We start from the raw sequence: 56,224 nt of genomic DNA on the forward strand, positions 1-56,224 counted from the left end.
TACGGCGCGACAGCTCACCCGGCAGCGCGCGGCGGGCCACGACCAGGCCGAGGGCCACGACCAGCAGCAGGGTGCCGAGCGTCCAGGCGACGCCGAGGCTCTGCTCGGCCGACCTGGCCAGGGGTTTGAGGACCAGCCCGGCGAACGGTGTCCCGGTGAACCTACCGGTGTCGTAGAGCGACCCCGTCACATGAAGGACGCCGTTGTCCCCGATCCAGGTCTCCAGATCCGTGAGCCGTTCACCGGGCGGCTGTCTCAGTACCACCGCCGCCTGTCGTACCGCCAGCACCGCGGCGAGCAGCCAGAGCACGACGCGGGCCGTACCGAAACCGGTCCCCGCCGTACCTGCCGCCGCACCGCCGTGCACGCTGTGTTCTGCATTCACCACGCCGCGCCGAACCTCCGTCCGAAAACCCCGTCCTTGGGGCATAGAGCGTCGCACTGCCCCGTGGAGAAGACCACGGCAACCCCCTCTTCGCCTGACTGTCACCCCTGTTTCGTCTCGACACTCATGACATCAGGGGTCGGGAGATGCGTGGGAGGTACGGGCGGATCACGATGGGGCCGCACGCACATCACGCATCACCGCAACGATTGGGAGGCCCGCATGTCACAGAACGACCAGGGACAGCGCGAGCGGTGGGACGCGGTCGATCACTATGTCACCGATCACCTCGCCCCCGCCGACGAAGCCCTGTCCGCCGCCCTCGCCGCCACCGAGGCGGCCGGCCTGCCCGCGATCAGCGTCGCGCCGAACCAGGGCAAGCTGCTCCAGCTCCTGGCCCGGGTGCAGGGCGCCCGTACGATCCTGGAGATCGGCACGCTCGGCGGCTACAGCACCATCTGGCTGGCCCGCGCGCTGCCCGAGGACGGCCGGCTGATCTCCCTGGAGTACGACCCGGCCCACGCCGACGTGGCCCGCGCCAACCTGGCGCACGCCGGTCTCGACGGGATCGCCGAGGTACGGACCGGGGCGGCCCTGGACACGCTGCCCGCGCTGCTGGCCGAGGGCGCGGGACCGTTCGACTTCGTCTTCATCGACGCCGACAAGCGGAACAACCCGCACTACGTGGAGTGGGCGCTGCGGCTCACCCGGCCGGGCAGCGTCATCGTCGTCGACAACGTCGTACGGGGCGGGGCCGTCGCGGACGAAGAGACCACCGACCCCTCGGTGCTGGGGACCCGGCGGATGATCGAGGAGATGGGGAAGAACCCGCGGCTGTCGGCGACGGCGGTGCAGACGGTCGGCACCAAGGGGTACGACGGGTTCGCGCTCGCCCGTGTCCTGGACTGACGTCCTGGGCTCACGTTCTGGGCGGACGTCCCGGACTGGCGCGGGTTCCTGAGGCGCGGGAACGCGTACGGAGGCGGCGGGCCGTCCCTTGCCCGCCGCCTCCCGTCTCTGTCGGGTCAGGTCAGACCCGGAGCAGCCGCTGCGTCATCTCGCGGTAGCTCTGGAGGGCGAGCCGCAGCTCCTCCGTGTCGGAGCCGTCCGCGGCGCCGTCGTCGCGGTCCCCGTCCCAGCCGGCGCGCAGCGAACGCGGTCGCTCGGCGAGCGCGGTGGTGAGCTGCCGGGCGGCCTCTTCGAGCACCCCGGCCGCCTCCTCGACCGAGCGCCGCGGCCCGTCGACGAAGGAGTTGAGGGCTTCCTGGAGCCGCTGGGAGAGCCGGTCGCTCTCGGCGCTGGGGAACAGCCGCCCGTCCGTCTTCCCGTCCGCCTTACCGGTGCCTCCGTCGAAGGCCCGGTCGGAGGCACCGGGGCGGGCCCCGTTCGTCCCCGCGGCACGCCCGGTCTTCACCGGGGGCGCGGGCGGGGGCTGCTGCCCGGACCGCGGGGTCTGCTTCGAGGGGGCCGGCGGCGCCAGCCTCGGCGGGGGAGGCGGGGCGTCGGGGGTCCGCGTACCACCGGCCGCCGCGTCCGGGGCGTGGAGCGGCTTCACCGGGGTCACCGGGTCGGCCGCCCCACGGGGGTCGGCGGACGGTTCCGGTGTCGTGGGTGTCCCGTGGTTCTTCTCGTCGGTCGTCGTCTTCCTCTGGTCACTCATCACGCACCACTCCCTTTGGGTCGCAGTGAGAAGTTCCGGTTCCGCCCGGTGCCCCGGGCCGTGCGGTCGTCGTGGCCGCCGGTGTCCTCCGGGTGGGCGAGGATCAGTCGTTCGAAGAGCTCACGCGCGCCGACCATCGCCTCGCGCATCTCCTCCGTGCTCGCGCCGCGGCCCTCGTCCGAGGCCGCGTGGTGCACCCGGCGGTAGCCGTCGATCGCGTGCGCGTGGTGGACCGAGAGGGCGTCCACCTGGTCGTCGTAGCGCGTCCCCTCGGGGTAGCCGCGCTCCTGCGCCAGCGTGGCCACCAGCCGCTCGGCCCGCGCGACCGCCTCCTGCGGCGCGTCGACGAACCGCTCCTGGAGGGCGGCCCATTCGGCCACGTACTGTTCGCGCTTCTCGTCCGGGAGAGGCTCGTGCCGCAGCCGCCCATGGCGCTCGACCCGTTCGCCCAGCTCGCGTTCGGCGGCCTTGGAGTCGCCGTCGTGCCGGGCCAGAACGCGGTCGTACTCCGGGCCGAACCGGCGCTTCAGGCCGCCGCGTCCGCTCGCTTTGCCAGGTCCCGTGAAGAGGACCGCGGCCACGACGGCCGCGAACCCCACGATCAGAGCGACGACGATCAGAACAGTGGACATCTTTGCCTTCCTGGTTCTCGGCGCCGGGCTCGTGCCGCGCCGTGTCGTGTCGGCTCTTGTCTTGCTCGTGTGCCTTGCTGGTGTGCCTTGCTCGTGGTGTGTCGGGTTGCCCGTAATCCGTTGGCCAAACGGCGCCGGGCCCCGGTAGGAAGACGACCATGAACTGGTCCGTCCGCCCCGAGTCCTTCGCCACACCCGACGCCACCCGGCTGCGCCGCGCCTACTACGCGGAGGTCGCGGGCCGGTACTGGCGGCGGCCCGCGACGGAGGCGGAGATCGACGAGGGCCTCGCGGGCGACCCGCCCGATCATCTGACCCCGCCCACCGGGGAGTTCGTGGTCGGACGGTACGGCGGGCAGGGCGCCCCCCGCGTGGCCGCGTCCTGCGGCGGGGTGCGGATGCTGGACGCGTCGACCGCCGAGCTGACCCGGGTGTACGTGACCCCCGCCACCCGGCGGACGGGCGGCGGCGGGGCGCTGCTGGCCGGCCTGGAGGAGGCCGCGCGGCGGCTCGGGGCGCGGCGGCTGGTGCTGGACACGCGGCTCGATCTGGTCGAGGCGCGCGGGCTGTACGTCGGATACGGCTTCCGGGAGATCCCGGCGTACAGCTCGGGACCGTACAAGGAGATCTGGTACGGCAAGGAGCTGACCGGGTCCACCGGCCGGTAGCCGGGCCCGGAAAGCGGAATCGGCGGACCGGGCCGGCTCAGGCGGCGTGGTCCCTGGGCGGCCCCGGGGCCATGGGCCGTTCGCCGTCCGAGCCGCACAGTTCGGCGTTCAGCTCCTTCACGAGCGCCACCAGATCGGTCGGCCGGTCGGCTCCCCACCAGTCCCCCAGCAGTTCGGAGAGCGACTCCTCCCGTGCCGCCGCCAGTGCCTCCGCCGTCTCGGCGCCCCGTTCCGTGAGCGTCAGCTCCACCCCCCGGCGGCGGGTCAGCCCGCGCTCCTCCAACTGCCGGGACGCGTCCGTGACCGTCCGCAGCGACACGGTCGCGTCCTCCGCGAGCACGGCGGGCTGCACGACCCCCTCGCGCCTGACCCGCAGCAGCAGCCAACTGGCCGCCGGGAGCAGGTCGTACCCCGCCTTCTCGGTGATCGTCTCGTAGACGCGGCGGCGGCCCTCGCGCGTGCCGAGGACCGACAGGGCGCGGGCCACCTCGTCGCGCGAGGAGCGTTCGACGGGGTTGGACGCCAGGGTCTCGGTGATCTCCGGGGCGGTCACCGAGCCGCGCAGCGGGTCCTCCTTCAGGAACCAGGCGATGACGAAGGCGATGAGCACGACCGGCACGCCGTACAGGAAGACATCGGTGATGGACGTCGCGTACGCGTGCAGTACGGGGCCGCGCAGCGCGGCGGGGAGCCGGCCGAGGGCGTGCGGGTCGGCGGCGAGCTGTCCGGTCCCGGTGCCGGGCGGCAGGGGTTTGCCGGCGAGGGCGTCGGCGAGCTTGTCCCGGAGCAGGCTGGTGAAGATCGTGCCGAAGACGGCGACGCCGAAGGAGGCGCCGATGGAGCGGAAGAAGGTCGCGCCGGAGGTGGCGACGCCGAGGTCCTGGTAGCTGACGGCGTTCTGCACGACCAGGACGAGGACCTGCATGACGAGCCCGAGCCCGGCGCCGAAGACGAAGAGGTAGGCGCTCATCTCCCACGTACCGCTGAACTCGGTGAGCTGGTGGAGCAGGAGCAGTCCGACGGCGGTGACGCCGGTGCCGAGGATCGGGAACACCTTCCAGCGGCCGGTACGGCTGACGATCTGGCCGGACAGGGTGGAGGTGATCAGCAGGCCGAGCACCATGGGCAGCAGGTGGACGCCGGACAGGGTGGGGCTGATGCCGTGGACGACCTGGAGGAACGTCGGCAGGTACGTCATCGCGCCGAACATCGCGAAGCCGACGATGAAGCTGATGCAGGCGACGAGTGTGAACGTCCTGAGGCCGAAGAGACGCAGGGGCAGTACGGGCTCGGCCGCGCGCCGCTCGACGCGGATGAAGAAGGCGAGCAGCACCAGGCCGAGCACGGCGAGCCCGATGGTCTCGGCGGAGCCCCAGGCCCAGGTGGTGCCGCCGAGGGAGGCGACGAGGACGAGGCAGACGGCGACGGACGCGATGAGGAACGTGCCGAGGTAGTCGATGGTGTGCCGGGTCCGGTGGACCGGGATGTGCAGGACGGTGGCGATGACGAGCAGGGCGACGACGCCGAGCGGCAGGTTGATGTAGAAGACCCAGCGCCAGCTCAGGTGCTGGGTGAAGAAGCCGCCGAGCAGCGGGCCGAGCACACTGGTCGCGCCGAAGACGGCGCCGAACAGGCCCTGGTACCTGCCGCGTTCGCGCGGCGTGACGAGGTCGCCGACGATCGCCATCGAGAGCACGATCAGCCCGCCGCCGCCCAGGCCCTGGAGCGCCCGGAAGCCGATGAGCTGCGTCATGTTCTGCGCGACTCCGCAGAGCGCGGAGCCGACGAGGAAGATGACGATGGCCGTCTGGAAGAGCTTCTTCCGGCCGTACTGGTCACCGAGCTTGCCCCAGAGGGGGGTGGCGGCGGTCGAGGCCAGCAGATACGCGGTGACGACCCAGGAGAGGTGCTCCAGACCGCCGAGGTCGCTGACGATGGTCGGCAGGGCGGTGGAGACGATGGTCTGGTCGAGCGAGGCGAGCAGCAGACCCATGAGCAGAGCGCCGATGGCGAAGAGGACGGTGCTCGGGCTCCGGCCCGTGCCGGGGGCCGGGCTCACGGCCGGAGTGGTCACTTCCTGAGCCATGGGACAACTCCTCGGGTCCACTGGGTCCGTCGGGGCCGCTCGGTACGCCGTCGATCAGCCATCGATCAGCCGTCGGTCCGCCGTCGGTCCGCTGGATTCCATCCTGGCCGCTCTGTCCCGTTATGGCCTGCCGAGCGGCGGCCGATGCTGTTCGGGCGCGCGTACGCCCTTCATACGGGGGCTGCATAATCGGCGGCAGTTCAAGGGGAGGGGAACCCAAGGTGTCAGGACAGCTCTGTCCCGGATGCGGTACGCCGCCGGGAGCGGAGGGCAGGCCCGGCTGCGACTGCGGGGGGCCCGCGCAGACCACGGAACAGCCCGAACAGAACACACAGGCAACACAGGCAACACCGGCAACACCGGCCACCGAAGAACCGGCCACCGAAGAGAACGCCGGGACCGCCCGGTCGGCACAGGACGCGGAGATCGCCGAGTCCGAGGACTTCCATCCGCTGCGCGTACGGCCGTACGTGAACCTCGGCGACCAGGACGTGGCGGCGGTGCCGACCGCCTTCCGTACGGCGGGCCCGCTGCCGCCGCTCACACCCGCAGCCGTGACGGAGCCGGCCGTGGCCTCCGCCGAGCCGCCGCCCGCGCGGTTCCCGCCCACCCCGCCGCCGGCGGGACGCCGCACGGCGCTGCGGCTGGTGGCGGCCGGCGCGGTGGCGGTCGCGGTGATCGGTACGGCCGCGTTCGCCGGGGGGCTGTTCGCGGGGGCCGATCGCGAGGACCACGCGGTGCCGGACACGATCAGCACCTGGCTGCCGTCGGCCAACGACGGGACGACGGAGGAGGCGTCCGCGCCGACCACCCCGTCGCCCACCGCGTCGGCGCCGCCCCCGGCCGTGACGGAGTCGCCGTCGGCCGAGATCACGCCGTCCGCACCGCCGTCCGCCGGCTCGCCGGGACCGTCCGTGTCCGAGAAGCCGACGGCGACGGCCACACCGAGCGCGTCCGCCGAGACCTCGGCCGCCGCAGAGCCGGGCAAGGCGACGGGCGGCACACTGGCGCCGGGGGACTCGGGCGACGAGGTCGTGGAGCTCCAGTTCAGACTGGCGCGGGTCGGGCTGTTCTACGCGCAGCCGAACGGCCAGTACGACCGGAGCGTCGAGGACGCGGTGCGCCGCTTCCAGCAGACGCGGAACATCCAGGACGACACCGCGGGCGTCTACGGCCCCCGGACCCGGCTCGCCCTGGAGACGGAGACCCAGGGGTCCGGGCAGAACGGCCAGGGGTACGGGCAGAGCTATGGGCAGGGGTACGGCTCGCGTGGCTGAGGGTTCTTTGTACAATGGCGAAACAAAGTGGCTTCGCCCGTTCACCTGACCGACGGGTGGAGTCACTTTGTTCCGGCCGCGTGCGCCCGTACGGTCGTGCGGCCCTCCGACGAACCGCCCTGACGACTCACCCTGACGGCCCGCCCCGCCCAGCCCGGAGACCCCTGTGAAGCTCGACGCCATCAAGGCCCTGCTCCTCGACATGGACGGCACCCTCGTCAACTCCGACGCCTCGGTCGAGCGCTGCTGGACCCGCTGGGCGCGGGCTCAGGCCCTGGACCCCCGCGAGGTCATGAAGGTCGTCCACGGCCGTCAGGGGTACGCCACCATGGCCGTGCTGCTCCCGGACCGCCCGATGGAGCAGAACCTCGCCGACAACCGCGCGATGCTCGCCGAGGAGATCGCGGACACGGAGGGCGTGATCCCCGTACCGGGCGCCCCGGAGTTCATGGCGTCGCTCGCCACCCTCCCGCACGCCCTGGTGACCTCGGCGAACGTACCGCTGGCCGAGGTCAGGATGACCGCGGCCGGGCTCCCGATGCCCAAGATCCGCGTCACGGCCGAGGACGTCACGGATAGCAAGCCCGACCCGGAAGGCTTCCTCCTGGGCGCGGCGACGCTCGGCGTACCCGCGGAGGACTGTGTGGTGTTCGAGGACTCCGAGGCGGGCATCGCGGCGGCGCGGGCGGCGGGCATGCGCGTGGTGGGCGTGGGACCGCGCGCGGCGGCCATGGCGCCGGACGCCCATGTCCAGGACCTCACGCGGCTGCGGGTGGAACTCCTGCCGGGCGGCGAACTGGCCCTGCACGTAGACGCGTAACGGCGACGCACCCCGACGGCGATCCCGGCGGCGATCCCTCAGGCCCCCCTCTTCACGCGTCCCTGTTCAGACGCCCCTCTTCACGCGTCCCTGTTCAAGTGCCCCCGAGCCACCAGCTCCAGCACCACGCTCACGGCCACCGCCTGCACCGCTATCAGCGCCACCAGTACGAAGAGCTGAACCGCCCCCGCCAGTACGGGTGACGCCCCGCCCAGCAGCATCCCCACGAACGCCCCCGGCAGCGTGACGAGCCCCACCGTGCGCGTCTGGTCGAGCCCCGGCAGCAGCGCGTCCGCCGCGGCCGGCCTGGCCACCTCCATCCGCGCCTCGCGGTCGAGCAGCCCGAGCGCCATCCCCGCCTCGACCTCGCCGCGCCGCGCGTGGAGTTCGTCGAGCGCCCGGCGCCCGCCCAGCACCGTCGCGGTGAGCGCGCCGCCGATGAGGATGCCCGTCGTGGGGATCACGGCGATGCCCTTGGCCGGTACGACGCCGGTGAGCAGCAGGACCGTCATCACGGGCGCCACCCCGGCCCCGATCGGCAGGGCCGCCCACCACCAGGTCCCGTTCGCGGTGACGCGCCGCCCGGCCGTGCGTACGGCGACGGCGTACATGAGCGCGATGAAGCCGAGCAGCGGCGGTACGGAGCCGATCACCCAGCCGATCACCAGGGAGACCGCGCCGAGTTGGAGCGCGGCCCGCACCCCGGCGACGGCGATCTCGCGGGCCCGCCCGAGACGGGCGAGTCCGGCCACGGCCACCGCGGCGATCAGCAGCAGACCGAGCACGACTCCGAACGTGATATCGACCCGCAGCAGCACGTGCCCATCCTAGCCGTCACGAAAGTCAACTTTGCCCCCGTAGGCCCGAATTGTTTTCCCGTCAGAAACAACCAGAACCCACCAACCCCTTGATGTGACGTGTCCATGTCGCCACTCTGTTACCTGAAGCCCCCCTCCCGGAAACCCGCCGAGGCAACGATGGCGACCGGCCTCACCGGCCGAGCCCCCCTCAGCTCCGCATCGCACCGCAGCCTCACCTCAGGTTCCGCAGGTCCCCCCACTTCAAGGGAGTTCGCATGTCTGGTGTCTACGCGCGTCGAATCCGCCGCTTCGCCGTCCTCTCCGCGACCGCCGCCATCGCCGCCACCACCACCCTGCTCACCGCCCCCGCCGCGCAGGCCGCCATGCCCACGCCGGTCAGCGCCGCCACGGCCCGCACCTACCTCGGCAGCCTCACCGTCCAGGCGGAAGGTTCCTCCAGCGGTTACAGCCGCGACCTGTTCCCGCACTGGATCACCCAGTCCGGCGCCTGCAACACCCGCGAGGTCGTCCTCAAGCGCGACGGCACGAACGTCGTCCAGGACTCCGCCTGCGCCGCCACCAGCGGCACCTGGCACTCCGTCTACGACGGCGCCACCTGGACCGCCGCCTCCGACGTCGACATCGACCACATGGTCCCGCTCTCCGAGGCGTGGAAGTCGGGCGCCAGCAGTTGGACCACCGCGCAGCGCCAGTCGTTCGCCAACGATCTGACCCGCCCGCAGCTCATCGCCGTCACGGACAACGTCAACCAGTCCAAGGGCGACAAGGACCCGGCCAACTGGATGCCCCCGCTGGCCTCGTACAAGTGCACCTACGTCCGCGCCTGGGTGCAGGTGAAGTACTACTACAACCTCAAGGTGGACTCCGCCGAGAAGACGGCGCTCACCAGCGCCCTGAGCGGCTGCTGACCCACCGCCGCCCGGGCCACCGCCACCACCTCTCCCCCCACCCCCTCCGTCGTTCCGTACGAGGCTTCCGTACCGTACGGAGCGACGGAGGACGGGCGAGGACGCCGGAGAGGACACCGATGACCGGTCTGCGCGTGGGGCCCCTGCTGCGGTATGTCGACGGGGAGGGCGCCGGAACGGCGACCGTGTGGGTCGAGGCGGACCGTCCGACCACCGCCGAGGTCCGGTGTGCCGACGGGGCGGGCGGTGCCTCCCGTACGTTCCATGTCGCCGGCCACCACTACGCCCTGATACCCGTGGCCGGCCTCACCCCCGGCACCGCCACCCCGTACGAGGTGCTGCTCGACGGCCACCGTGTCTGGCCGCCCGAGGACACCCGCTTCCCGCCGAGCGTGATCCGTACCCCGCCGCCTCCCGGGGCCGCCCCCGCCGAGCTGCGCGTCTCCTTCGGCTCCTGCCGCTGGGCGTCGCCGCCGCACGGTGAACCCGACCCGGTCGGTCCCGACGCGCTCGACACCCTGGCCACCCGCCTCGCCGCCGACCCCGCCGCGCCCCGCCCCGACGTCCTGCTGCTCCTGGGCGACCAGGTGTACGCGGACGAGACGTCCAAGGCGACCCGGCGCAGGCTGGCCGCGCGCCGGGATCTGAGCGAGGCGCCGGGCGCGGAGGTCGCGGACTACGAGGAGTACACCCACCTCTACGACGAGTCCTGGACGGACCCGGACGTACGGTGGCTGCTCTCCACCGTGCCCAGTTGCATGATCTTCGACGACCACGATTTGATTGACGATTGGAATACCAGCGCCGCCTGGCTCGCCGACATGCGGGCGCTGCCGTGGTGGCAGGAGCGGGTGCTCGGCGGGCTGATGTCGTACTGGGTCTATCAGCACCTCGGCAACCTCTCCCCCGCCGAACTCGCGGCCGACGAGCTGTACGCGGCCGTCCGCGCTGCGCCCGACGGCACGGAGCTGCTGCGGGCGTTCGCCGCCGGGGCGGACCGGGACCCGGCGGGCGTGCGCTGGAGCTACCGGCGTGACTTCGGGCGGACCCGGCTGCTGATGGTCGACTCGCGCGCCGCCCGCGTCCTGGACGAGCGGCGGCGCGCCATGCTGGACGAGGACGAGGCGCGGTGGGTAAGGGAGCAGGCGCTGGCCGACCGGGACGCGTACGACCATCTCCTCATCGGCACCTCGCTCCCCTGGCTGCTGCCGCCCTTCATCCATGACGTGGAGTCCTGGGACGCCGCGCTCTGCCGGGGCGAACGCGGGCCGCGCTGGGCGCGCTTCGGTGAACGGCTGCGCAGGGCGGCGGATCTGGAGCACTGGGCCGCCTTCCCCGACTCCTTCGAGGAGCTGGCCTCGCTGATCGCGGAGGTGGGCGAAGGTGCGGCGGCACCGGCCACCGTGTGCGTGCTGTCGGGGGATGTGCACCACGCCTATGTCGCCGAGCCGTCGTGGCCGGGCGGACCGGCGCCGGAAGGCGGGACAGGATCGGGCCCGCGGGTTCTCCAGCTCACCTGCTCCCCCGTGCACAACTCCGTCCCCGCCGTCATACGGCTCGGCTTCCGCTTCGGCTGGAGCGGGGCGGGGCGGTGGCTGGGGCGCGCGCTGGTCCGGCACGGCCGGGTCGATGCGCCGCAGGTCACCTGGCGCAGAACGGGCGGACCGTGGTTCGGCAACCAGCTCATGACGCTCACGCTGCGCGGCCGTACGGCCGGACTCGCCCTGGAGCGGGCCCGCGCCGCGCGAACCGGTGACGGGCGGTCCGGTGACGGGCGGGCGGGGGACGACGGGCGGGCGGCGGAGCTGGTGGTCGTGGAGGAACGGACCTTAGCTCCCCATGGCCCCCGTGGCCCCCAGGACGCCTCCGCGGCCTCCTAGGACACGTCCGGAGGCGCGCGGGCCACGTCGGGATGCGCGACATCCGCAACATCTCTTCAAATTCCCCACACTATCCGCCCGTTGGCGTTCGAGTACCCTTCGCGTGATCATTCCCACACGATGTGATCCTTCACCCAAGGGTTCGAACTCACCACACAGCAACGGCATGATGATGCGGACCATCCGCTTCCAGCACCGCCCATGCCCCGGGAGTCACAGCTTTGTCCGATGTACGGCAGTACCCGCACCGTTCACTCGCCGTCGTCGGCGTCGGACCCCGTGGCACCTCTGTCCTGGAGAGACTCTGCGCGTCCGTGCCCGAACTGGCGCCGGACGTGGAGCTGACGGTGCATCTCGTCGACCCCGCGCCGCCGGGCGCCGGGCGGGTCTGGCGTACCGACCAGTCCGCCGAGCTGCTGATGAACACGGTGGCCTCGCAGGTCACCGTCTTCACCGACGCGAGCGTGGAGTGCGAGGGGCCGATACGTCCGGGGCCCAGCCTGTACGAGTGGGCGGCCGTCCGGCCCGCCGAGCGGCTGGGGCCCGACGACTATCCGAGCCGGGCCGCCTACGGCCGCTACCTGGAGTGGGCGTTCCGTACGACGGCGGAGGGCGCGCCCGGGAACGTGACGGTGGTGGTGCACCGGGCGCGCGCCGTACGACTGGATGACGACGCCGACGCCGGTGCCTTCGAGGGGGCGGCCCCCGGCGCCTCCCGCGTTTCACCCGTTGTGACCGGTGTGCCCGGTGCGTGCGCCCCGTACCGGCCGACGCAGAGTCTCACGCTCGACGATGGCACGACGATTTCCGGCCTCTGTGCCGTCGTGCTCGCACAGGGCCATCTTCCGGTGGTTTCCGGTCAGACCCAGGCGACGCTGGCGGAGTTCGCCGCCCGTCACCGGCTGCGATATCTGCCACCCTCGAATCCGGCCGATCTCGACCTGTCCGGGATCGCTCCGGGCGAGCCGGTGCTGCTGCGCGGGCTCGGGCTGAATTTCTTCGACCACATGGCGCTCCTGACGGCCGGGCGCGGCGGGATCTTCGCGCGGGACGCGGGCGGTGTGCTCGTATACCACCCGTCGGGGCGCGAACCGCAGTTGTACGCCGGGTCGCGGCGCGGGGTGCCGTACCAGGCGCGTGGCGACAACGCGAAGGGGCCTTCGGGCCGGCACCTGCCGCTGGTGCTGACCCCGGACGTGATCGCGCTGTTCCGCAAGCGCGCGGACGCGGGTGATCCGCCGGACTTCCTCCAGGAGATATGGCCCCTGGTCGCCAAGGAGGTGGAGGCCGTCTACTACGCGGCGGCCTTCGGTTGGCCGGCCCCGGGGCGGTCGGCCCCCGGGTCGCCGCTGGAGCGGTTCCTGTCGGCGCCGGGCGGCAGCGCGCGGGAGGCCGCCGTCCTGGACGAGGCGGGGATCGCCGTCGCCGACCGCTGGTCGTGGGACCGGATCTCCCGTCCGTACGGCGACGAGACCTTCCGCGACCCGGCGGACCACCGCGCCTGGCTCGTGGCCCACCTGCGGAAAGACGCGGCCGAGGCGGCGCTCGGCAATGTCGCGGGTCCGGTCAAGGCGGCGCTGGACGTCCTGCGCGACCTCCGCAACGAGCTGCGGCTGATCGTGGACCACGCCGGTCTCTCCGGTGTCTCCCGCCGCGACCATCTCGACCGCTGGTACACGCCGCTGAACGCGTTCCTCTCCATCGGGCCGCCGCGCCGCCGTATCGAGGAACTGGCCGCCCTGATCGAGGCGGGGGTGCTGGACGTGATCGGCCCGCGGATGGCCGTACGGGCGGTGGACGGTGCCTTCCTGGCCGAGTCCCCCGTGATACCCGGCTCCGCGGTGCGGGCCACCACGCTCGTGGAGGCGCGGCTGCCGGAACCGGATCTGAGGCGGAGCTGTGATCCGCTGCTCTCGCGGCTGCTGAAGACGGGGCAGTGCCGGCCGCACACACTCGACGGTTACGAGACGGGTGGGATGGACGTAACACGCCGTCCCTACCGTCTGATAGATCGTCAAGGAGGGGTGCACCCGAGGAGGTTCGCCCTCGGGGTGCCCACGGAGGGTGTGCACTGGGTGACCGCCGCGGGCGCCAGGCCCGGGGTGGACTCGGTCATGCTCGCGGACACGGACGCGGTGGCACGTGCCATCCTCCGGGCCGCGACCAGCGAAAGCGCGTCATACACGACGCGAATTGATCCTCGACAGAATGTTGAACTTGCAAGCATAGATTAGGCCAGCCTAACGTTGCGGGACGTCACTCGTCGGTCCAGACCTCGCCCCACCACCACGGTCCAGACCCCGACCGAAGGAGTACAACCCCCCATGTACACACGTCTGAACGCCGCTCAGCCCTACGCCCTGGGACTGTTCCGCGTCGTCGTCGGGCTCCTCTTCACCTGCCACGGTGCCGGATCGCTCTTCGGCGCCTTCTCCAAGGAGACGGTCGCGGCCGGCACCTGGCCCGGCTGGTTCGCCGCCGCCATCGAACTCGTCGGCGGCGCCCTGGTGCTGCTGGGTCTCGGCACCCGCCCCGCCGCCTTCATCTCCTCCGGCGCCATGGCGTACGCGTACTTCACGGTCCACCAGCCCGAGGGGCTGTTCCCCATAGCGAACAACGGCGAGCTGTCCGTCATGTTCTGCTGGTCGTTCCTGCTGATCGTCTTCACCGGGCCGGGCGCGTTCGCCCTGGACCAGTTCCTTCCGTCGCGCGGCTCGGCCACCGCGACCGCGGAGGACAAGCGCGACGAGCGCACGACGGTCGCCGCCTGACCAGGCCCCTTCTGGCACCTGGTGAACGGTCCGACGCCCCGGCCCCTCTCTTCGGTCACGTCCTCGGTCGGATTCCCGACCGCGCCGTCGTCCACGGGTCCGGGGCGCCGACATGCCGCCCCGGACGAACGCTCCGTACCGCACACGCGTACGCTGTGTGGCTCAGCAGCCGCTGCCGCCCACCATGCGACATCGAGGCGCTGCCACGGGTACGGGCGGGGGAGTCGGAAGAGTGCTGGAGAGTCTGGGGTCGCTGACCGGCAGCCCATGGATCTACGCCGTGGTGGCCCTCTCGGTACTGCTGGACGTGTTTCTGCCCGTGCTGCCCAGCGGCGTCCTGGTGATCACGGCCGCCACCGCGGCGGCGGCCGGGTCCACGACGGCGACGGTCGCGGGCGCGGCCGGGAAGGTCGCCCAAGTGCCCCAGGAAGTCCCGTCGTTGATCCTGCTGATGCTCTGCGCGTTCAGCGCGTCGGTGCTCGGCGATCTGGTCGCGTTCCGGCTCGGGAGGCGCGGCGGGGACCGGCTCCGCAGGGCCGTCGCCCGCTCCCGCCGGCTCACCACCGCGCAGGACCGGCTCGGCAGCGCGCTCAGCGGGGGCGGCGGCGTCCTGGTGGTCATCGCCCGCTTCGCGCCCGCCGGGCGCTCGGTGGTCTCCCTGGGCGCGGGCGCGGCGCACCGCAAGGTGAAGGAGTTCCTGCCCTGGTCGGCGCTGGCCGCCGTGGCCTGGACCGGATACAGCGCGGGGCTCGGCTACTTCGGCGCCCAGTGGGTCGGCTCGTCCTGGATCGGCGCGGCCCTCTCCGTGCTGGCGCTGTTCGCTGCGGGCTCGCTGGCCGCGTACGTGATACGGCGCCCGGGGCCCGGCCGGAGCCCGGCCACCGCGTAGGACACGGTTCCCCGAGGGCTCACACCGCGCGGGCGGCGGCGCCCCGTACCTCCAGGTCCTGGAGCAGCCGTGCGGTCGCCTCGGCGATCTCGTCGACGGCCCGGTCGAAAGCCTCACGGTTGTGCGCGGCGGGGGCGCGGAAGCCGGAGACCTTGCGTACGTACTGGAGCGCGGCTGCGCGGATGTCGTCCTCGGTGGCCTCTTCGGGGAGGACGGGCGGGCGGAGGGTCTTGATGCTGCGGCACATGCCTCCAGTGTGAACCCGGCGCCCGGAGCATGGCCAGGGGCGCCAGGGACCATCGAGACAGGAGGGGCAGGAGGGTCAGGGGGTTACGGGACGCCAGGGGCTTACGGGGCGAGCGGGGCCGTGCTGTCCCGTACGACCAGCCGCGTACCGAACTCGATACGGGTGTCCGCCTGCTCCGCCTGCCCGGCCGGGTCGCCCTGGCCCTGGTCGGCGCGGCGCAGCCGCAGCAGCATCCGGGCCGCCTCCTCCGCCATCTCCACCAGCGGCTGGTGGACGGTGGTGAGCGCGGGGCTCGACCACTGGGCCAGGGGGATGTCGTCGTACCCCACCAGGGAGAAGTCCTGCGGGATCCGCAGGCCGAGCACGCGCGCCGCCTCCAGCACGCCGAGCGCCTGGAGGTCGCTGCCCGCGAAGATCGCGGTGGGCCGGTCGGGGCCCTGGAGGAGTTCGGCGGCGTGCGTGTGGCCCGCGCGGACATGGAAGTCGCCGAAGCGCACCAGCGCCGGGTCGACGTCGACGCCCGCCATGCCCATGGCCGAGCGGAAGCCGTCGAGGCGGGCCAGGGAGCAGAGCATGTCCTCGGGGCCGGTGATGACGGCGATCCTGCGGTGGCCGAGGTCGAGCAGGTGGCGGGTGGCGGCGAGGCCGCCCGCCCAGTTGGCGGAGCCGACGGACGGCACGTCGGGCTCCGGGTCGCCGGCCGGGTCGATGATCACGAAGGGGATGGCCCGGGACCACAGCTTCTTCTTGAGGTCGTCGGGGAGCGTGGAGAAGACCAGGACGACACCGAGCGGGCGGCGCCGCAGGACGCCCTCGACCCAGTCGGCGCCCGGGGAGTGCCGGGTGCCGGTCTCGGTGAGGACCACGCTCAGGCCGGTCTCCTTGGCGACGTTCTGGACGCCTCTGATCAGCTCCATCGCCCAGGTGCTGTCCAGTTCGTGGAAGACGATCTCGATGAGCGGAGCCTCGGGGGCGGTGGGGGCGGAGCGGCGGTAGCCGTGGGCCTCCAGCAGTTCCTCGACCTTGCCCCGGGTGGGTGCGGAGACATCAGGGCGCCCATTGAGCACTTTCGAAACTGTCGAAAGAGAAACCCCGGCTTGCGAAGCCACCTGAGCCAGGGTGACCCGGCCTGCACTCGTCTCGTCTCGCATGGACTGAAGGATAAGGCACCGGATGTCGGGCGGAAATCGGTAACGGTTTGGCTGCGTGCTGACCGCACTGTTGACCGCTCCGGAGAGGAGTCCTACGGTCACACGCCAGATACTTTCGGCAATGTGGCCGATACTTTCGAGAGGTCGACCGATGAAGGCGATGAAGACTCGCACGACTCGCGCACGGTTTTCCCGGACGGTCGCCGGTGGCGCGGTGCTCGTCCTGGGCCTGGGCCTCACGGCCTGCGGCGGCGGTGACAGCTCCTCGGGCGGCGCCGGGGAGTTCCACGTACTCGTCTACGGCGACGCCACCAACAAGGTGGAGAAGCAGATCGTCGAGACGTTCAACAAAACCTCGAAGGTCAAGGCGGTCCTGGACACGGTCCCGGGCGCCGATTACCAGAAGAAGCTCCAGACCACCATCAGTACCCCGCAGGCGCCCGATGTCTTCTTCAACTGGGGCGGCGGTTCCATCCAGCCCTTCGTGAAGTCGGGTCTGCTGCTGCCGCTGGACGACCTGGTGGCGAAGAACCCGGAGCTGAAGTCCAACTTCCTGCCGTCCGTGTACAACACGGCGGAGATCGACGGCAAGGCGTACGGCGTGCCCATGCGCGGCACGCAGCCGGTGCTGCTCTTCCACAACAAGAAGGTGCTCGCGGACGCCGGTGTCGAGGCGCCGAAGACCTGGGACGAACTGCTCGGCACGGTCGCGCGGCTCAAGGCGAAGGGCGTCACGCCGATCGCGCTGGGCGGCGGGGACAAGTGGCCGACGCTGATGTGGTTCGAGTACCTGTACGACCGGGTGGCGGGCCCGGGTCTCTTCAAGGAGGCGCTGGCCGGTGACAAGAAGGTCTGGGAGAGCGCCGACAGCAAGCGGGCCCTGGGCATGCTCAAGGAGCTGGTCGACGCGGGCGCGTTCGGCACGAACTACGACTCGGTGAAGTTCACCGACGGCGGCTCCCCCGCCCTGGTCGGCACCGGCAAGGCCGCCTTCGAGCTGATGGGCTCGTGGGTGTACTCGACCCAGCAGGACACCAACCCGGACTTCGCCAAGAAGGACCTGGGCTACACCTCGTTCCCGACGGTCACGGGCGGCAAGGGCGACCCGGCGGACATCGTCGGCAACACCAACAACTTCTACTCGGTGCTGAAGAAGACCGAGCACGCGGACGCGATAGCCGAGTTCCTGAAGCTCATGTACTCGGACGAGTTCGTCAAGGCGCAGCTCGCCATCGGCAACCTGCCGACCACCACGAACACCGAGAAGTTCCTGGACTCGGCGGACAACCCGGCGTATCTGAAGTACCAGTTCGACCTGGTCAGCAAGGCGCCCTCGTTCCAGCTCTCGTGGAACCAGGCGTACCCGCCGGCGGCCGACGCCCCGATGATGCAGGCCGTCCAGCAGTTCTTCAACGGGTCGATGGACGCCGACGGCTTCATCAAGGCCATGCAGGCCCTGTCCACCGAGTGAGAGCGACGTCCGACATGGCTACTCCGAACGCCCCGGTGAAGAGCGGGCACGCCAGGAAGAGGGGGCGTGGCCGGGGCCCCGCCGGGCATACGGTGGCCAGGCCCGGCCTGCTCTGGGCGCTGCCCGCCGCCGTCTTCTTCGCCCTGTTCGCGATGGTCCCGCTGGTGCTGGTCGCGGTCCTCTCGTTCGCCGAGTGGAACGGACTCGAAGCGCCGCGCTTCGCGGGGTTCGACAACTGGACCGCGCTGTTCCACGACCCCGTGATGATCAAGAGTCTGTGGCTGAGCGTCCTGCTCACCGGGCTCGGGGTGGTCACCCAGACGCCCCTGTCGATCCTGCTCGGGGTCTGGGCGGCCGGGCGGCAGCGCAACCGGGCGGTGCTCTCCGCGATCTTCTTCGTGCCGCTGCTGCTCTCCGCCACGGCCATCTCCGTCCTGTGGCGGGCGCTGCTCGACCCCAACTTCGGGGTGCCGGCGGAGGCGAAGTGGCTCTTCGGTGACGGCAATCTGCTGGGCACCCGCACCGGGGCGATCTGTGTGCTGGTGCTCGTGGCGACCTGGCAGTTCACCCCGTTCCACGCGCTGATCTACCAGGGCGCGGCGCGGGCCGTCCCGCCCGTGCTCTACCAGGCGGCGGCGATCGACGGGGCGGGGCGGGTGCGGCAGTTCTTCCACGTCACGCTGCCGCAGCTCCGTAACTCGATCATCACGTCGGTGATCCTGATGGTGGTCGGCGGGCTCACCACCTTCGACACCGTACTGATCCTGACGCAGGGCGGCCCCGGCACCGACACCAGCATCAGCGCCTACTACATGTACCAGAAGGGGTTCCGGGAGTTCGACTTCGGCCAGAGCGCGGCCATCGCGCTGCTGCTGGTCGTGGTCGCCACGGTGATCTCGCTGATCGTGGTGCGGATCTCGGGCTACGACAAGATGGCCGGCACGAAGGAGGGGATGTGATGAGCCTTCCGACGACCCGCCCCGGGGCGGTGGTCACCGGACGCCGGGGGCGACGGCGTTCCGTGACGAAGGGCCGCCCCAACTATCTCGCGGGGCTGGGCGCCCTGCTGTGGCTCGCGCTGGTCGCGCTCCCGCTGTACGTGATGCTCGGCGCGACCGTGCGGACCCGCTCCGAGTACAGCCGGAACGGCCCGTTCGCCTTCCCGCCCGCCTTCTCCTTCGACAACTACGCGCAGGACTTCTCCAGCGGCTTCGGCCGCTACTTCCTCAACACGATGGTCGTCACGGGGAGCGTGGTGGCGATCGTGCTGCTGCTGGTGCCCCCGCTGGCGTTCTCGATCGTACGGAACCAGGGGCGGGGCACCGTCCGGATCTTCCGGCTCTTCCTGCTCGGGCTCGCCATCCCCGCCCAGGCCGTGATCGTCCCGATGTTCTACGCGATCAGCAAGGCGGGCCTGTACGACAACCTCATCGGGGTCATCCTGCCGACCGCCGCGTTCTGTCTGCCCGTCTGCGCGCTGATCCTCACCGGCACCATGCGGGACATCACCGGCGAACTCTTCGAGGCGATGGCCATCGACGGGGCGACCACGCGGCGCGTCTTCTTCCAGCTCGTCGTCCCGCTCTCCAAGGGCGGGCTCGCGACGATCGTGGTGTTCTCCGCCCTCCAGGCGTGGAACGGCTTCCTCTTCCCGCTCGTGCTGACGCAGTCGGAGGAGACGAAGGTGCTCACGCTCGGGCTGTACAACTTCCAGACCGAGCACGGCGTCGACATCCCCGGTCTGCTGGCGGCCGTGGTGCTGTCCACGCTGCCTGTCCTGCTCGTCTACCTGTTCGCCCGCCGAGCCCTGGTGCAGGGGCTCATGGGGGTCGGAGGAAAGTGATCGACAACGTGAGCGCCGACACCACATCCGTACCGGTACCCGTACCCGTCGTGCCCCCGTCCGAGGCCCCCGACCGCTCCGAGGCGCGGGCGCGCCGGGTCGAGGAGCTGATCGCGGCCATGACCACGGAGGAGAAGCTGGCGCAGCTCTACGGGCTGTGGGCCGGCGCGTCCGCCGACGGGGCCGAAGTCGCCCCGCACCAGCACGACATGGACGCCCCGCCCACCCTGACCGAGCTGCTGCCGTACGGGCTGGGGCAGTTGACGCGGCCGTTCGGCACCGTACCGGTGGATCCCGCGCTCGGCGCCCTCTCCCTGATGCGTACGCAGGAACGTATCGCGGCGGCCCACCGCTTCGGTGTCCCCGCCATGGCCCATGACGAATGCCTCGCGGGCTTCGCCGCCTGGGGCGCCACCACGTACCCCGTCCCGCTCTCGTGGGGCGCGTCCTTCGACCCGGATCTGGTACGGGAGATGGCGGGCGCGATCGGCCGCGACATGCGGTCGGTCGGGCTGCACCAGGGGCTCGCGCCCGTTCTCGACGTGGTGCGCGACGCGCGCTGGGGGCGGGTCGAGGAGACCATCGGCGAGGACCCGTATCTGATCGGCACGGTCGCCACCGCCTATGTGCGGGGCCTGGAGTCGGCGGGCGTCGTGGCGACGCTGAAGCACTTCGCGGGGTACTCGGCCTCGCGCGGCGGACGGAATCTGGCCCCGGTCGGCATGGGCGCCAGGGAGCTGGCCGATGTGGTGCTGCCGCCGTTCGAGATGGCCGTACGGGAGGGCGGCGTACGGTCCGTCATGTCCGCCTACAACGACATCGACGGGGTGCCGTGCGCGGCGGACGAGCGGCTGCTGACCGAACTCCTCAGGGACACCTGGGGGTTCGAGGGAACCGTGGTCGCGGACTACTTCGGGATCGCCTTCCTCAGGACGCTGCACGGGGTGGCGGGCGACTGGGCCCAGGCGGCGACGGCCGCGCTGACGGCGGGGGTCGATGTCGAGCTGCCCACCGTGAAGACCTTCGGGCAGCCGCTGCGGGACGCGATCGCCGACGGGAGGCTGCCTCGGGAGGCCGTCGACCGCGCGGTACGCCGCGTCCTGACCCAGAAGGCCGGGCTCGGGCTGCTCGACCCGGAGTGGAGCGCGCGGCCAACGGCCCTGGCGGGGGCGGACCTTGATTCCCCGGAGCGGCTGCGCGGCACGGTCACCCTGGACTCCCCCGCGCACCGCGACATCGCACGTCGGCTCGCGGAGCGTTCGGTGATCCTGCTGCGCAACGACGGGACGCTCCCCCTGGCGGGTCCGGCGCGGATCGCGCTGATCGGCCCGCAGGCGGAGTCCGCCACGGCCGTGCTGGGCTGCTACTCCTTCCCGGTCCATGTCGGCCCCCAGCACCCCGGCGTCCCGGTGGGCATCGAACTGCCCACGCTGCGCGAGGCGTTGGCGGCGGAGTTCCCGGAGAGCGAGATCGTCACGGTGGCGGCCACCGGCATCGACGGGCCCGTACCCTCCGAAGGCTTCGTGGCCGCGGTGCGGGCGGCCCGCGCGGCGGATGTCGTGGTCGTCGCGCTCGGCGACCGCGCGGGGCTCTTCGGGCGCGGCACCAGCGGGGAGGGCTGCGACGCGGAGACCCTCGATCTGCCGGGCGCCCAGGGCCCGTTGCTGGACGCGGTGCTCGACGCGGTGCGCGGCACGGGGACGCGGGTGGTGGTCACGCTGCTCTCCGGACGGCCGTACGTACTCGGCCGGGCCGTCACGGAGGCGGGCGCGATCGTGCAGGCGTTCTTCCCCGGGCAGGAGGGCACCCCGGCGGTGGCGGGGGTGCTCAGCGGCCGGATCAACCCCTCGGGGCGCCTCCCGGTGAGCGTCCCCCGGCTGCCCGGGGCGCAGCCGTCCACGTATCTCGCGGCGCCGCTGGCCCGCGCGAGCGATGTCTCCAGCATCGACCCGACACCGGCCTTCGGCTTCGGCCACGGGCTGACGTACACCTCGTTCACCTGGTCGGAGCTGGCGACGGGCGAACCCCTGCCGCCCACGGACGGCGCGGCGGAGCTGTCCTTCACCGTCACCAACACGGGCGGGCGCGCGGGCGCCGAGGTGGTCCAGCTCTATCTGCACGACCCGGTCGCCTCGGTCGTCCAGCCCGTACAGCGCCTGATCGGCTACGTAAGGATCCCCCTGGAGGCGGGCGAGCGGGCCAGGGTCACCGTCACCGTCCCCGCCGACCTGGCCTCCTTCACCGGGCGCGACGGCCGCCGTACCGTCGAACCCGGCGCGCTGGAACTGCGGTTGGCCGCCTCCAGCACCGACGTACGGCTCACCGCCGCGCTCACCCTGACCGGACCCGTACGGTACGTCGACCACACGCGCGCGCTGCACGCGACGTTCGCCGTCCGCACGCCGCCGGATGTTCCCTAGGCCGCCCGCACCCGGTCGGCCAGGAAGGGCAGCAGCACGGCGGCCATCTCGTCCGGCACCTCCTCGGCGAGGTCGTGGCCCGCGTCGAAGACATGGCCGGTGACGTCGTGCGCCATGTGCCGCATCTGGGTCTCGTTCCGCTCGCCGATGAACGCCGAGCCGCCGAGCGCCAGCACCGGGATGTCCAGCTTCACCTTCGCCGCCTCCCGGTTCTGCTCGGCGTCGACGAGCATCGCCCGGTAGACCGAGAGCATCGCGCGGATACCGCCGGGCATGGAGTAGCAGCGAACGTACTCGTCGATCGCGTCGGGGGTGGCGGTGTCGGGGTGGGTGCGTTCGTACTTCAACATGTAGGTGAGCAGCTCGCGTTCGTGCCCGGCGATCAGCATCTCGGGGACGTCCGGCTGGAAGTAGAAGCCGAGATGCCACAGATGCATACCGCCGTGGACGTTCTCGGGGGTGAGCGCGGTGTGGTCCTCGAAGCCGAACCCGGGGAACAACGCCTCCGCGAACACCAGGGCGTTGACGTGGTCGCGGTGGCGGGCGGCGAGCTGGTAGCCGATCACCGCTCCCCAGTCCTCGCCCACCACGCTGTACGACGCGTGCCCGAGATGGGCCATCAGCGCGGCGATGTCGTCGCCCATCGTCGCCGAGTCGAACCCGTCGGCGGGACGGGCGGAGTCGCCGAGACCCCGGAGGTCCGGTACGACGACGGTGTACCGCGCGCTCAGCCTCGGGACGAGGTGGCGCCAGTGGTAGCCGGTCTTGGGCACACCGTGCAGCAGCACCACCGCGGGGCCGGATCCGGCGGTCCGGTAGTGGAGGCTGGTGCCGTTGACGGTGGCGCGGCCCGTACGGACGGCTTCTCCACGATGGTCGAACATCATTGCCTCACCCATTTCTCGCCCGGATGCCCCCGCAACAACACACGTCACCATGCGAGGACGCCCCCGGCGGCGATCTTGCGCTGGGTAGTGTGAACCACCGGGCACCGGACAACCGTTCGCACACTGCCCGGAGCGGCGACGTCCGTGCCGCCGATGCCGCGGCCGTCAGAGAGTGAGCAGACAGATGCAACCGACGTTCGTACTGGTTCACGGAGCTTTCGCGAACTCCTTCTCCTTCGCACCGCTCCAGGCCGAACTCGGCCTCCTCGGACACCGTTCGGTCGCCGTCGACCTGCCGGGCCACGGGTTCGCGGCGACCTTCCCGGGCGCCTATCAGGCACCGCAGGACCTCGAAGAGCTCGCCACCACGCCCGGCTCGATCAAGGGCGTCACACTGGCCGACAACGCCGCACACCTCATCGGGATCCTGGAACGGGCCAAGCGCAACGGCCCCGTCATCCTTGTCTCCCACAGCCGCGGTGGCATCACGGCCACCGCCGCGGCCAACGCGCGTCCCGACCTGATCGACCGCATCGTGTACGTGTCCGCCTGGTGCCCGGTCGCCCTCGACGTCGGCGGCTACAACGCCGAGCCGGAGATGGCCACGGCCGACTCCGCCGGCCTGATGTCGGCGATGGCCGGGAACCCGGCCGAACTCGGGCTGCTCCGCTGCAACTTCCGCACCGCGGACCCGGATGTCCTCGCGACGTTCAAGGCGGCCTTCCTCGCCGACGGCACGGACGAGGAGTTCCTGACCTTCATGAACACCTTCCAGCCCGACGAGAACCTGGACGTCGGCACCTCCGCCGACCGGGCGCAGGCGGCGACCTGGGGCCGTATCCCGAAGACCTATGTCCGCCTGGCCGACGACACGAGCCTGCCGCCGGCCCTCCAGGACCGGCTGATCCGCGAGGGCGACGAGCTGACGCCGGACAACCCGTACGACGTCCGCACCCTGGCGGGCAGCCACCTGAAGTGGCTCGTCGACCCGGCGCCGGGGGCGCGCCTCCTGGGTGAACTCGCCGCGCTCCTGGACGTGCCCGCCCGGTCGTGACGAAGTCCCGGCGAGCGCGGCCGACCCCGGCGAATTAAGGTGGCGCTCAGGTCTCCGAGGCGGGCCCGAAGCGGGCTCGAAGGGAGCTCAGGTGCGGGACATCGCCGGATCCATCGCCGCGTGGCAGGCCGCAGGGGTGCGCTTCGCCCTGGCCACCGTCGTACGGACCTGGAAGTCGGCGCCGCGCGGACCGGGCGCGGCGATGGCCGTCGCGGAGAACGGCGAGGTGGCCGGCAGCCTCTCCGGCGGCTGTGTCGAGGGCGCGGTGTACGAGGTCGCGCGGGAGGTCCTGGCCACGGGCGAGGCCCGGCTCACGACGTACGGGGTCAGCGACGGCGAGGCGCTGGAGGCGGGGCTGACCTGCGGCGGGCTCGTGGACATCCTGGTGCGGCCGGCCGACGCCCCACACTTTCCCGGGCTGCCGGGCGTCCTGGAGCTGATCGCGGCGGGACGGCCGGTGGCGGTGGCGTCGGTACTGCCCGGGGAGACCGGCGAGACCGGGGCGCCCGGGGCGCCCGGAGGCTCCGGGGGCGTCGCACCGGGCGGCACCCTGGTGGTGCTCCCGGCCCCGCCACCACCGGAGACACCACCGGCACCCACACTCACCCCCGCTCCCGCACCCGCCCCCGCACCCGCCCCGGGCACGCTCGGTGGCGCGCGGCTGGACGCGGCGGTCACCGAGCGGGCGCGCGGCCTGCTCGCGCAGGGCCACACCGGCGTCGTCCACCTCGGGCGCCACGGCGAGCAGCGCATGGACGACCTGACGGTCTTCGTCCAGTCCTTCGCGCCGCCGCCCCGGATGCTGGTGTTCGGCGCGATCGACTTCGCGGGCGCGGTCGCGCGGATGGGGAAGTTCCTCGGCTACCACGTCACGGTCTGCGACGCCCGCCCGGTCTTCGCGACCCGGCGGCGCTTCCCCGACGCGGACGAACTGGTCGTCCAGTGGCCGCACCGCTTCCTGGCGGAGCATCCGGTGGACGCGTCCACGGTGATCTGCGTACTGACCCATGACCCGAAGTTCGACATCCCGCTGCTGGAACGCGCCCTGCGCACCCCCGCCCGCTACATCGGCGCGATGGGCAGCCGCCGCACCCACGAGGACCGGCTGGCCCGGCTGCGCGAGGCGGGCCTGAGCGAGGGCGAGCTGGCCCGGCTCTCCTCCCCCATAGGGCTCGACCTGGGCGCCCGTACGCCCGAGGAGACGGCGGTGGCGATCATGGCGGAGATCATCGCGCTGCGCTGGGGCGGCACGGGCGAACGGCTCACCCGTACGGAACTGTCCATCCACCACTGACGTACGGCCCCTCCACTCCCGCTGGAGTGAAGGGGCCGCGAGGAATGCTCCGATCACGGAAGCGCCGGCCGGCATACGGCCCCGTGCCGCAGGAGTCCGACGGCGGCGGCGACGAGCGTACCCACGGTGACGTGCCGAGCAGATCCCCCCATGGTCTGCTCGGTCACGCTCCGCAGGTCGCCCTCGTCGCCGTCGCTTCCTTCGTCACGCTTCGCTCCTTCCTTCTTCTCCCCCTCCCTCGCCAGCTCGTTCTCCACACGGTCGAGAAGCGACTCCCAGGCATCCGGGGCGATTCCGCCGTGCAGCTCCAACAGGCGTGCCTGGCTCGCGCGCGCCCTTTCTTGGAGCAGATCGTGCATGTCTTCCATTAACTTCCCTCTTCCTCCAGATCGGATGGTGAGCGGCGCGCCCCGGGACCGCTGTCCCGGAACACCTTTTCTCTTGCGCTGTGCAATTCTTTTCCCGTTGTCGTTCGGGCCTCTAGGACCCAACCTGGGATCACGGGCCCCCGCCCGTGATCCCGAGAAGAGCTCTAGCTGACGTCTCCGAGCTCGTCGTGGATCGTCGCCCGGTACGCGGCGAGGAGTGCCCTGACCTTGTCCAGGCGGCGCTTCACGGTCTGCCGGTCGATCTCCAAGTACCGGCTGATCTCGGTCTGGTTGAGCCCTTTCACGATCGACAGCCGTCCGACCTCGTACATCCCGCCCTCGTCCGGCAGGGCCTGCCGCAGCAGCCCCTCGACCGCCTCGACGGCCTGGACCTCGAAGTACGGGCTGGCCTCCGGGGCGGGCAGCTCACGGTCGGGGATCTCGTCCGTGGGAAACGACTTGTCGCGGTCGTACGCACGGCAGGCGTCGGCGATGACACCGGACATGACCTTGGCGGCGAAGGCCCGGCCGCCGTCCTGCCGGTCGAGCGTGAAGCCGGGGTCCGACCAGCGGGCGACGAGCTTGACCACGCACGTCTGGACGATGTCCTCCAGATCGCGTCCCAGCCGCTTGGCGAGGACCATCGACTCCAGCATCGGCTTCAACCGCAGGAGTTCCGCCACCTGTTCCTCCGTGAGCCCACTCCGGCGTCGACCCGCCCCGGCGGCCCGCCGGTCCTGCCGGGGCACCGTTGAGTGGGGGACGGCGGAGACAGACCCCTCTCCGCCCGTCGGCCCCCGCACCTCAGGTGCGTTCTTCATGGGCGCGTCCTTTCTGTCGTGTCCTCCGGCGTGTCCGCGCGAGGGACCGGGTTACGGCCTCGCATTCTGTTCCGCCGTCAGAAACCTTGCGGCACGGGGCATTTGATCTCCACCGATCTCATCAATCCCCGTCGACCTCCGTCGATCTCCACCGCCACGACATCGCTATCCGAGAAGCTGGTACAGGAAGAACGCCACGCCGACCCCGACGAGGAGGGCGACCCCCAACAGAGGGTTGAGGAAGGCCACATAGGTGACCAGTCCCGCGACGATCAGAATCAGGAGAACGAGGAAGGCCCTCTGGTCCGGCCCATTCATGAACGGCTCCCCACCACATGTGCGAGCGCTCCCGCCTCAACGGCGGCTCACTCGCTACGCCGCCCAGGGCACCGGCGGTGGGGCACGCCCGGCGGTGTCCCTCGTCACAGCCGGTGATTGTCAGTGCCCGCTGCCAGGATGACCGCCATGACAACACCGTGGCTTCTCACCGACATCGAACACGCCGTCCGCAGCAGTTGGAGCGCCGAGACCTGCACCCCGGAGTTCCGCGCCCGCTGGACCCCGGACAACCCGGCCAGGGACCAGTGCGGGGTGACCGCCATGGTCCTCAACGACCTGCTGGGCGGTGAGCTGATCCGCGGAGAGGTCCATGTCGACGGCGAGCGCACGGACTACCACTGGTGGAACCGGCTGGGCATGGGGATCGAGATAGACCTCACCCGGGAGCAGTTCCGGCCGGAGGAGATCGTCACCGGAGGCACCGTCGTCCCCCGCCCGCCGGTGACCGAGTGGCGCCGCCTCGTGGCGGAGTACGAGCTTCTGCGCACCCGCGTCGCGGAGAAACTCGACCGGTGAGACACGCCCGGTGACACACGCCCGGTGACACCGCCGGCGCCGAGTCGTGGCGGCTGAGCGCCCTCCCTGGAGGTACTTACTCACGGGTGAGTACCCGACTAATTTGTCCGTACTGGTCAACTCCACCGGCCGCGGAGAGGATCGAGCCGAAGGACAAACACGAGGGGGAGCGCCAGGAATGACAACTGACAACAGCGTCCAGGTGAGTGTTCTCGGGCTGGGCGCGATGGGAAGCGCTCTCGCGGGCACCCTGGTGAAGGCCGGATACGCGACCACATGCTGGAACCGCTCACCGGGGAAGGCGGACGACCTCGTCGCGCAGGGCGCCAAGGCCGCCGACACGGCCGGAGACGCGGTCCGGGCCGGCCGATTGGTGATCGCGTGCCTGCTGGACCACGCGTCGGTCCTTGAGGTGCTCGTTCCGCTCTCCGACGAGCTGGCCGGACGGACCCTGGTCAACGTGACCACGACGTCACCTGCTCAGTCACGAGAGTTGGCCGACTGGGCCGCCGGAGCCGGGGTCACCTATCTGGACGGCGGCATCATGGCCGTACCGCACATGGTCGGCCAACCCGAGGCATCGATCCTCTACAGCGGATCGGCCGATGCCTTCCATCAGTACAGGCCGCTGCTCGACCTCTGGGGAACCAGTACCTACTTCGGCGAGGATGCCGGGCTGGCGTCCCTGTACGATCTCGCCCTGCTCGCGGGCATGTACGTCATGTTCGCCGGATTCATGCACGGCGCCGCCATGGTCGCGCCGGCCGGAGTGACGGCGGGCGAGTTCGCCGCCAAGGCCGCACCCTGGCTGACCTCCATGACCGGCGCCTTCCAAGGATTCGCCGCCGTCATCGACGGCGGGGACTACACCGTCGAAGGGCAGCAGAGCCTCCAGTTCTCCAACCTCGGTGACCTCCTGGCCGCCAGTTCCGACCAGGGCATCAGCACCGAGGTGGTCACCATGGTCCAGCGGCTCGTCCAACGCCAGATCGACGCGGGCCACGCGGAGGAAGGCTTCGCCCGCATCATCGAGAGCATCAGGCAACCAGGCCGGTCACAGAGCGTCGCAACTCCATGATCACCACATCCTGTGCCCGCTCTGCTGTCAGGGATGATCTTTGCGCCTGTCCGTGCGGGTTCTGAGCGGACCCCGCTCACAAGAGGACCCCCGACCGGTGCCGGTCGGGGGTCCTCTCACCTGCTTGTTTACCGCTGTGGGCGCGGACGGTTTCGAACCGCCGACATCTGCTTTGTAAGAGCAGCGCTCTACCCCTGAGCTACGCACCCGTGGATGAGGGAACAGCGTACATGGCCCAGGGGACCAGGTCGCAAACCAAGGTCACGCCCCGGGCCCCGTCGCGTACCCGGGCCCCGACCCGGGCCCGGGTCGCGCGCCCGCGCCGGAAGATCGCGGGCCGGAGCGCGAACTAACCGGCCCGCGTGTTCGTCATTACCAGGTGGGAGAATGAACGAGGGCAGGGCGAACTCGGCACAGGAGAGTGATGTGACGGCGACACACGCGCGGCCGTACGCAGGAGCCAACGCACGTGCCGTCAGTGGCGCCGGTGGATCGGCGGAGGGTGGTACGGGGCGGGCGGGGCGCCGGGCGCTCGCCGGCCTCAGGGACGCGCTGACGCTGGTCCTGCTGCCGTTGCCGCTGCTGGTGGCGGCCGTGCCCGGGGCCTTCGCCGGTGGGGGTACGCGGCGCTGGTTCGGCGGTCGTGGCGAGAGTCTGCGGGCGGACGCGCAGGCGGCGAAGGACGCCGCAGCGGCCTCCTTCTACGAGCTGGACACGGCCCAGCGCGATCTGCGGATCTCCATAGAGACGATCACGGCGGTGGACAGCTCGCCGGGCGCCCGCAAGGCCGTGGACGACTTCGCCGCGCTGGGGCAGCGGATCGACGAGGTGAGCCACGGCTACATCAGCGCCGTGGACGCCCACGACCTGGACAAGGACGATCTGGAGCCGTCGGCCGCCTCGAAGGCGCGCGGTGACCTCACCAAGGCCAAGCAGGAGCTGGACCGGGTCAAGGGCGATCTCGACCGGTTCGAGCGGGGGCTCGGGCCGCTGCTCGACAAGGCGGAGACCCAGCTCGCCCGGCTGGCGCCCGCCGTGGAGCGGGCCCGGCAGGCGCTGCTGGCGGCGAGCAACGCGCTCGACGCGGTACGGGAGGCCGGGCTGCGCGCCGACGACCTGGCGGCCCGCCTGGCCTCGCTCGCCCCCGACCTCACCAAGCTCAACCAGGGCGCGGGCCGGCACGGCGTCGCGGAGACCCTGCAGCGCGCGGACCGGGTCAAGCGCGACGCCGAGTCCGTACGGAGCGAGGCCGAGCGGCTGCCCGAACGGGCCCGGGAGATCGACCGGCGGCTGGTGTCGCTGCGTACCCGCGCACAGGCCCTCACCACCCGGGCCGGGACGGTGGACCCGGTGCTCAGCGAGTTGCGCAGACGGTTCGCCGCGGCGTGCTGGCAGGACCTCCAGCAGGTCCCCGACCATGCGGCGAGCAGCGTACGGCAGGCGGAGGAGAAGCTCGCGGAGGCGGCGAAGGCGCGCGAGGAGCAGCGGTGGGCGGACGCGACGTCGCTGCTCAGTACGGTGCGGGCGCTGCTCAACGGTACGGACGAGGCGGTCTCCGCCGCCGGTGACCGGCTCCAGCGGCTGAACGCGGTGTCGAAGGACCCGCAGCAGGAGATCGACCGCACACGGTTCGCGATCCGGGACGCGCAGCGCCTGGCCATGTCGGGCCGGACCACCCCCGAGCCCCGGCACGCCCGCCCGCTGGACGACTCCGTGGCGCGGCTGGACCGGGCGGTGTCCTCGCTGGAGGGCCGCCACCCGGACTACTGGCACTTCCTGACCGAGACCGAGGCGGTACGGCACCGGGTGGCCCAGGTGGTCTCGGAGATCCGTGAGGAGCGCGGCGCCGGGCACTAGAGCCTCCGGCCCGGTCGAGTTGTCGGGCCGTCCCACTGGGCGGAACATGGTGAAACGTACGGTTATGTACGGATACGTGCGTACCACCAGCGTGCCGCCCCCGAAGGAGGCCGCCCATGGCCAGCCCAGCGATCCGCCACTCCCCCGGCGCCGTACCCCGCAACCGAGGAGCCGGCCGCCGGGGCGCCCCTCGGCGCAGCACCCACCGCCGGCGCGTCAGGCTCGACCAGCAGCTTCCGCTGGACCACCGGCTCAACCAGGTCTACCGCGTGGGCGCCGGGCTGATGGGGCTGGCCCTGATCGCCTTCGGGATCCTCGGGCTGATGGACCGGATCGGGTTCTTCGGCACGGGCGGTCAGCGCGTGCTGGGGCTCAACGCCAACGGCACGCTGAGCGTGCTGTCCATCTGCGTCGGGGTGCTGCTGCTGGCCGGGATGGTGATCGGCGGGAACACCGCGTCGACCGTCAACATGGTCCTCGGTGTCCTCTTCATCCTCAGCGGTTTCGTCAATCTGGCGCTGCTGGACACCAGTTACAACTTCCTCGCCTTCCATCTCCAGAACGTGCTCTTCAGCTTCGTCGTCGGGCTGCTGCTGATGTTCTTCGGAATGTACGGCAGAGTCAGCGGCAGCCTCCCGCACGAGAACCCCTACTGGCGGGCCCGCCACCCGGAGGAGGCGGAGCGCGAACAGCGGCGCAGGGCCATGGACGACACCGCCCGGGGGCGGCTGCGCGTCGGATAATCTGAGGCGTATGCCTCGCTACGAGTACCGCTGCCGCTCCTGTGGTGACACCTTCGAACTCAGCCGCCCGATGGCGGAGTCCGGGGCGCCCGCGTCCTGCCCCGAGGGGCACGCCGACACCGTGAAGCTGCTCTCCACCGTCGCGGTCGGCGGCACCGCCAAGGGCGGCGCCCCGGCCCCCGCCGCCGGTGGCGGAGGGGGCGGCGGCTGCTGCGGGGGCGGCTGCTGCGGCTAACCGCCCGTAGCGGCGTCCAGCAGGCGGCGCAGAATCTCCTCGCCCGCCGCGACACCCGTGTGCGGGAGTACGTCGACGTGCGGGGCGCGCCAGTTGGCGTCGGCCAGTTCGCCGTGGCCGGGGCGCCACGCGCGGTCGGCGGCCAGCAGCAGGTCCGCGTCGAGCAGCGAGTCACCGGCGGCCAGGGTGAGCCCGGCGCCGCTCCTGCGGGCCACCTCCCGCATGGCCGCGCTCTTGGTGAGCGGGCGCGGTACGGCGTAGATCTTGCGGCCCTGGAGCGAGACCGTCCAGCCGCGCTCCCCCGCCCAGTCGGCCAGCTCCTTCACCCAGCCCTCGGGCAGCAGCGCGCGGTCGACCACCAGATAGGCGAAGAGGTCCTCGGCGACCCGCTCCTTGAGGAGCCACGCCGGGTCGGCGGTCGCCTTCAGATGCGCGCGGACCTCGGCGAGCGGCGCGCACTCTGCGGCCAGCCGCTCCGCCACCTCGGCCTGCCACCGCGGGTCGGAGACACCGTCGACCAGCAGATGGCCGCCGTTGGCGCAGATCGCGAACTTCGGCGCGGGGCCCGGCAGATGGATCCGGCCGTACTGCTCGCGGGTACGGGTGGTCGTCGGTACGAAGACGGTGGTGCGGGCGAGCCGGTCGAGGAGCGCCGCGGCCGTCTCCGTCAGATACGACAGCGGCCGGCTCTCGTACACCTCGACGCAGAGCAGCCGGGGCGCCCGCGCGTCCGGCATCGGTAGCTGGAGGGCGGCGGCGGAGTAGATGAGGGTGCGGTCCAGGTCGCTCGCGACCAGGACCGGGGCGCCCGGGGCGGTGGTGGTCACGGGGTGGCCACCGCCTTGCCGTCGGCGCCGGTGGCGCCCCGCGTGTACTGGGGGTGGATCAGCCCGACGCAGGTGTACGGAAGGCCGTCGACCTCCTCGACGGGCACCCCGCGCTGCTCGGCCAGCAGCCGCACATGGTCGAGGTCGGCGCCCGCGCCGCGCTGCGCGAGGATCTTCCAGGGGACGCGGCGCAGCAGGACGCGGGTGGTCTCGCCGACGCCCGGCTTGACCAGGTTCACGTCGTGGATGCCGTACTCCTCGCTGATCCGCTCGACGGCCGCCCACCCCTCCCAGGTGGGGGCGCGGTCCGCGGCGAGGAGTTCCTTGACCTCGGCGTCGACCGCGTCCGCGACCTCGTCGAAGCGGGCCGCGACGGTGTCGAGGAAGTGTTCCGAGACATCGGCCCCGGCGAGCTCCCGGTAGTACTTCGCGCCGTGGAAGTCGTCCGGGCCGACCAGGTCGGCGCGGAGCACCGTACGGGAAATCAGCCCGGAGACCGTGGAGTTGAGGCAGGCGGAGGGGACGAGGAAGTCCTCGCGGGTGCCGTACGTCCGTACGCAGCCGCCCGGGTCGGCGAGGACGGCGATCTCCGGGTCGAAGCCGTCGAACCCGGCCAGGGCGTCGGCCAGTTCGCGGGTGATCGCGCCCTTGCCGGTCCAGCCGTCGACGAAGACCACGTCGGCCGGGTCGTGGTGGGCGGCGAGCCAGCGCAGCGCGTTGGCGTCGATGCCCCGGCCGCGCACGATGGAGACGGCGTAGTGCGGCAGGTCCAGGCCGTGGCGGTGCTGGGCCCAGCGGCGCATCAGGACGCCGACGGGTGTGCCGGCGCGGGCCAGCGAGACCAGTACGGGGCGGGGTGAGCGTTCGGCGAGGACGGTCTCGGTGACCGTGCCGACGGCGCGGGCGACCCGGGCGGCCGAGGTCTCCAGCGCGGCGGCGAACAGCTCCTGGTATCGCTCGCTCGGCTGGTACTCGACGGGCAGGGACTCGGCGTAGTGCGCGCCCCCGCTCTGGATGGCCTCCTCGCGCTCCTCGGTCGGGGCCTCCAGCTCGACGTCGGAGAGGTCCTGGAGGAGCCAGCCGACGTCCTGCGGCGCGTACGAGGAGAAGGCGGGGCCCCGGAGGGGTTCGGCCGGCATGTGGAGGTCCTGTCGTTCTGGGGGCGTCTCTGAGCTGTGCGTCTCTGAGCCGTGGGAGGGGGTGTACGAGGGGACGACCGCCAGGAGCACGCGGGGCGTGTGCTCGGCGAGGCGGGCCAGCAGGCCGTCGGGGGCGTGCAGCGCGGGGGTGTCGGCGACGGAGTCGACCACCGCGACGACGGCGTCGAAGCCGCCGCCCGCGACGTTGTACGCGTACCGGTCGCCGCCGTCGTCCGCCGCGGTGTCGTGGGCCGGGAAGACGAGGCGGCTGCGTATCGCGTAGCCGGGGTCGTCCACGGCCAGCACGGGCGAGCGCGTCGTGGTGGAGTACCGCACCTCCGGGCGCGCGTCCCTGTCTCCGTCTCCGGCTCCGTACGTACGCTCCAGTTCCACGGCCAGCCGCAGCGGCGCGTACATCAGCTCCTCGAAGCCGAGGACGAGTACGCGCCGGGCCCCGGCCAGTCCGGCGGCGAGGTCGCGGGCCATCGCGGGCAGCGCCGCCTCCAGCTCCGCCCGGTGGGCCGGGGTGAAGCCGTGCCGGCCGCCGTCCGGGACCCCGGCGGGCCACCGCAGGGGGACCCGGGACGGCCGGGCCTTCTGGGCCTCCCGGAGGCCGAGCGCGGGCCTGCCCGGGTCCGCGTCCCGTGCCGGTGTCTCGTGGCGCGCCACCAGCTCCTGGCCCTTCTCCAGGACACCGTCCGGGAGCCTGACCGTACCGGAGGCCAGGGTGACCAGGTCGACGCGCGCCCCGATCTCGCGGGCGAACTCGGCGAGCCGCCCCTGATCGGCCGGTGACCGCATGTCGACCAGCGCGACGATCACGTACCAGCGCCGGGGGTAGCGGTCGTGCAGGGCGCGGATCGTGTTCAGCACGGTGTTGCCGGTGGAGAACTCGTCGTCGACGAGGACCAGCGGCCCGTCCGAGGCCAGCAGCCCGGGGTCCTCGGGCAGCAGCAGATGGGAGGTGGCGTGCGAGTGGGACTCCTCGAAGCCGCCCGCGCTCGCGACGCCCGCGACGGCGCGGCGTGTGGAGTGCAGGTACGGGGCGTGGCGCACGCCGTCGGCGACCGCGTGGCCGAGTCCGGTCGCGGTCTCGGCGTAACCGAGCACCACCGCCCGCGCGACATCCGCGCCCAGCAGCTCCCGTACCCGCTCGCCCAGCCGGACGCCCGTTCCGTGGACGACGGCGGGGCTCTGCGGCACGTGCTTGCCCAGCACGTTCGAGACGAGGAGATGGGCGCGCCTGGGGTTGCGGCGCAGGGCGAGACCGAGCAGGTCCCGCAGCCCGTCGTCGCCGGTCAGCTCGATGCCCAGCCGCTCGGCGACCCATGTGCCCGACCAGACCATGCCGGTGTTCTCCTCCGTGTCCGTGGGTGTCGCGGTGTCCGTGAACGTCTCCGTGGACGTCACGGTGTCCGTGAACGTCCGTTCCCGCCCGCTCACTCCGCGAGTCCGGCCGTCAGCAGCTCCACGAAGCCGACGTCCTCGCGGGCGACGCCGAAGACCTCGGCCCGCAGGAGGGTGCGCTCGGCCCAGGCGCGGTGCGGCTTCACCTCGTTCATCTTGTTCGTGTAGGCGGAGCGCAGCACCCCGCCGCCGTCCCGTTCGGGGCGCAGGATGTCCTGGGCGTCGCTGAACTCCTCGTGGCTGACGACCGACAGCGCGTGCACGGGCGGGACGTGCGACGGATGGATGCACGTCTTGCCCATGAGGCCGTTGGCGCGGTCGAGTTCGATCTCGCGCAGCAGGCCGTCGAGGTCGTGCTCGATCAGGGCCGTACGCAGCTCCTCCGCACGCCCTTCGAGGAAGGGGCTGCGGCGGAGCTGGGGCTTGAACATGCGCTCCTGGAGCCGGAAGTACTCCCAGACGGGGCCGGTGATCGTGAAGCCCGTGCCGTCGGCGCGGCCCAGGACGTTGACGACGTCCGCGATGACCCCGGCGACGATCCGTACGTCGTACGCCGTCATGTCGGGCGAGCGGCGCAGGCCGTACGCCGAGCAGAAGTCGGTGACGCCCAGGCGCAGGGCGAGGACCCGCTCACGGTACTTGTCGACGGCGTTGGCGATGCCGGTGAGCGTCGCCGTCCTGGTCTCCAGGTGGAGCAGTTCGGGCGATTCGAGGACGGGCATGGCGTAGAGCGTGCGTCCGCAGGCGGCCTCCGCCTCGGCGAGGGCCTCCAGGAAGGCGGTGCCGCGCTCCTCGGTGAACTTGGGGAGTACGAATCCGGACAGCAGCCGGACCGTGGCGCCCATCCGCCGGACGAGGTCGGGTATCTGCTCCGGTTCGCGGACGCGGATGAAGAGCAGCGGTGTCCCGGTGCCCCGCTCGTCGAGGTCGGCGAACTGGCGCACCAGGTTGGCCTCGGCGTCCTCGACCTCGGCGTCGTGGATGGAATCCTCCAGGCAGAGCACCATGGAGACGACTCCGCGCCCGGCCTGCTTCAGGACGTCGTCCGCCAGCCGAGGCCGGGTCGCCGGGCTGTAGAGGGTGGCCCCGAGTGCGGCCGAGAGCAGCCTGGCGGGGGACCCGGCGGTGAACTCGCACGGTTCCTGGTGGAACAGGCCCTTGCGGGCAGCGGGCGGGATATGCCCGAAATGACGCATGTAAATCCCCCGTACCGCCAATATGGCCCGTTGGTCATGTGGCCGGTAATAGTACGTATGGACGGGTGTCAAGAGTTCCCCGGGCGCATGAAATCCTGGTAACTCGTCTGCTTCGCGGTGGCTCCACCGACGTACCGGCCGTACGGCCGGCGGTACGGAACGTGGCGGAGGGGCCGCCACGTTGTCCCCGTGGGCGGTGGGAAGGCAGGATGACCGCTATGACGCACGCGATGCTCAAGGGCTCGAACGTCCCCCTCGACGCCACGGCCGTACGGGCCGTGCTGCGCTGGTCTCCCGGCGCCGGGGTCCCGGATGTGGACGCCTCGGCGCTGCTGCTCGGCTCCGGCGGCCGGGTCAGGTCCGACGAGGACTTCGTCTTCTACAACCAGCCGAGGCATCCGTCCGGGGTGGTGCGCAGGCTGCCCAAGAAGCAGGTCGGCGAGTGGCTGACCGACTCCGTCGAGGCGGACCTCACCGCGGTCGACCCCTCGGTCGAACAGGTCGTCCTGGCCGCCTCCTCGGACGGCGCGAGCTTCCAGCACGTGAGCGACCTGCGGATCATGCTGTACGACGCGGGCGCGGCCGACGGGGAGCCGCTGGCCGTCTTCGACGTCCAGCCGGAGACCGGCGAGGAGACCGCGATCATCTGCGGCGAGCTGTACCGGCGCGGGGACTCCTGGAAGTTCCGCGCCGTGGGGCAGGGGTATCCGACCGGGCTGATCGGCCTCGCCACCGCGTTCGGCATCTCGGTCGACGACACGGAGGGGCCGACCGGTGCGGACGCACCGGAGGAAGGCACGACCGCCGCCGATCCCGGCGCCGACACCGTGATCCACCCCGGTCCCGGTCCTGGCGCCGACACCGTGGCCCACCCCGGTCCCGGCGCCACGGCGGCCACCCGGCCGGCGGCCCAGCTCCCGCCGCCCCCGGCCCCGCCTTCCGCGTACGGCTACCCGCAGCCCGACCTGCCCGCAGCCCAGCCGCCCTACGGCTATCCGCAGCCCGTCTCGGCGCCGCGTCCGCAGCCCGCGTACGGCTATCCGCAGCCTGCCGCAGCCGCGGCGCCCGCACCGGATCCGCACTTCAGGCTGCCCCCGATGGGCCCGCAGTTCGCCCGCCAGTAGCGCGCCCGACGGCGGTCCACCGGCCCGTGGCGGGCCCGACGGCGGTCCACCGTCCGGTGGGCCGCCGTACGGCAGTCCACGCGGCCCGGGGCGCGCGTACCGGTCCTTCCGGCTCAAGGCCGCCTCTCCTCAGGTCTTCGCCTTGTAGCCGCGGCCCCACTGGAGGCCCCAGCCGTACAGCCGGTCCAGCTCGGCCTGGAAGCCGTACACGTACTTCACCTCGCGGCGCACGACCAGATCGCCCTTGACGTTCTGCAGCGAGAAGACGGCGCAGGACCGGGCCTGCGGCTCGTCGTCGTCGAGGTCGATCTCGATCCGCGGGCCGTTGCTCGGGTAGAGCGTCACATGCGCGCGCGTACGGTTGAACGCGGGCGTCTGGTCGTAGATGTAGACGAAGAACAGCAGGCGCTTGATCTCGTCCCGGTTGTCGAGGTTGACATAGACGGTCTCCCCCGAGCCCGCCCCGAACCGGTCGTCGCCGCTGAGCTTCACGTACGGCGGGTCGTTGAGGTCCCCGAGGAAGTTGCCCAGGGGCTGTACGACGCCCTTGCTGCCGTCCATCAGTTCGTACATGCAGCCGAGGTCCAGGTCGACATTGACCACGCCCTGCGTATGGGCCTGGACCACCTCGGGCTTGAAGAGCTTGAGCGGGTTGCCCAGGAGCTTGCCGCTCTGGCGCGAGCGCCCCCCGATGTCGGAGGTGCGCATCTGCCAGGAGAGGTTCACCCGGAGGTTGCCGGTCGCCGCGCCCTGCTTGGAGAGCGAGATCGTCGGGCGCCGCTTGGTCAGCTCGATGGAGTTGGACGCGCTGCCCGAATCGAATTGTGATGCCCTTTGCCCCTGCCACAGGTTGTCCCAGAAGGCCATGCCCCCACCCCACTCCTGTCGTCCACTCGTCGTCCTGCTCGTCGTTCCGCGTGCCAAAAAACCGTCATATCGGCACGGCAGAACGGGGCGGCCGGTAGGCTCCCGCCTCTTGGCCGCCCCGTTCAACAGGGTTCCCTGGATCCGCTCCGTGTCACACCCCTGAGCACCGGCTCACGGGAGGGCTCACCGGAGCATGCGCTCAGACGTGGAGCGCCGTCTTGTCCCCGTCGGCGTCCTTGCCGCCGCCTTCCGCTTCGAGCGCCTTGTTACGGCGCACGGAGGACCAGAAGGAGGCCGCGATGAGAATGACCCCGACCAGACCCGTGATGATCTCGTTGATCGAGTGCTCGATGGTGATGAGCAGGATCGCGGCCAGCGCACCGATCGCGTAGTGCGCGCCGTGCTCCAGGTAGACGTAGTCGTCCAGGGTGCCCTCGCGGACCAGGTACACCGTCAGCGAACGGACGTACATCGCGCCGATGCCGAGGCCCAGCGCCATCCAGAAGATGTGGTTCGTGATGGCGAAGGCACCGATCACGCCGTCGAAGGAGAAGGACGCGTCCAGGACCTCCAGGTACAGGAAGAGGAAGAACGCCGCCTTGCCGGCCAGGCCGATCGCGGAGACCTCCTTGCCCTCGGCCTTGGCCTTGGCCTTCTCCTCCTCCTCGTGCTCCTCCTCCTCTTCGAGTTTGTCCTCGAAGTAGCCGGAGAGACCCCCGACGACGAGATAGGTGATGAGACCGGCGATGCCCGCCAGCAGCACGGTGGCCGACTTGTCCGCGTACCCGGTACTGGTGTGCGCGTTGGTCGCGAAGGTCATGGCCGTGACCAGCAGGACGATCAGCGCGACGCAGGCCGACAGCATGTCGACCTTGCCGAGCTTGGCCAGCGGGCGCTCCAGCCAGGCGAGCCACTTGATGTCCCGGTCCTCGAAGATGAAGTCCAGGAAGATCATCAGCAGGAACATGCCACCGAAGGCGGCGATCGCCGGGTGGGCGTCGGTGACCAGGTCCTCGTAACGGCCTGGATCGTCCATCGCCAGTTGGACGGCCTCGATCGGCCCGACCTTGGCACTGATGGCGACGATGACGACGGGGAAGACCAGTCGCATACCGAACACGGCGATGAGGATGCCGATGGTGAGGAAGATCTTCTGCCAGAAGGCATTCATCTTCTTCAGGATCCCGGCGTTGACGACCGCGTTGTCGAAGGACAGCGAGATCTCAAGGACCGACAGGATCAGTACGATCCCGAACGCCTCCCACCCCCACTGCCAGGCCGCGAAGGCCAGGCCGATCGCCGTGATGGCGAACGACCAGCCGAAGGTTTTCAGGATCACTGGCTACCCCATCTGGTGATTAACGGGTTTTCCCCCGCGCAGCGTACTGCTTTACGAAACGTTGACCCCGAAGTCTAGAGCGATGCCCCGCAGGCCCGACGCGTACCCCTGGCCCACGGCCCGGAACTTCCATTCACCGCCGTAGCGGTACAACTCACCGAAGATCATCGCCGTCTCCGTGGAGGCGTCCTCGCTGAGGTCGTAACGGGCGAGTTCCTGGCCGTCGGCCTGGTTGACGACCCGGATGAAAGCGTTGGCGACCTGACCGAACGTCTGGCCGCGATTGTCGGCGTCATGGATCGAGACGGGGAAAACGATCTTGTCGCAGTGGGCCGGGACCTGGGGGAGATCGACGATCAGTGATTCGTCGTCGCCGTCGCCCTCACCGGTCAAGTTGTCCCCGGTGTGCTGGACGGAGCCTTCGGGGCTCGTCAGGTTGTTGTAGAAGATGAAGAACTGGTCCCCGAGCACACGCCCTGACTGGCAGAGCAGCGCGCTGGCGTCGAGGTCGAAGTCCGCTCCGGTGGTGGAGCGGGCGTCCCAGCCGAGCCCGACCAACACCTGGGTGAGGTTGGGTGCGGCTTTGGAGAGGGAGACATTGCCTCCCTTGGCGAGTGTGACGCCCATGATGGTGAGTCCTCCCCGAGGTGGTGTTCGTGCCGTGCTGACAGGCGGGACGCGCCTGAGGTCCTGCCCGTTCCGTACCCGGTCATGCCGTTCGTGCCCGTACCGAGATCATGCCGTCCCCGCCCGTGTCCGCGCACCCACTCTCCGGGACCGGTACGAACCCGGGACCTGGGACCGGTGCGGGGACCTGGTCCGGTCCGGGCCGGGTCCGGGGACGCGTCCGGCGCCGGGTCCGGGGACGCGTCCGGCGCCGCACGGAAGGTGCGGCGCCGGAGGCGGGGGTACGGCGGGACGGTCGGCTCAGACGTTGACGCCGAAGTCCTGGGCGATACCGCGCAGACCCGAGGCGTACCCCTGGCCGATGGCGCGGAACTTCCACTCCGCGCCGTTGCGGTACAGCTCGCCGAAGACCATCGCGGTCTCCGTCGAGGCGTCCTCGCTCAGGTCGTAACGCGCCAGCTCGTTGTTGTCGGCCTGGTTGACGACGCGGATGAACGCGTTGCGCACCTGACCGAAGGACTGCTGGCGGCTCTCCGCCTCGTAGATCGAGACGGGGAAGACGATCTTGTCGACGTCGGCGGGGACCGTGGCCAGATTGACCTTGATCGCCTCGTCGTCGCCCTCGCCCTCACCGGTGAGGTTGTCACCGGTGTGCTCGACGGAGCCGTCGGGGCTCTTGAGGTTGTTGAAGAAGATGAAGTTCCCGTCGATGGCGACCTTGCCCTCGGCGTTCGTCAGCAGGGCGCTGGCGTCGAGGTCGAAGTCACTGCCGGTGGTGCTGCGTGCGTCCCAGCCCAGACCCACGGTGACCGCGGTCAGGTTGGGCGCGGCCTTGGTCAGCGAGACGTTTCCGCCCTTGCTGAGGCTGACTCCCACGAGTCCTCCCTATGGTGTGAAGCGTTGGCATCCGATCAACGACTGGATCCTAGTGACCGGTTCCCGGCCCTTGCGCGTTTTCGGCGGTCGATACGGGGATGTCGCGTCAGGACAGGTGCGCGTCAGAGCGACGCGAGGGCCTTGACGTACTCGTCGAGGTCCCGGGCGTCGGGCAGGGCGTTGACGACGCTCCAGCGCACGATGCCCTCCTTGTCGATGATGAAGGTGCCGCGCACCGCGCACCCCTTCTCCTCGTCGAAGACGCCGTAAGCGCGCGAGACGTTGCCGTGCGGCCAGAAGTCCGAGAGCAGCGGGTACTCCAGGCCCTCCTGCTCGGCGAAGACCCGCAGGGTGTGGATGGAGTCGTTCGAGACGGCGAGCAACTGGGTGTCGTCGTTGACGAACGAGGGCAGCTCGTCGCGCAGGGCGCAGAGCTCGCCGGTGCACACACCGGTGAAGGCGAAGGGGTAGAAGAGCAGCACCACGTTCTTGGCGCCGCCGGCCGCGTCGGCCCCGCGGAAGTCGGACAGCCGCACGGTCCGCCCGTGGTTGTCCTTCAGCTCGAAGTCCGGGGCAGGGGTGCCGACCTCGATCGCCATGGATGCACGTCCTTTCGAAGGCTCGGCGCGGCGGTCCCGATGCCAGGATCGGCATCCGGCCCACACGCCGGGGTGGACCTCCGAGCCTAGGGCCTTTCGTTCGGGTCCCGCTGGATCAGGGAGCGGGGTCTGGTGCCGTGGATCGCAAGGCGGAGGAGGGAGGCGACGCGGAGCGTCGTGGACCGACGACAACGCCGCGAGGCGCGGTGCCAGGGCACGCGAGCCCAGCCGGACCCGAACGACAGGCCCTGAGCAAAGGGCTTCCGAAGGGGTCGGTGGACCCGAGATCACGCGGATAGGCAAAAGGGCCCCCGCCGACGAGGTCGGCGGGGGCCTTCAAGGCTGCGCTGCTGGTGCCGGTGGTGGCACCAGGGGCTGCCGCTTCATTGCGCGCCCGAGGCGGCGCCGGGGGTCAGCGCTTGCTCTTCGCCGCCTTGGGCGTGACGAGCCGGCTGCCGGTCCAGTCCTTGCCCGCGTTGATGCTCTTGGTCTGGGACAGGCCCGCGGTCTGGGACGCCTCGTTGATGTCGCTCGGTTCGACGTAGCCGTCACGGCCCGTCTTGGGCGTCAGCAGCCAGATCACTCCGCCGTCCTCGATCAAACCGATGGCGTCCACCAGCGCGTCCGTAAGGTCGCCGTCCTCGTCACGGAACCACAGGGCGACGGCGTCGGCCACGTCGTCGTAGTCCTCGTCGACAAGATCCTGGCCGGTGATGGCCTCGATGGACTCGCGGAGATCCTGGTCGACGTCGTCGTCGTAACCGATCTCCTGGACCACCTGTCCGGGTTCGAACCCAAGCCGTGCGGCAAGGTTGGTCCGTTCCTCCGCGTGGTCCGCGGTCGCGCTCACGGATTGCCTCCTGATCATGTTTCGATTAAACGCTTCGGGCCGCGCGCGTACGCGGGGCATTGGCCGTAGTCCACACGGGCGGGGCGGATCGCGCAAGTACCCGGCCGCCGAGACCGCCGAAACGGTGACGTTCCGGGCGCCTTCGACGCATCTCCAGCCACTTCGACCTCGCCGCGCGTGACCTGGGCCACACGTTTCCTCCTTCTTTGCCATGCTATGCCGTTTCGGTACGTCAATCCGGCCCGAACGGCCGAACGAAACGGATGGCCGGGATGGGCGTAAGGTTGCGATTTGATCGTCGCGGGAACCGGCCCCTAGCGGCCCCGGAGCCAGGAATTTCCTGGGGAATCCGGGTTACCCCTCGGTAGAGATGACGTTTCCGTCGTCGCGGTACACGATGGATGCGGCGTACGTACCCCCGCGTAGCAGCAGTATCCCGACGGCGTGCACCGCATCGTTCGCGTGCAGGGCACGACACCCTCCCGACCAGCGAAGGACAAGCGTGGCTTCCGGATCCGATCGCAATCCGATCATCATTGGCGGCCTTCCCAGCCAGGTCCCGGACTTCGATCCCGAAGAGACCCAGGAGTGGCTCGACTCACTCGACGCCGCTGTCGACGAGCGAGGCCGTGAACGTGCCCGGTATCTGATGCTCCGGCTGATCGAGCGCGCGCGGGAGAAGCGTGTCGCCGTTCCCGAGATGCGCAGCACGGATTACGTCAACACCATCGCCACCAAGGACGAGCCGTTCTTCCCGGGCAACGAGGAGATCGAGCGCAAGATCCTCAACGCGACGCGCTGGAACGCCGCGGTCATGGTCTCGCGCGCCCAGCGCCCGGGAATCGGCGTCGGCGGCCACATCGCCACGTTCGCCTCCTCCGCCTCCCTGTACGACGTGGGCTTCAACCACTTCTTCCGGGGCAAGGACGGCGGTGACGGCGGCGACCAGATCTTCTTCCAGGGCCACGCCTCCCCCGGTATCTACGCCCGCGCCTTCCTGCTGGACCGGCTCAGCGAGACGCAGCTCGACGCGTTCCGCCAGGAGAAGTCGAAGGCTCCGTACGGGCTGTCCAGCTATCCGCACCCGCGCCTGATGCCGGACTTCTGGGAGTTCCCGACCGTCTCGATGGGCCTCGGCCCGCTCGGCGCGATCTACCAGGCCCGGATGAACCGGTACATGGAGGCGCGCGGCATCGCCGACACCTCCGGCTCCCACGTGTGGGCGTATCTCGGCGACGGCGAGATGGACGAGCCCGAGTCCCTGGGGCAGCTCTCCATCGCCGCCCGTGAGGGCCTGGACAATCTGACCTTCGTCGTGAACTGCAACCTCCAGCGGCTCGACGGCCCGGTGCGCGGCAACGGCAAGATCGTCCAGGAGCTGGAGTCGCAGTTCCGCGGCGCGGGCTGGAACGTCATCAAGCTGGTCTGGGACCGCTCGTGGGACCCGCTGCTGGCCCAGGACCGCGACGGGGTGCTGGTCAACCGGCTGAACACCACGCCGGACGGGCAGTTCCAGACGTACGCCACCGAGACCGGCGCGTACATCCGCGACCACTTCTTCGGCGACGACCAGCGGCTGCGCGCCATGGTCGAGAACATGACCGACGACCAGATCCTGCACCTCGGGCGCGGCGGGCACGACCACAGGAAGGTCTTCGCGGCGTACGCGGCGGCCAAGGCCCACCGGGGCCAGCCGACGGTGATCCTGGCGCAGACCGTGAAGGGCTGGACGCTCGGGCCGAACTTCGAGGGCCGCAACGCGACCCACCAGATGAAGAAGCTCACCGTCGCCGACCTCAAGGGCTTCCGGGACCGGCTGCACCTGCCGATCACCGACAGCCAGTTGGAGGACGGGCTGCCGCCGTACTACCACCCGGGCAGGGACTCGGAGGAGATCCAGTACATGCACGACCGGCGCAGGTCGCTGGGCGGGTACGTACCGACCCGGGTCGTCCGGGCGAAGCCGCTGACGCTCCCCGGCGACAAGGCGTACGCGGCGGTCAGGAAGGGCTCCGGCCAGCAGTCGATCGCCACCACGATGGCGTTCGTCCGGCTGCTCAAGGACCTGATGCGGGACAAGGAGATCGGCAAGCGCTTCGTGCTGATCGCGCCCGACGAGTACCGCACGTTCGGGATGGACTCGTTCTTCCCGAGCGCCAAGATCTACAACCCGCTGGGCCAGCAGTACGAGTCCGTCGACCGTGAGCTGCTGCTCGCGTACAAGGAGTCGCCGACCGGGCAGATGCTGCACGACGGCATCTCCGAGGCGGGCTGCACGGCGTCGCTGATCGCGGCGGGTTCGGCGTACGCCACGCACGGCGAGCCGCTGATCCCGGTGTACGTCTTCTACTCGATGTTCGGTTTCCAGCGGACCGGCGACCAGTTCTGGCAGATGGCCGACCAGCTCGCGCGCGGCTTCGTCCTGGGCGCGACCGCCGGCCGTACGACGCTGACCGGCGAGGGGCTCCAGCACGCCGACGGCCACTCGCATCTGCTGGCCTCGACCAACCCGGGCTGTGTCGCCTACGACCCGGCCTTCGGCTTCGAGATCGCGCACATCGTCCGGGACGGTCTGCGCAGGATGTACGGCCCCGACAGCGAGGACATCTTCTACTACCTCACCGTCTACAACGAGCCGATCCAGCACCCCGCCGAGCCCGCCGACGCCGATGTCGACGGCATCCTCAAGGGCATCCACCGCTACCGGGAGGCCGAGCGGGGCGAGATCCCGGCGCAGATCATGGCGTCCGGCGTGGCCGTGCCGTGGGCGGTCGAGGCGCAGCGGATCCTCGCCGAGGAGTGGAACGTCCGGGCGGACGTCTGGTCGGCGACGTCCTGGAACGAGCTGCGCCGTGAGGCGGTGGAGGTGGAGCAGCACAATCTGCTGCACCCGGAGGAGGAGCAGCGCGTGCCGTACGTGACGCGGAAGCTCTCCGGCGCGCAGGGCCCGTTCGTGGCGGTCTCCGACTGGATGCGCTCCGTGCCGGACCAGATCGCGCGCTGGGTGCCGGGTACGTACCAGTCGCTGGGCGCGGACGGCTTCGGCTTCGCGGACACGCGGGGCGCGGCCCGCCGCTTCTTCCACATCGACGCGCAGTCGATCGTGCTGGGCGTGCTCACCGAGCTGGCCAGGGAGGGCAAGGTCGACCGTTCGGCGCTGAAGCAGGCGGTGGACCGCTACCAGCTCCTGGACGCGTCGGCGGCGGACCCGGGCGCGGCCGGCGGCGACGCCTGACCGAGGGCGCGGGGAGTCGGTACGTACGGAGGGCGGCGGGACCTGGACGGTTCCGCCCCCCTCCGGCGTACGGCGGCGCCCGGTCATCGCTCCCAGATCTTGAAGGCCCTCACCCGGTACGGGGAGCTGGGCAGCCAGGTGCCCTTGCCGGGGTAGGTCTCGAACTCCCCGGTCTCCCCGCAGGTGTCGGACTGGTACGTCGTCACGGGCCGGCCGGTGCGGTTGGCGAGGGAGTGGGCGCTCGTGCCGGCGGGGAGCGGCACACAACTGTCGATGTCGGTCCCGGAGAGTTCGTGGGTCTGCCGGGCGCCCTTGAAGTCGTCCTTCGCCCAGAGGCACAGCTCGCCCGAGGCGCACGCCCCGAGGCGCGGCGGCGCTGCCGGGGCGGCCGGCGCGGCGGTGCCGGTCTGGGGCAGCAGGACGGCGAGGGTGAGCGCCCCGACGGCGGCGCCGACGGTGCCGGCCGTACGGCGGAAGGTGGTGGCGGTGAAGCCCTGCGTCGTGGTGGTGCGCGGCGTCGTGGTGGCGTCCGGCGTCGTGGTGGTGCGCGGCTGAGTCATTTCGTTCTGCCCCCGTGTGTCGTGTCGGTGGTGTCGGTGGTGTTCGTGTCGTGTCGTGCGGTGCCGGGACCGCGTGCTGCGATCCCGGTCTCCACCACTCTGACCTGCGGCTGAGGGCCGCCGGAAGGGGGTCGGGCCGCCCTCCACCCGGATAGGCGACAGCCCCGCCGGAACCTTCCGGCGGGGCTGTCCTGGGCGTGGAATTGACGTCGGGTCACCCGGCGGCTGACGTCAGATGTGCACCCCGCCACCCGCGGCGTCCGCGTTGTCGCCGCGCTTCGTCAGCAGGGCGACGAGGACCGCCACGGCCGCGACCCCGGCCGCGACGAGGCTGGCCAGACTCATGCCGGACATGAAGGTGTCGTGGGCGACGGTGGTGATCTGCTGGGCGACCGCGGGCGGCATGTCCGGTGTCACCGGCGGCGCCCCGACCTGGACGGCCTCGGTCGCCGGGCCCACCTGGGCGGCGGTGAGCGGGGGCAGCCCGGCGGCCGTCCAGTTGCCCGGCAGGTCGCTGGAGACCTTCGAGGCCATCACGGCGCCGAGTACGGCCGTACCGAGGCTGCCGCCGATCTGCATGGCGGACTGCTGGATACCGCCGGCCACCCCGGAGAGCTCCATCGGCGCGTTGCCCACGATGACCTCGGTCGCGCCGACCATCACGGGGGCGAGGCCGAAGCCGAGCATCGCGAACCAGACGGACATGGTGAGGCTGCTGGTGTCGGTCTCCAGGGTGGACATGCCGAACATGGCCGCCGCCGTGAACACCATGCCGCCTGCCAGCGGGATCCGGGGCCCCACCTTGGTTATCACGATCCCGGCGAGCGGCGATCCCACGATCATCATGCCGGTGAGCGGCAGCAGATGGAGACCGGCGTCGATCGGGCCCATGCCGTGCACGTTCTGGAGGTAGAAGGTGACGAAGAAGAGCCCGCCCAGGAAGGCGATGGCCATGAGGACCATCAGCACCACACCGGCGGAGAGCGGTACGGAGCGGAAGAGCGCCAGCGGTACGAGCGGCTCCCTGACCTTCGTCTCCCAGTAGGCGAACCCGCCGAAGCAGACCACCGCCACGACGATGAAGATCCAGGTCATCCCGGCGCCCCAGCCCCACTCGGGGGCCTTGATGATCGCCCACACCAGGGCGAACATGGCGACGGAGAGCAGCAGGATGCCGAGGATGTCGAAGGACCTCGGGGCGTTCCTGGCCCGGTGGTCCAGCAGGATCAGCGTGCCGAGGACGAGGGCGATGATGCCCACCGGCACGTTGATGAAGAAGACGGACTGCCAGCTCACGTGCTCGACCAGCACACCACCGAGGATCGGTCCGCCGGCGGTCGAGGCGCCGATGACCATGCCCCAGATGCCGATGGCCATGTTGAGCTTCTCGGCCGGGAAGGTGGCCCGCAGCAGACCGAGCGCGGCCGGCATCAGCAGCGCGCCGAAGAGACCTTGGAGCACCCGGAAGGTGATCACCAGGGAGATGCTGTGGGAGAGCCCGATGGCCCCGGAGGCGACGGCGAACCCGGCGACGCCGATGAGGAAGGTCTGCCGGTGGCCGAAGCGGTCGCCCAGCTTGCCCGCGGTGATCAGCGCCACGGCGAGCGCGAGGAAGTAGCCGTTGGTGATCCACTGGACGTCGGCGAACGACGCACCGAGGTCGGTTTTGATGGCCGGGTTCGCGATGGCGACAATGGTGCCGTCGAGGGCCACCATCATGACGCCGATGGCCACGGAGAAGAGAGTCAGCCAAGGGTGGCCGCGCCGTCCCTTGGAGGGCGTCGGTCCGAGAGGTTCCGCGGGTTCCGGGCTCGATGGCGCCTTGTCGACAGTGGTCTGACTAGTCATACCGCAAACGGTAGTGTCAGCCACTGACAGTTGACAAACCATTTCACAAGCCAGTAACTGTCAAGTTACTCCCGAGCGACCCACGTTGCTCCTGAGCGAGAGTGAGGTCTCCGCGGTGACCGGCGGACTGCGCGCCCGCAAGAAACAACGCACCCGGGAGTCCCTGCTCCGTGTGGCGCTCGAACTGTTCACCACGCAGGGGTACGAGCGGACCACCGTCGACGAGATCGCGGAAGCGGTGGAGGTCTCCCAGCGCACGTTCTTCCGCTACTTCGCCAGCAAGGAGGAAGCCGCCTTCGCCCTGGTGGACATGGTGGAGTCCCGTTTCGTCGAGGCGCTGCGCGCCCGGCCGGCCGCGGAAGGCCCGTTCGAGGCGATGCGCAACGCCGTCTCGTCCGTCTGGGGCAGCGTGGGCGACACGATCGAGTCCGTCGTGACGGTGGAGCTGTACATGCGGTCGTACCGGATGATCGAGTCGACCCCGGTCCTGCTCGCCGCCCATCTGCGCCGCTCCTCCGACCTGGAGGACGGCGTCGCCCGGCTCATCGCGGACCGGGAGAACCTGGACGTCGACGCCGACCCGCGCCCCCGGGTGGCGGTCGCCGCGTTCACCGGCGTGATGCGGGCCACCGGGCGGATCTGGGGCCGGGGCGAGGACTGCAGCGTGGCGGGGCTGGGCCGCATGACCGAGGCGTATCTCGACCAGCTCACCCCGCGGCTCCTGAGGGACGACTGGCACTGAGCCGCCGTACAACACCCGGCCGGCACCCGCCCCATTCGCGCCGCAGCGCCATCCACAAGGGCTGTTCGGGTGAAAACCGGGGACAACCCGCGACGGCCGCAACGGCCCTGCGGTACGGCCCCTCCGGGCAGCCCCAAGCGGCGGAGCGTGCACCTCACCGTACGTTCGGTGAAGTTACCGACGGTTCAATCCTGCGTACCCGGTGATCTGTCTCACGCTCGTCGCGAGGCCCCTCGCGCGCGCTCTAGGGTGAGAACCAGTGACTTCCTTCGACTCCTCCCCCACCCTGAGCGTGTGGCGCGCCCTGCTCGCCCTCGCCGTCGTGTTCGTGATGCTGGCGACCACCGGATGGACCGCCGTCCAGCACCAGCGTGGTCCCGGCGAGCCGCTGACCGCCGCCTTCAGCGCATGGGAGCGGGGCCGGATAGGCGCCCGTCACCTGCCCGACCCGACCGGGCCCGCCAAGACGGTGGCCGCCTTCTTCGCGTCCCTCCACTCCGGGGAGCAGTCACAGCTCGCGCACCGGTACCCGCTCGCCGTCGGCAACCTCAACGGCGCCCCGGTCACCCTCCGCTACCGGGCCAACCGGATCGCGCTGACGCAGGCCCGCACGGTCGAGGAAGGCCGGATGCAGGACAGCAGGCTGTCCAGCGACGGCCGTCAACTCGCGAGCCGCCGCATGCACCGGTACGAGTCACTGCTCAGCGGCGGCCGGCAGATCCTCGCGTTCGACCCGTCGGGCCAGGGCCGGGTGGCCGAGGTCCAGGGCAACCTCGACCGCGCCCAGCGCGTCTCGCTCGTGGTGCCCGGGGTCGACACGAACGTCCTGACGTTCGAGCGCTCGGACCGCTGGTACTCGGCGACCGCGGGCATGGCCGAGTCGCTGTACTCCGCCGAACGCAGGGCCGACCCCGGTACCCGTACCGCCGTCATCGCCTGGGCCGACTACACCTCGCCCGCCGGGGTCGGGGTGGACGCGGCCATCGGCAAGCTCGCGGAGGACGGCGCCGTACGGCTCACCGCGCTCGCCGCCAGCCTGCCCGGCCGGTCGCGGATCTCGCTCTTCTGTCACAGCTACGGCTCCGTGGTGTGCGGGGTCGCCGCGCACGCCCTGCCCTCCCGGGTCACCGACGTCGCCGTCGCGGGCAGCCCCGGGATGCGGGTCGAGAACGCGGCGCAGCTCGGGACCCGTGCCCATGTGTGGGCCATGCGGGACCGTGACGACTGGATCCAGGACGTGCCGTACCTCGCCGTCGGCGGGCTCGGCCACGGCGCCGACCCGGTGACCCGGGCGTTCGGTGCCCGGGTGCTCTCGGCGGCGGGCGCGGCCGGCCACGCCGGTTACTTCGAGCCGGGCACGGAGAGCCTGGACAACTTCGCGGACATCGGAGTCGGGTCGTACCGCGCGGTGACGTGCGCGGACGCCGCCGGGTCGTGCCGGAGCGGAATCGCCTACGACGGCGAGACGATGGCCGGATAGGCAGCGGCCGTAGGCCACCCGCTTCCCGGCGGCGCGGCGCGCCCCACGAGGCCCGACGCGCGTAGATTCCCCCTCTTCGGCAGGCGACGCCAGCGCGCGCGCCGCCTACGATGAGGCACATGGGTGATGTGCTTGCGGGGATTCATGCCACCTGGGAGTTCGACAGCGACAGCGTGCTCATCCGCTTCGAACGCGGGATACGGACGCCGAAGCTCCTCTCGGCGCTGGGCGAACGCCGTATCCCTCACGAGGCGTTGTCAGCGGTGACGCTCGCTCCGGGCAAACGCGGCACGGTCGTGCTGCGCGCCGTGCCGAGACCGGGCGCCGACCCGCTCACGGAGGCCGCGGCCGGACAGCTCAAGGAGAGCGGCGATCCGTACCGGCTGGTGCTGCCCGCCGAGTCCGAGACTCTCGCCGAGTACTACGCCGACGAGCTGCGCGCGGCGCTCGCCGCCTCGCGGCTGCGGCGCGGGGGCCGGGGCACGGACGGCGGCCCGGCGCCCGACGAGCCCGCGGAACGGTATCTGGTGGCGGCGCCCGAGGGGCCGCGCCACTTCAAGGCGTACGACGGCAAGGCGTCCTTCGACGGCGAGACGGTCTCGTTCCGCTGGTTCTGGACAGGCGCGTCCTCCGCGAAGTGGAAGGCGGGCGACCAGAGCCTGCCGGTCACGGAGCTGGAGGGGGTCGAGTGGCGCTCCCCCGAACTCTTCAACGGCTATCTGCGCCTGCTGCCGCGCGACGGACACGGCGCGGCGGGCTCCGGGACCGGCTCCGGCGCGGGCTCCGGGGCCGGCGGAGCCGACCACGATCCGGCCGCCGTGGTCTTCGGGCTCGGCTACGGCCCGGTCCACGAGTCACTGCCGTTCGCGGCGGCCGTCCTGGAGGCGGTCCGCAGCGCGGCGACGAAGCGGGTGGCGGCCCCGGTCCTCGCGATGGTCCCGACGGGGCGGCGCGACCCGGCGGACGTGGCGGACCGGATCAGACACCTCGGGGAGCTGCACCAGGCGGGTCTGGTGACGGACGAGGAGTTCACCGCGAAGAAGACGGAGCTGCTGGCGGAGCTGTGAGCGCACGGGGTGGGGCGGGGAGTGGCGGGGCGAGGGCGTGGCAGGTGCGGGGCGGGGCGATTGCGGGGGCGGGCGTGGCAGGTGCGGGGCGGTGTGTCATACCTGGGTATGAGACGTGGACCGGCTCTCCGGTATGACGCCGACCGGCCGACGGCTGCCTAGGCTGACCAGGTCATGAGTACCGCTCCCCCGTCCCCGCCGCCCCCGGCCTCCCCGCGCTTCGCCTCCTCGCTCCGGAACCTGCGGGCGCTCGCCTCCTCGCTGCGCACCCCCTCGGACTCCGTCGAACCGCTCCTCTCGCACGCGCCCAGGCAGTGGCAGCGGCTCTTCCCGTACGGGGTGGTCCTCTGCTTCGCCGTCACGCTGCTGCCCGTCACCGCCTCGGTGCTCAGCCAGGACTACCTGCTCGGCGGCGGCTGGGCGGGGGCGCTGGCCACCGCGCAGAGCGCGCCGCTGCTGCTCGCCGTGACCCGGCCGCTCCAGGCGTGGTGGATCATCTTCACCGCCGATGTCCTCGGCGGGATCATGCTGCACGGCGCGGACGGGATCGACGGGCGGCCCTGGCCCTGGACGCCCATGGTGATCGTGGGCTACCTGGTGCTGATGATCTGCCTGGGGCTGCGCGAACCGCGCCGTACCCTGCTCGCCGTCTGGCTCGCCACCGGCCTCGCCGGACTCTTCTTCGAGGTGATCTCACCGGTCGGCGGCGACGGCACCCAGTTGCTGCTGTTCGTCCTCGGCGGGCTCTTCCTGGTGCTCAGCGCGGCGCTGCGCGAGCGCGGCGACGCCCAGCGCCGACTGGCCGAGCAGGAGACGATCAGCGAGGCGGAACGGGCCAGGCGGACCCTGCTGGAGGAACGCGCCAGGATCGCCCGTGAGCTGCACGACGTGGTGGCCCACCACATGTCGGTGATCACCGTGCAGGCCGACTCGGCGCCGTACCGGATCGAGGGGCTGCCGGACGCCGCGCGCGAGGAGTTCACCACGATCGCCTCCGGCGCCCGGGAGTCCCTGACGGAGATGCGGCGGCTGCTCTCGGTGCTCCGCAGCGACGGTACGGAGGGCGAGCGGGCACCGCAGCCGGGGCTCGACCGGGTGCAGCAGCTCGTGGAGGCGACCGTACGCGCGGGGGTCCCCGCCGAGCTGTCGATGCAGGCCGGGATCGGGGCCGTACCGCCGGCCGTGGACCTCTCCGCGTACCGCATCGTGCAGGAGGCGCTGGCCAACGTGGTGCGCCACGCGCCCGGCGCGCGGACCCAGGTGTCGGTGGTCGCCCACGCGGACCGGCTGACCGTCCTGATCGTCAACGGCGCGGCCACCGCACGGACTTCGCCGCTGGAGACCACCGGTACGGGACATGGACTGATCGGCATGCGCGAACGCGTACGGTTGACCGGCGGCACGCTGGACACCGGACCGCTGCCGGACGGCGGCTTCCGGGTCGCGGCCCGACTCCCCCTGACCGACGGCCTGACGGGCGATCCGACGAACGCGCCGAAGGGCCCGGCCCCCGAGGACACCCCTTGACCATCCGCGTGATCATCGTCGACGACCAGGCCATGGTGCGCGCGGGGTTCGCCGCGCTGCTGTCCGCGCAGTCCGACATCGACGTGGTGGGCGAGGCGCCGGACGGCCGCAGGGGCGTGGAGGTCAGCCGGACCGTCCACCCGGACGTGGTGCTGATGGACGTCCGGATGCCGGAGATGGACGGACTGGCCGCCGCCCGCGAGCTGTTGAGCCCGCCGGTGGGGGTGGTCCACCTCCCGAAGGTGCTGATGCTGACCACCTTCGACGTGGACGACTACGTGTACGAGGCGCTGCGCGCCGGCGCGTCCGGCTTTCTCCTCAAGGACGCGCCCCCGGCCGATCTGATCGCGGCCGTACGGATCGTCGCGGCCGGTGAGGCGCTGCTCGCGCCCTCCGTGACCCGCCGGCTGATCGCGGACTTCGCCCAGCAGCGGCCCGTCCCGCGCAAGGACCGGGCGCTGCGGCTGCGCGGGCTGACGCCCCGGGAGACCGAGGTGCTGGAGCTGATCGCGCGCGGGCTCTCCAACCTGGAGATCGCCGACCGGCTGGTGGTCGCCGAGCAGACGGTGAAGACCCATATCGGCCGGGTGCTCTCCAAGCTCGGGCTGCGGGACCGCGCACAGGCCGTGATCTTCGCGTACGAGTCGGGCCTGGTCACCCCGGGCGACGCGCCCGCCTGAGCCCCTGAGTACCCCCACTACCCAGGTATGACACCGTAGTTGGCCCTCCGGTGTGATGTCCGCCCGTACACCCTCTTCCTACCTTCCTCCTCGCCGCCTCGACGGACGGGAGCGGAAGAGGGGGGACGTACATGCGCCGCTACAAGAGGACTCTGGCCGCCGCCGCGCTGGCGACGACCGTGGTCGGGGGGACGGCGGGCTGGGCCGCGGGCGATGCCCAGCAGGCCGTGACCGGGCCGCCGCCGGGGAGCGCGGCCTGGCGGGCGGACGGTTCGCCGGGCCGGCCGCTGCCCGATCCGGGCACGGCGAGCCCGCGCGACGTCGCCTCCTTCTTCCGTACGCTGACGCCCGGCCGGCAGCGGGAACTGGCCCACCGGCACCCCTCGGTCGTCGGGAATCTCGACGGGGCGCCGGTGGCGCTGCGCTACGAGGCCAACGCGCTCGCGATCCGGGCCACGCACGACCCCCGGTACGGGCGCCTCGCCGAGCCCGGCCGGCGGATCCTCGCCTTCGACCCGCGCGGCCGGGGCCAGGTGGCCGAGGTGTACGGCGATCTGACGGCCGCTCGCCATGTCTCCGTCGTCGTGCCGGGCTCGGACATCGACGCGGGGACCTTCGACCGCGCGAGGGACCCGTACGGCACGCCCGCCGGGATGGCCACGTCGCTGCGGGCCGCGACGGGCGGCCGTACCGCCGTCGTCGCCTGGGTGGGCTACACGACCCCGGTGGGCGTCGGTCTCGACGCGGCCACCGGGGACCTCGCCGAGGCGGGGGCCGGGCGGCTGGCCCGGTTCACCCGGGGGCTCGTGGCGGCCGGGGCGGCGAAGCCCGCGCTGTTCTGCCACAGCTACGGCTCGGTGGTGTGCGGGCTCGCCGCCCCCGAGGTGAACGCCACCGACATCGTGGTGTCCGGCTCGCCCGGGATGCGCGCCGACCGGGTCGCGGACCTCCGTACGGAGGCGCGTGTCTGGGCGGCGAAGGACCCGTCCGACTGGATCTCCAAGGTCCCGAACGTCGAGTTCGCGGGGCTCGGCCACGGCCCCGACCCGGCCGGCGCGGACTTCGGCGCCCGCCGGGTGCCCGCCGCCACGGCCCACGGCCACACCGGCTACTTCGTCCCGGGCACGGACTCGCTCCGCGCCTTCGCCGCCATCGCGCTCGGTGGGAGCGCCGGCGCCCGCACGACGGGAGAGACGCGATGATCGCCGAGACCGTGGCATCGGCCGCGGCGAAGATCGAGGCGCGCACCCCCGCCTCCCGCGACCGCGCCGTCGACGGGCTCCGCGCCCTCGCGCTGCTCGCCGTACCCACCGGGCACTGGCTGCTCGGCGGCTTCACGCTCGACGCCGACGGCGCGCTGCACAACGCGAGCCCCCTCTCCACCTTCGGCGGCTTCGCCCCGGTGAGCTGGGTGCTCCAGATGCTGGGCATCTTCTTCCTGGTCGGCGGGTACGCCTCCGTCCTCTCGTACCGCAGAAGGCGCTCCACGACCGCCGCCTGGCTCCGTGGGCGCGTGGTGCGCCTGGGCAGGCCGGTCCTCGGGGTGACGGCGGTGTGGGCGGTGCTGCTGCCCGTGCTGTACGCGCTCGGGGTGCCCGCCACGACCCTGCGGACCGGGTCGACGCTGGTGATCCAGCCGCTGTGGTTCGTGGGGATCTACGTGATCGTGACCGCGCTGACCCCGTACTGCGTCGCCGCCGCGCGCCGGCTCGGCGCCTGGGCCGCCGCCCCGCTGCTGGTCTCGGTCGCCGCCGTCGACCTGCTGCGGTACGGGCCGTACGCGGAGGCCGTACCGTCCTGGCTGAGCGTGCTGAACATCCTGCCGGGGTGGCTCTTCGCGTACCAGCTCGGCGTCTCCTGGGGCGAGGGGCGGATCGGGCGGCGCGGGGCGCGGGTGCTGCTCGTCGGCGGCGGCCTGCTCTTCGCCGTACTGCTGGTGGTCTTCCACTACCCGGCGTCGATGGTCGGGGTGCCAGGAGAGGTGCGGACCAACTCGCATCCGCCGTCGCTGCTGGTGCTCGCCCTCGCCGCAGCGCAGAGCGGTGCGGCGATCCTGGTCAGGGACCGGCTGGGGCGGCTGCTGGCGCGGCCCGCGCTGTGGGCGCCGGTGGTGGTCGTGAACCTGTCCGCGATGACGATCCTGTGCTGGCACCAGACGGCGATGCTCGCCGTCGCCGTGCCCGGCTCCTTCGCCGGCGAACTGGCCGGACTGACGACCTCGCCGGACACACTCGGCTGGATCCTGGCCCGGCTGTCGTGGCTGCCGCTCTTCGCGACGCTGCTGGTGGTCATCGGCCGGTACGCGCGCGGTTTCGACGCGCCGTGGGAGACCGGGACACGGCGCGCGAGGGCCCGCCGCGCGGCGGCGGGGCTGCTCGCGGCGGGCTTCGCGGTGTTCGCGCTGGGGCTGGCGTGAGCCCCACGGCTCGCGTGGGCCGTGGGGCTCGCGTGGGCCGTGGGGCCGGCGCTGCTCGCCGGGGGCCGGCTACTCGCGGGAGGTCGACGCGAAGCTCATGTCGGCGTACCGGCCGCCCGCCACCTTCGCCGCGATCGGCTCCAGGAGGCTCAGCTCGCTCTCGGTGAGGATGAGGCGCGTCGCTGCGGTGTTCTCCTCGACCCGGGTGCGCCTGCGGGTGCCGGGGATCGGTACGACGGCCAGGCCGTGCAGCGGCGCCTGCTGCTGCACCCAGGCGAGCGCGACCTGGCCCGGGGTGGCGTTGCGCCCCTCGGCGATCTTGCGGACCGGGTCCAGCAGGGTGGCGTTCGCCGCGGCGTTGTCACCGGTGAAGCGCGGCTGCCGGCGGCGGAAGTCGTCGGCGCTCAGCTCGCGCTCGGCGTGGACGAACGAGCCGGTCAGGAAGCCCCGGCCGAGCGGGGAGTACGGCACGAGCGCCACGCCCAGCTCGGCGGCGGCCGGGACGGCGCTCCGCTCGACGTCGCGGCTGAACAGCGACCACTCCGACTGGAGCGCGGTGATCGGGTGCACGGCGTGGGCCGCGCGCAGCTCGGCGCCGGTGACCTCGCTCAGCCCGAGGTACTTGACCTTGCCCTCGTCGACCAGTTCGGCCATGGCGCCGACGACCTCCTCGATGGGGACGTTCACATCGCGCCGG

General features: G+C 71.5%; 52 protein-coding genes and 1 tRNA gene (2 of these 53 running past the window's edge). 29 read left to right on the top strand and 24 right to left on the bottom strand.

Features of this window, described 5'->3' with window-relative positions; translation table 11 throughout:
- On the bottom strand, positions 1-310 hold the 5' end (the start) of the coding sequence (locus ACIO3P_RS03105; RefSeq protein WP_401850882.1) for a bifunctional glycosyltransferase 87/phosphatase PAP2 family protein. 1,727 nt of this gene lie to the left of the window's left edge; only the first 310 of its 2,037 coding nucleotides appear in the window; it begins with the start codon at positions 308-310; the stop codon falls past the left edge of the window.
- A gap of 297 nt (positions 311-607) precedes the next feature.
- Here ACIO3P_RS03105 and ACIO3P_RS03110 point away from each other — a divergent pair, with 297 nt between their 5' ends.
- Positions 608-1,294, top strand: coding sequence for an O-methyltransferase (locus tag ACIO3P_RS03110; protein WP_401850557.1), 687 nt, complete (start codon positions 608-610; stop codon positions 1,292-1,294).
- 121 nt (positions 1,295-1,415) lie between these two features.
- Here the strand turns inward: ACIO3P_RS03110 and ACIO3P_RS03115 are convergent, their stop codons facing one another.
- Both ACIO3P_RS03115 and ACIO3P_RS03120 read right to left on the bottom strand, forming a co-directional pair.
- The gene (locus tag ACIO3P_RS03115) at positions 1,416-2,045 is read right to left on the bottom strand and encodes a hypothetical protein (protein ID WP_401850559.1); all 630 of its coding nucleotides are present in this window, start codon (positions 2,043-2,045) and stop codon (positions 1,416-1,418) included.
- Positions 2,045-2,677, bottom strand: a complete 633-nt coding sequence (locus tag ACIO3P_RS03120) for a hypothetical protein (RefSeq protein WP_401850561.1) — start codon at positions 2,675-2,677, stop codon at positions 2,045-2,047. The genes ACIO3P_RS03115 and ACIO3P_RS03120 overlap by 1 nt, the downstream gene beginning before the upstream one ends.
- A 158-nt stretch (positions 2,678-2,835) precedes the next feature.
- Here ACIO3P_RS03120 and ACIO3P_RS03125 point away from each other — a divergent pair, with 158 nt between their 5' ends.
- Complete coding sequence (locus ACIO3P_RS03125; protein ID WP_329827345.1) at positions 2,836-3,345, top strand: GNAT family N-acetyltransferase; 510 nt, start codon at positions 2,836-2,838, stop codon at positions 3,343-3,345.
- Between the two features lie 37 nt (positions 3,346-3,382).
- Here the strand turns inward: ACIO3P_RS03125 and ACIO3P_RS03130 are convergent, their stop codons facing one another.
- A complete protein-coding gene (locus tag ACIO3P_RS03130) occupies positions 3,383-5,431 on the bottom strand; it encodes a DHA2 family efflux MFS transporter permease subunit (protein ID WP_401850563.1) in 2,049 nt (682 codons plus the stop codon).
- 221 nt (positions 5,432-5,652) lie between these two features.
- On the opposite strand from ACIO3P_RS03130, the gene ACIO3P_RS03135 reads away from it, so the two are divergent.
- Together ACIO3P_RS03135 and ACIO3P_RS03140 are read left to right on the top strand one after the other, a co-directional pair.
- Positions 5,653-6,708 carry a peptidoglycan-binding protein gene (locus tag ACIO3P_RS03135; protein ID WP_401850565.1) on the top strand — a complete coding sequence of 352 codons (1,056 nt, stop codon included), beginning with the start codon at positions 5,653-5,655 and terminating at the stop codon, positions 6,706-6,708.
- A 166-nt stretch (positions 6,709-6,874) separates the two neighbouring features.
- The gene (locus ACIO3P_RS03140; protein ID WP_401850566.1) at positions 6,875-7,528 is read left to right on the top strand and encodes an HAD-IA family hydrolase; all 654 of its coding nucleotides are present in this window, start codon (positions 6,875-6,877) and stop codon (positions 7,526-7,528) included.
- Positions 7,529-7,608: 80 nt separating this feature from the next.
- On the opposite strand, the gene ACIO3P_RS03145 is transcribed toward ACIO3P_RS03140, so the two are convergent.
- Complete coding sequence (locus ACIO3P_RS03145; RefSeq protein WP_329827342.1) at positions 7,609-8,346, bottom strand: ABC transporter permease; 738 nt, start codon at positions 8,344-8,346, stop codon at positions 7,609-7,611.
- A 257-nt stretch (positions 8,347-8,603) separates the two neighbouring features.
- Here ACIO3P_RS03145 and ACIO3P_RS03150 point away from each other — a divergent pair, with 257 nt between their 5' ends.
- The 5 genes from ACIO3P_RS03150 to ACIO3P_RS03170 all read left to right on the top strand — a co-directional run bounded on the left by ACIO3P_RS03150 (position 8,604) and on the right by ACIO3P_RS03170 (position 14,797).
- Positions 8,604-9,257 carry an HNH endonuclease family protein gene (locus ACIO3P_RS03150; protein WP_329827341.1) on the top strand — a complete coding sequence of 218 codons (654 nt, stop codon included), beginning with the start codon at positions 8,604-8,606 and terminating at the stop codon, positions 9,255-9,257.
- Positions 9,258-9,376: 119 nt separating this feature from the next.
- Entirely contained in the window at positions 9,377-11,137 is a 1,761-nt protein-coding gene (locus tag ACIO3P_RS03155) for an alkaline phosphatase D family protein (protein WP_401788453.1), read from the top strand.
- 221 nt (positions 11,138-11,358) lie between these two features.
- Positions 11,359-13,371 (top strand): FAD/NAD(P)-binding protein, encoded by a 2,013-nt coding sequence (locus ACIO3P_RS03160; RefSeq protein ID WP_401850568.1) that lies wholly within the window; start codon positions 11,359-11,361, stop codon positions 13,369-13,371.
- A 90-nt stretch (positions 13,372-13,461) separates the two neighbouring features.
- Positions 13,462-13,908, top strand: coding sequence for a DoxX family protein (locus ACIO3P_RS03165; protein ID WP_329827338.1), 447 nt, complete (start codon positions 13,462-13,464; stop codon positions 13,906-13,908).
- A gap of 232 nt (positions 13,909-14,140) precedes the next feature.
- Complete coding sequence (locus ACIO3P_RS03170) at positions 14,141-14,797, top strand: VTT domain-containing protein (protein ID WP_329827337.1); 657 nt, start codon at positions 14,141-14,143, stop codon at positions 14,795-14,797.
- Positions 14,798-14,816: 19 nt separating this feature from the next.
- On the opposite strand, the gene ACIO3P_RS03175 is transcribed toward ACIO3P_RS03170, so the two are convergent.
- Together ACIO3P_RS03175 and ACIO3P_RS03180 are read right to left on the bottom strand one after the other, a co-directional pair.
- A complete protein-coding gene (locus ACIO3P_RS03175) occupies positions 14,817-15,044 on the bottom strand; it encodes a DUF2277 domain-containing protein (protein WP_399295335.1) in 228 nt (75 codons plus the stop codon).
- Positions 15,045-15,145: 101 nt separating this feature from the next.
- Positions 15,146-16,207, bottom strand: a complete 1,062-nt coding sequence (locus ACIO3P_RS03180; protein ID WP_401789690.1) for a LacI family DNA-binding transcriptional regulator — start codon at positions 16,205-16,207, stop codon at positions 15,146-15,148.
- A 148-nt stretch (positions 16,208-16,355) separates the two neighbouring features.
- On the opposite strand from ACIO3P_RS03180, the gene ACIO3P_RS03185 reads away from it, so the two are divergent.
- The 4 genes from ACIO3P_RS03185 (at position 16,356) to ACIO3P_RS03200 (ending at position 21,929) form a co-directional block, all read left to right on the top strand.
- The gene (locus tag ACIO3P_RS03185; RefSeq protein WP_401850569.1) at positions 16,356-17,666 is read left to right on the top strand and encodes an ABC transporter substrate-binding protein; all 1,311 of its coding nucleotides are present in this window, start codon (positions 16,356-16,358) and stop codon (positions 17,664-17,666) included.
- A 14-nt stretch (positions 17,667-17,680) separates the two neighbouring features.
- Complete coding sequence (locus ACIO3P_RS03190; protein WP_329827332.1) at positions 17,681-18,625, top strand: sugar ABC transporter permease; 945 nt, start codon at positions 17,681-17,683, stop codon at positions 18,623-18,625.
- Between the two features lie 62 nt (positions 18,626-18,687).
- Positions 18,688-19,509, top strand: coding sequence for a carbohydrate ABC transporter permease (locus tag ACIO3P_RS03195; protein ID WP_329827457.1), 822 nt, complete (start codon positions 18,688-18,690; stop codon positions 19,507-19,509).
- 119 nt (positions 19,510-19,628) lie between these two features.
- Positions 19,629-21,929 carry a beta-glucosidase gene (locus ACIO3P_RS03200; RefSeq protein WP_401850885.1) on the top strand — a complete coding sequence of 767 codons (2,301 nt, stop codon included), beginning with the start codon at positions 19,629-19,631 and terminating at the stop codon, positions 21,927-21,929.
- On the opposite strand, the gene ACIO3P_RS03205 is transcribed toward ACIO3P_RS03200, so the two are convergent.
- Positions 21,926-22,816, bottom strand: a complete 891-nt coding sequence (locus tag ACIO3P_RS03205; protein WP_401850571.1) for an alpha/beta fold hydrolase — start codon at positions 22,814-22,816, stop codon at positions 21,926-21,928. The genes ACIO3P_RS03200 and ACIO3P_RS03205 overlap by 4 nt on opposite strands.
- Positions 22,817-23,000: 184 nt before the next feature.
- Between ACIO3P_RS03205 and ACIO3P_RS03210 the strand changes: the two genes are divergently transcribed.
- Both ACIO3P_RS03210 and ACIO3P_RS03215 read left to right on the top strand, forming a co-directional pair.
- A complete protein-coding gene (locus ACIO3P_RS03210; protein WP_329827331.1) occupies positions 23,001-23,870 on the top strand; it encodes an alpha/beta fold hydrolase in 870 nt (289 codons plus the stop codon).
- Positions 23,871-23,961: 91 nt separating this feature from the next.
- On the top strand, positions 23,962-25,164 hold the full coding sequence (locus ACIO3P_RS03215) for an XdhC family protein (protein ID WP_401850573.1): 1,203 nt from the start codon (positions 23,962-23,964) through the stop codon (positions 25,162-25,164).
- A gap of 53 nt (positions 25,165-25,217) precedes the next feature.
- Here the strand turns inward: ACIO3P_RS03215 and ACIO3P_RS03220 are convergent, their stop codons facing one another.
- The 3 genes from ACIO3P_RS03220 to ACIO3P_RS03230 all read right to left on the bottom strand — a co-directional run bounded on the left by ACIO3P_RS03220 (position 25,218) and on the right by ACIO3P_RS03230 (position 26,671).
- Positions 25,218-25,532, bottom strand: coding sequence for a hypothetical protein (locus ACIO3P_RS03220; RefSeq protein ID WP_329827329.1), 315 nt, complete (start codon positions 25,530-25,532; stop codon positions 25,218-25,220).
- A 164-nt stretch (positions 25,533-25,696) separates the two neighbouring features.
- Entirely contained in the window at positions 25,697-26,215 is a 519-nt protein-coding gene (locus tag ACIO3P_RS03225) for a sigma-70 family RNA polymerase sigma factor (RefSeq protein WP_401788479.1), read from the bottom strand.
- A gap of 303 nt (positions 26,216-26,518) precedes the next feature.
- Positions 26,519-26,671, bottom strand: coding sequence for a hypothetical protein (locus tag ACIO3P_RS03230; RefSeq protein ID WP_329827327.1), 153 nt, complete (start codon positions 26,669-26,671; stop codon positions 26,519-26,521).
- Positions 26,672-26,818: 147 nt separating this feature from the next.
- Here ACIO3P_RS03230 and ACIO3P_RS03235 point away from each other — a divergent pair, with 147 nt between their 5' ends.
- Complete coding sequence (locus ACIO3P_RS03235) at positions 26,819-27,208, top strand: hypothetical protein (protein WP_329827326.1); 390 nt, start codon at positions 26,819-26,821, stop codon at positions 27,206-27,208.
- A gap of 178 nt (positions 27,209-27,386) precedes the next feature.
- Positions 27,387-28,286: an NAD(P)-dependent oxidoreductase gene (locus tag ACIO3P_RS03240; protein ID WP_401850575.1), complete on the top strand. Its 900-nt coding sequence runs from the start codon at positions 27,387-27,389 to the stop codon at positions 28,284-28,286.
- Positions 28,287-28,423: 137 nt separating this feature from the next.
- Here ACIO3P_RS03240 and ACIO3P_RS03245 read toward each other — a convergent pair.
- A tRNA-Val gene (locus ACIO3P_RS03245) sits at positions 28,424-28,495 on the bottom strand.
- Positions 28,496-28,712: 217 nt separating this feature from the next.
- Here ACIO3P_RS03245 and ACIO3P_RS03250 point away from each other — a divergent pair.
- From ACIO3P_RS03250 to ACIO3P_RS03260, 3 genes are all read left to right on the top strand, one after another.
- Positions 28,713-30,143: a hypothetical protein gene (locus tag ACIO3P_RS03250; RefSeq protein WP_329827323.1), complete on the top strand. Its 1,431-nt coding sequence runs from the start codon at positions 28,713-28,715 to the stop codon at positions 30,141-30,143.
- 116 nt (positions 30,144-30,259) lie between these two features.
- Positions 30,260-30,886, top strand: a complete 627-nt coding sequence (locus tag ACIO3P_RS03255) for a DUF4383 domain-containing protein (RefSeq protein ID WP_401850577.1) — start codon at positions 30,260-30,262, stop codon at positions 30,884-30,886.
- 10 nt (positions 30,887-30,896) lie between these two features.
- Complete coding sequence (locus ACIO3P_RS03260; RefSeq protein ID WP_329827321.1) at positions 30,897-31,121, top strand: zinc ribbon domain-containing protein; 225 nt, start codon at positions 30,897-30,899, stop codon at positions 31,119-31,121.
- Here the strand turns inward: ACIO3P_RS03260 and ACIO3P_RS03265 are convergent.
- The 3 genes from ACIO3P_RS03265 to ACIO3P_RS03275 all read right to left on the bottom strand — a co-directional run bounded on the left by ACIO3P_RS03265 (position 31,118) and on the right by ACIO3P_RS03275 (position 35,690).
- Entirely contained in the window at positions 31,118-31,948 is an 831-nt protein-coding gene (locus ACIO3P_RS03265; RefSeq protein WP_329827320.1) for an HAD family hydrolase, read from the bottom strand. The genes ACIO3P_RS03260 and ACIO3P_RS03265 overlap by 4 nt on opposite strands.
- Positions 31,945-34,434 (bottom strand): phosphoribosyltransferase, encoded by a 2,490-nt coding sequence (locus ACIO3P_RS03270; protein ID WP_401850887.1) that lies wholly within the window; start codon positions 34,432-34,434, stop codon positions 31,945-31,947. The genes ACIO3P_RS03265 and ACIO3P_RS03270 overlap by 4 nt, the downstream gene beginning before the upstream one ends.
- Positions 34,435-34,526: 92 nt before the next feature.
- A complete protein-coding gene (locus tag ACIO3P_RS03275; protein ID WP_329827319.1) occupies positions 34,527-35,690 on the bottom strand; it encodes an HpcH/HpaI aldolase/citrate lyase family protein in 1,164 nt (387 codons plus the stop codon).
- A 218-nt stretch (positions 35,691-35,908) separates the two neighbouring features.
- Here ACIO3P_RS03275 and ACIO3P_RS03280 point away from each other — a divergent pair, with 218 nt between their 5' ends.
- The gene (locus tag ACIO3P_RS03280; protein ID WP_401850890.1) at positions 35,909-36,814 is read left to right on the top strand and encodes a TerD family protein; all 906 of its coding nucleotides are present in this window, start codon (positions 35,909-35,911) and stop codon (positions 36,812-36,814) included.
- A 129-nt stretch (positions 36,815-36,943) separates the two neighbouring features.
- On the opposite strand, the gene ACIO3P_RS03285 is transcribed toward ACIO3P_RS03280, so the two are convergent.
- From ACIO3P_RS03285 to ACIO3P_RS03310, 6 genes are all read right to left on the bottom strand, one after another.
- Positions 36,944-37,681, bottom strand: a complete 738-nt coding sequence (locus ACIO3P_RS03285; protein ID WP_329827318.1) for a Tellurium resistance — start codon at positions 37,679-37,681, stop codon at positions 36,944-36,946.
- A gap of 199 nt (positions 37,682-37,880) precedes the next feature.
- Positions 37,881-39,020 (bottom strand): DUF475 domain-containing protein, encoded by a 1,140-nt coding sequence (locus ACIO3P_RS03290; protein ID WP_329827317.1) that lies wholly within the window; start codon positions 39,018-39,020, stop codon positions 37,881-37,883.
- A gap of 51 nt (positions 39,021-39,071) precedes the next feature.
- The gene (locus ACIO3P_RS03295; RefSeq protein WP_329827316.1) at positions 39,072-39,647 is read right to left on the bottom strand and encodes a TerD family protein; all 576 of its coding nucleotides are present in this window, start codon (positions 39,645-39,647) and stop codon (positions 39,072-39,074) included.
- A 300-nt stretch (positions 39,648-39,947) separates the two neighbouring features.
- The gene (locus tag ACIO3P_RS03300) at positions 39,948-40,523 is read right to left on the bottom strand and encodes a TerD family protein (RefSeq protein ID WP_329827315.1); all 576 of its coding nucleotides are present in this window, start codon (positions 40,521-40,523) and stop codon (positions 39,948-39,950) included.
- Positions 40,524-40,645: 122 nt separating this feature from the next.
- Positions 40,646-41,122 (bottom strand): peroxiredoxin, encoded by a 477-nt coding sequence (locus tag ACIO3P_RS03305; protein ID WP_329827314.1) that lies wholly within the window; start codon positions 41,120-41,122, stop codon positions 40,646-40,648.
- Between the two features lie 412 nt (positions 41,123-41,534).
- A complete protein-coding gene (locus ACIO3P_RS03310) occupies positions 41,535-41,972 on the bottom strand; it encodes a DUF3052 domain-containing protein (protein ID WP_329827313.1) in 438 nt (145 codons plus the stop codon).
- Positions 41,973-42,474: 502 nt separating this feature from the next.
- Here ACIO3P_RS03310 and aceE point away from each other — a divergent pair.
- Entirely contained in the window at positions 42,475-45,207 is a 2,733-nt protein-coding gene (gene aceE / locus ACIO3P_RS03315) for a pyruvate dehydrogenase (acetyl-transferring), homodimeric type (protein WP_401788520.1), read from the top strand.
- A gap of 83 nt (positions 45,208-45,290) precedes the next feature.
- On the opposite strand, the gene ACIO3P_RS03320 is transcribed toward aceE, so the two are convergent.
- Entirely contained in the window at positions 45,291-45,767 is a 477-nt protein-coding gene (locus ACIO3P_RS03320; protein WP_401850579.1) for a peptidase inhibitor family I36 protein, read from the bottom strand.
- Positions 45,768-45,998: 231 nt separating this feature from the next.
- Complete coding sequence (locus ACIO3P_RS03325) at positions 45,999-47,615, bottom strand: MFS transporter (RefSeq protein WP_329827310.1); 1,617 nt, start codon at positions 47,613-47,615, stop codon at positions 45,999-46,001.
- Between the two features lie 91 nt (positions 47,616-47,706).
- Between ACIO3P_RS03325 and ACIO3P_RS03330 the strand changes: the two genes are divergently transcribed.
- The 7 genes from ACIO3P_RS03330 to ACIO3P_RS03360 all read left to right on the top strand — a co-directional run bounded on the left by ACIO3P_RS03330 (position 47,707) and on the right by ACIO3P_RS03360 (position 55,527).
- The gene (locus ACIO3P_RS03330) at positions 47,707-48,357 is read left to right on the top strand and encodes a TetR family transcriptional regulator (protein WP_329827451.1); all 651 of its coding nucleotides are present in this window, start codon (positions 47,707-47,709) and stop codon (positions 48,355-48,357) included.
- A 259-nt stretch (positions 48,358-48,616) separates the two neighbouring features.
- Complete coding sequence (locus ACIO3P_RS03335; RefSeq protein WP_329827309.1) at positions 48,617-49,837, top strand: alpha/beta hydrolase; 1,221 nt, start codon at positions 48,617-48,619, stop codon at positions 49,835-49,837.
- A gap of 119 nt (positions 49,838-49,956) precedes the next feature.
- Positions 49,957-50,904, top strand: coding sequence for a DUF4429 domain-containing protein (locus ACIO3P_RS03340; RefSeq protein WP_329827308.1), 948 nt, complete (start codon positions 49,957-49,959; stop codon positions 50,902-50,904).
- Positions 50,905-51,078: 174 nt separating this feature from the next.
- Positions 51,079-52,431, top strand: coding sequence for a sensor histidine kinase (locus ACIO3P_RS03345; protein WP_401850581.1), 1,353 nt, complete (start codon positions 51,079-51,081; stop codon positions 52,429-52,431).
- The gene (locus ACIO3P_RS03350; RefSeq protein WP_401850583.1) at positions 52,428-53,111 is read left to right on the top strand and encodes a response regulator; all 684 of its coding nucleotides are present in this window, start codon (positions 52,428-52,430) and stop codon (positions 53,109-53,111) included. Before ACIO3P_RS03345 ends, ACIO3P_RS03350 begins: the two co-directional genes overlap by 4 nt.
- Before the next feature lie 131 nt (positions 53,112-53,242).
- Positions 53,243-54,313, top strand: a complete 1,071-nt coding sequence (locus tag ACIO3P_RS03355) for an alpha/beta hydrolase (RefSeq protein ID WP_401850584.1) — start codon at positions 53,243-53,245, stop codon at positions 54,311-54,313.
- Entirely contained in the window at positions 54,310-55,527 is a 1,218-nt protein-coding gene (locus ACIO3P_RS03360) for an acyltransferase (RefSeq protein WP_329827302.1), read from the top strand. The genes ACIO3P_RS03355 and ACIO3P_RS03360 overlap by 4 nt, the downstream gene beginning before the upstream one ends.
- Positions 55,528-55,596: 69 nt before the next feature.
- Here ACIO3P_RS03360 and ACIO3P_RS03365 read toward each other — a convergent pair whose 3' ends face one another.
- Positions 55,597-56,224, bottom strand: partial view of an aldo/keto reductase gene (locus tag ACIO3P_RS03365; protein WP_329827301.1) — the 3' portion only. The gene runs 425 nt beyond the window's last position; 628 of the gene's 1,053 nt are visible here — the last part of the coding sequence; its start codon lies off the right edge, out of view — the gene reads right to left on this strand; the stop codon is at positions 55,597-55,599.

The organism is Streptomyces sp. NPDC087310 (assembly GCF_044744405.1).
Classification (GTDB): Bacteria; Actinomycetota; Actinomycetes; order Streptomycetales; family Streptomycetaceae; genus Streptomyces.

Excerpts from the sequence above, each read along its gene's own strand:
- ACIO3P_RS03110 (WP_401850557.1), top strand. The coding sequence starts at position 608 with ATGTCACAGAACGACCAGGGACAGCGCGAGCGGTGGGACGCGGTCGAT.
- ACIO3P_RS03115 (WP_401850559.1), bottom strand. The coding sequence starts at position 2,045 with ATGAGTGACCAGAGGAAGACGACGACCGACGAGAAGAACCACGGGACA.
- ACIO3P_RS03120 (WP_401850561.1), bottom strand. The coding sequence starts at position 2,677 with ATGTCCACTGTTCTGATCGTCGTCGCTCTGATCGTGGGGTTCGCGGCC.
- ACIO3P_RS03125 (WP_329827345.1), top strand. The coding sequence starts at position 2,836 with ATGAACTGGTCCGTCCGCCCCGAGTCCTTCGCCACACCCGACGCCACC.
- ACIO3P_RS03130 (WP_401850563.1), bottom strand. The coding sequence starts at position 5,431 with ATGGCTCAGGAAGTGACCACTCCGGCCGTGAGCCCGGCCCCCGGCACG.
- ACIO3P_RS03150 (WP_329827341.1), top strand. The coding sequence starts at position 8,604 with ATGTCTGGTGTCTACGCGCGTCGAATCCGCCGCTTCGCCGTCCTCTCC.
- ACIO3P_RS03155 (WP_401788453.1), top strand. The coding sequence starts at position 9,377 with ATGACCGGTCTGCGCGTGGGGCCCCTGCTGCGGTATGTCGACGGGGAG.
- ACIO3P_RS03165 (WP_329827338.1), top strand. The coding sequence starts at position 13,462 with ATGTACACACGTCTGAACGCCGCTCAGCCCTACGCCCTGGGACTGTTC.
- ACIO3P_RS03175 (WP_399295335.1), bottom strand. The coding sequence starts at position 15,044 with ATGTGCCGCAGCATCAAGACCCTCCGCCCGCCCGTCCTCCCCGAAGAG.
- ACIO3P_RS03185 (WP_401850569.1), top strand. The coding sequence starts at position 16,356 with ATGAAGACTCGCACGACTCGCGCACGGTTTTCCCGGACGGTCGCCGGT.
- ACIO3P_RS03190 (WP_329827332.1), top strand. The coding sequence starts at position 17,681 with ATGGCTACTCCGAACGCCCCGGTGAAGAGCGGGCACGCCAGGAAGAGG.
- ACIO3P_RS03200 (WP_401850885.1), top strand. The coding sequence starts at position 19,629 with ATGACCACGGAGGAGAAGCTGGCGCAGCTCTACGGGCTGTGGGCCGGC.
- ACIO3P_RS03205 (WP_401850571.1), bottom strand. The coding sequence starts at position 22,816 with ATGATGTTCGACCATCGTGGAGAAGCCGTCCGTACGGGCCGCGCCACC.
- ACIO3P_RS03210 (WP_329827331.1), top strand. The coding sequence starts at position 23,001 with ATGCAACCGACGTTCGTACTGGTTCACGGAGCTTTCGCGAACTCCTTC.
- ACIO3P_RS03220 (WP_329827329.1), bottom strand. The coding sequence starts at position 25,532 with ATGGAAGACATGCACGATCTGCTCCAAGAAAGGGCGCGCGCGAGCCAG.
- ACIO3P_RS03230 (WP_329827327.1), bottom strand. The coding sequence starts at position 26,671 with ATGAATGGGCCGGACCAGAGGGCCTTCCTCGTTCTCCTGATTCTGATC.
- ACIO3P_RS03235 (WP_329827326.1), top strand. The coding sequence starts at position 26,819 with ATGACAACACCGTGGCTTCTCACCGACATCGAACACGCCGTCCGCAGC.
- ACIO3P_RS03240 (WP_401850575.1), top strand. The coding sequence starts at position 27,387 with ATGACAACTGACAACAGCGTCCAGGTGAGTGTTCTCGGGCTGGGCGCG.
- ACIO3P_RS03255 (WP_401850577.1), top strand. The coding sequence starts at position 30,260 with ATGGCCAGCCCAGCGATCCGCCACTCCCCCGGCGCCGTACCCCGCAAC.
- ACIO3P_RS03260 (WP_329827321.1), top strand. The coding sequence starts at position 30,897 with ATGCCTCGCTACGAGTACCGCTGCCGCTCCTGTGGTGACACCTTCGAA.
- ACIO3P_RS03270 (WP_401850887.1), bottom strand. The coding sequence starts at position 34,434 with ATGGTCTGGTCGGGCACATGGGTCGCCGAGCGGCTGGGCATCGAGCTG.
- ACIO3P_RS03275 (WP_329827319.1), bottom strand. The coding sequence starts at position 35,690 with ATGCGTCATTTCGGGCATATCCCGCCCGCTGCCCGCAAGGGCCTGTTC.
- ACIO3P_RS03280 (WP_401850890.1), top strand. The coding sequence starts at position 35,909 with ATGACGCACGCGATGCTCAAGGGCTCGAACGTCCCCCTCGACGCCACG.
- ACIO3P_RS03285 (WP_329827318.1), bottom strand. The coding sequence starts at position 37,681 with ATGGCCTTCTGGGACAACCTGTGGCAGGGGCAAAGGGCATCACAATTC.
- ACIO3P_RS03295 (WP_329827316.1), bottom strand. The coding sequence starts at position 39,647 with ATGGGCGTCACACTCGCCAAGGGAGGCAATGTCTCCCTCTCCAAAGCC.
- ACIO3P_RS03305 (WP_329827314.1), bottom strand. The coding sequence starts at position 41,122 with ATGGCGATCGAGGTCGGCACCCCTGCCCCGGACTTCGAGCTGAAGGAC.
- ACIO3P_RS03320 (WP_401850579.1), bottom strand. The coding sequence starts at position 45,767 with ATGACTCAGCCGCGCACCACCACGACGCCGGACGCCACCACGACGCCG.
- ACIO3P_RS03325 (WP_329827310.1), bottom strand. The coding sequence starts at position 47,615 with ATGACTAGTCAGACCACTGTCGACAAGGCGCCATCGAGCCCGGAACCC.
- ACIO3P_RS03340 (WP_329827308.1), top strand. The coding sequence starts at position 49,957 with ATGGGTGATGTGCTTGCGGGGATTCATGCCACCTGGGAGTTCGACAGC.
- ACIO3P_RS03345 (WP_401850581.1), top strand. The coding sequence starts at position 51,079 with ATGAGTACCGCTCCCCCGTCCCCGCCGCCCCCGGCCTCCCCGCGCTTC.
- ACIO3P_RS03355 (WP_401850584.1), top strand. The coding sequence starts at position 53,243 with ATGCGCCGCTACAAGAGGACTCTGGCCGCCGCCGCGCTGGCGACGACC.
- ACIO3P_RS03360 (WP_329827302.1), top strand. The coding sequence starts at position 54,310 with ATGATCGCCGAGACCGTGGCATCGGCCGCGGCGAAGATCGAGGCGCGC.